The organism is Streptomyces sp. NPDC017225, from assembly GCF_044331465.1.
Lineage (GTDB): Bacteria > Actinomycetota > Actinomycetes > Streptomycetales > Streptomycetaceae > Streptomyces.
In genome coordinates, this window is the sequence record NZ_JBIRNE010000009.1 from 282,288 (window position 1) to 322,688 (window position 40,401).

30 protein-coding genes, 1 tRNA gene and 1 rRNA gene are annotated in these 40,401 nt (G+C 71.1%); 13 read left to right on the forward strand and 19 right to left on the reverse strand.

Features of this window, described 5'->3' with window-relative positions:
- Positions 1–30 precede the first annotated feature (30 nt).
- Both ACH4NX_RS21780 and ACH4NX_RS21785 read right to left on the reverse strand, forming a co-directional pair.
- Positions 31–1,500, reverse strand: coding sequence for a HAMP domain-containing sensor histidine kinase (locus tag ACH4NX_RS21780; RefSeq protein WP_351392602.1), 1,470 nt, complete (start codon positions 1,498–1,500; stop codon positions 31–33).
- 9 nt (positions 1,501–1,509) lie between these two features.
- Positions 1,510–2,196, reverse strand: a complete 687-nt coding sequence (locus ACH4NX_RS21785; RefSeq protein ID WP_351392600.1) for a response regulator transcription factor — start codon at positions 2,194–2,196, stop codon at positions 1,510–1,512.
- Positions 2,197–2,486: 290 nt separating this feature from the next.
- Here ACH4NX_RS21785 and ACH4NX_RS21790 point away from each other — a divergent pair, with 290 nt between their 5' ends.
- From ACH4NX_RS21790 to ACH4NX_RS21825, 8 genes are all read left to right on the forward strand, one after another.
- Entirely contained in the window at positions 2,487–3,263 is a 777-nt protein-coding gene (locus ACH4NX_RS21790) for an amino acid ABC transporter ATP-binding protein (RefSeq protein WP_351392597.1), read from the forward strand.
- 139 nt (positions 3,264–3,402) lie between these two features.
- Entirely contained in the window at positions 3,403–4,242 is an 840-nt protein-coding gene (locus tag ACH4NX_RS21795; protein WP_351392594.1) for a glutamate ABC transporter substrate-binding protein, read from the forward strand.
- 84 nt (positions 4,243–4,326) lie between these two features.
- Positions 4,327–4,992 carry an amino acid ABC transporter permease gene (locus ACH4NX_RS21800; protein ID WP_345588887.1) on the forward strand — a complete coding sequence of 222 codons (666 nt, stop codon included), beginning with the start codon at positions 4,327–4,329 and terminating at the stop codon, positions 4,990–4,992.
- Positions 4,989–5,867 carry an amino acid ABC transporter permease gene (locus tag ACH4NX_RS21805; protein ID WP_351392590.1) on the forward strand — a complete coding sequence of 293 codons (879 nt, stop codon included), beginning with the start codon at positions 4,989–4,991 and terminating at the stop codon, positions 5,865–5,867. Before ACH4NX_RS21800 ends, ACH4NX_RS21805 begins: the two co-directional genes overlap by 4 nt.
- A 176-nt stretch (positions 5,868–6,043) precedes the next feature.
- Positions 6,044–7,684, forward strand: coding sequence for an FAD-dependent monooxygenase (locus ACH4NX_RS21810; protein WP_398128327.1), 1,641 nt, complete (start codon positions 6,044–6,046; stop codon positions 7,682–7,684).
- A 142-nt stretch (positions 7,685–7,826) separates the two neighbouring features.
- Complete coding sequence (locus ACH4NX_RS21815) at positions 7,827–7,913, forward strand: putative leader peptide (RefSeq protein WP_313960178.1); 87 nt, start codon at positions 7,827–7,829, stop codon at positions 7,911–7,913.
- A gap of 69 nt (positions 7,914–7,982) precedes the next feature.
- Positions 7,983–8,528 (forward strand): cysteine dioxygenase, encoded by a 546-nt coding sequence (locus ACH4NX_RS21820; protein WP_351392583.1) that lies wholly within the window; start codon positions 7,983–7,985, stop codon positions 8,526–8,528.
- On the forward strand, positions 8,525–8,917 hold the full coding sequence (locus ACH4NX_RS21825; protein WP_398128328.1) for a rhodanese-like domain-containing protein: 393 nt from the start codon (positions 8,525–8,527) through the stop codon (positions 8,915–8,917). The genes ACH4NX_RS21820 and ACH4NX_RS21825 overlap by 4 nt, the downstream gene beginning before the upstream one ends.
- A 149-nt stretch (positions 8,918–9,066) precedes the next feature.
- Here the strand turns inward: ACH4NX_RS21825 and recX are convergent, their stop codons facing one another.
- Both recX and recA read right to left on the reverse strand, forming a co-directional pair.
- The gene (recX, locus tag ACH4NX_RS21830; RefSeq protein ID WP_398128329.1) at positions 9,067–9,960 is read right to left on the reverse strand and encodes a recombination regulator RecX; all 894 of its coding nucleotides are present in this window, start codon (positions 9,958–9,960) and stop codon (positions 9,067–9,069) included.
- Between the two features lie 3 nt (positions 9,961–9,963).
- Positions 9,964–11,091, reverse strand: a complete 1,128-nt coding sequence (gene recA, locus ACH4NX_RS21835; RefSeq protein ID WP_351392574.1) for a recombinase RecA — start codon at positions 11,089–11,091, stop codon at positions 9,964–9,966.
- Positions 11,092–11,368: 277 nt separating this feature from the next.
- Here recA and ACH4NX_RS21840 point away from each other — a divergent pair, with 277 nt between their 5' ends.
- Positions 11,369–11,569, forward strand: a complete 201-nt coding sequence (locus ACH4NX_RS21840) for a type II toxin-antitoxin system VapB family antitoxin (RefSeq protein ID WP_351392572.1) — start codon at positions 11,369–11,371, stop codon at positions 11,567–11,569.
- Between the two features lie 124 nt (positions 11,570–11,693).
- Here the strand turns inward: ACH4NX_RS21840 and ACH4NX_RS21845 are convergent, their stop codons facing one another.
- Together ACH4NX_RS21845 and ACH4NX_RS21850 are read right to left on the reverse strand one after the other, a co-directional pair.
- On the reverse strand, positions 11,694–12,965 hold the full coding sequence (locus ACH4NX_RS21845; RefSeq protein ID WP_351392569.1) for an AI-2E family transporter: 1,272 nt from the start codon (positions 12,963–12,965) through the stop codon (positions 11,694–11,696).
- A gap of 218 nt (positions 12,966–13,183) precedes the next feature.
- Positions 13,184–13,378 carry a DUF3046 domain-containing protein gene (locus ACH4NX_RS21850; protein WP_007445009.1) on the reverse strand — a complete coding sequence of 65 codons (195 nt, stop codon included), beginning with the start codon at positions 13,376–13,378 and terminating at the stop codon, positions 13,184–13,186.
- A gap of 81 nt (positions 13,379–13,459) precedes the next feature.
- Here ACH4NX_RS21850 and ACH4NX_RS21855 point away from each other — a divergent pair, with 81 nt between their 5' ends.
- From ACH4NX_RS21855 to ACH4NX_RS21865, 3 genes are all read left to right on the forward strand, one after another.
- Complete coding sequence (locus ACH4NX_RS21855; RefSeq protein ID WP_398128330.1) at positions 13,460–14,422, forward strand: hypothetical protein; 963 nt, start codon at positions 13,460–13,462, stop codon at positions 14,420–14,422.
- Positions 14,423–14,561: 139 nt separating this feature from the next.
- Positions 14,562–19,547 carry an ATP-dependent helicase gene (locus tag ACH4NX_RS21860; protein ID WP_398128331.1) on the forward strand — a complete coding sequence of 1,662 codons (4,986 nt, stop codon included), beginning with the start codon at positions 14,562–14,564 and terminating at the stop codon, positions 19,545–19,547.
- 18 nt (positions 19,548–19,565) lie between these two features.
- Positions 19,566–20,405 (forward strand): Fpg/Nei family DNA glycosylase, encoded by an 840-nt coding sequence (locus tag ACH4NX_RS21865; protein WP_398128332.1) that lies wholly within the window; start codon positions 19,566–19,568, stop codon positions 20,403–20,405.
- 66 nt (positions 20,406–20,471) lie between these two features.
- On the opposite strand, the gene ACH4NX_RS21870 is transcribed toward ACH4NX_RS21865, so the two are convergent.
- The 10 genes from ACH4NX_RS21870 to ACH4NX_RS21915 all read right to left on the reverse strand — a co-directional run bounded on the left by ACH4NX_RS21870 (position 20,472) and on the right by ACH4NX_RS21915 (position 36,180).
- On the reverse strand, positions 20,472–20,957 hold the full coding sequence (locus tag ACH4NX_RS21870) for an SRPBCC domain-containing protein (RefSeq protein ID WP_398128333.1): 486 nt from the start codon (positions 20,955–20,957) through the stop codon (positions 20,472–20,474).
- A gap of 413 nt (positions 20,958–21,370) precedes the next feature.
- Positions 21,371–21,841 (reverse strand): DNA starvation/stationary phase protection protein, encoded by a 471-nt coding sequence (locus tag ACH4NX_RS21875; protein WP_351392551.1) that lies wholly within the window; start codon positions 21,839–21,841, stop codon positions 21,371–21,373.
- Positions 21,842–22,069: 228 nt separating this feature from the next.
- Positions 22,070–22,450, reverse strand: coding sequence for a helix-turn-helix domain-containing protein (locus ACH4NX_RS21880; protein WP_007387871.1), 381 nt, complete (start codon positions 22,448–22,450; stop codon positions 22,070–22,072).
- A 109-nt stretch (positions 22,451–22,559) separates the two neighbouring features.
- A complete protein-coding gene (locus ACH4NX_RS21885) occupies positions 22,560–23,105 on the reverse strand; it encodes a CinA family protein (protein ID WP_351392547.1) in 546 nt (181 codons plus the stop codon).
- The gene (gene pgsA, locus ACH4NX_RS21890; RefSeq protein ID WP_398128334.1) at positions 23,102–23,911 is read right to left on the reverse strand and encodes a CDP-diacylglycerol--glycerol-3-phosphate 3-phosphatidyltransferase; all 810 of its coding nucleotides are present in this window, start codon (positions 23,909–23,911) and stop codon (positions 23,102–23,104) included. Before pgsA ends, ACH4NX_RS21885 begins: the two co-directional genes overlap by 4 nt.
- Positions 23,908–25,389, reverse strand: a complete 1,482-nt coding sequence (rimO, locus tag ACH4NX_RS21895) for a 30S ribosomal protein S12 methylthiotransferase RimO (protein ID WP_398128335.1) — start codon at positions 25,387–25,389, stop codon at positions 23,908–23,910. Before rimO ends, pgsA begins: the two co-directional genes overlap by 4 nt.
- Before the next feature lie 90 nt (positions 25,390–25,479).
- Positions 25,480–26,340 (reverse strand): helix-turn-helix domain-containing protein, encoded by an 861-nt coding sequence (locus ACH4NX_RS21900; RefSeq protein ID WP_351392538.1) that lies wholly within the window; start codon positions 26,338–26,340, stop codon positions 25,480–25,482.
- Positions 26,341–26,602: 262 nt separating this feature from the next.
- Positions 26,603–29,368, reverse strand: a complete 2,766-nt coding sequence (locus ACH4NX_RS21905; protein WP_398128336.1) for a DNA translocase FtsK — start codon at positions 29,366–29,368, stop codon at positions 26,603–26,605.
- Between the two features lie 198 nt (positions 29,369–29,566).
- The gene (locus ACH4NX_RS21910; protein WP_351392533.1) at positions 29,567–30,241 is read right to left on the reverse strand and encodes a response regulator; all 675 of its coding nucleotides are present in this window, start codon (positions 30,239–30,241) and stop codon (positions 29,567–29,569) included.
- A 464-nt stretch (positions 30,242–30,705) separates the two neighbouring features.
- Positions 30,706–36,180 (reverse strand): HAMP domain-containing protein, encoded by a 5,475-nt coding sequence (locus ACH4NX_RS21915; RefSeq protein ID WP_351392530.1) that lies wholly within the window; start codon positions 36,178–36,180, stop codon positions 30,706–30,708.
- A gap of 391 nt (positions 36,181–36,571) precedes the next feature.
- Between ACH4NX_RS21915 and ACH4NX_RS21920 the strand changes: the two genes are divergently transcribed.
- Positions 36,572–39,325, forward strand: a complete 2,754-nt coding sequence (locus ACH4NX_RS21920; protein ID WP_398128337.1) for a SpoIIE family protein phosphatase — start codon at positions 36,572–36,574, stop codon at positions 39,323–39,325.
- A gap of 56 nt (positions 39,326–39,381) precedes the next feature.
- Here ACH4NX_RS21920 and ACH4NX_RS21925 read toward each other — a convergent pair.
- The 3 genes from ACH4NX_RS21925 to rrf all read right to left on the reverse strand — a co-directional run.
- Positions 39,382–39,457 (reverse strand) — tRNA-Thr (locus ACH4NX_RS21925).
- Positions 39,458–39,535: 78 nt separating this feature from the next.
- Positions 39,536–40,198 carry a DegT/DnrJ/EryC1/StrS family aminotransferase gene (locus ACH4NX_RS21930; RefSeq protein ID WP_351392965.1) on the reverse strand — a complete coding sequence of 221 codons (663 nt, stop codon included), beginning with the start codon at positions 40,196–40,198 and terminating at the stop codon, positions 39,536–39,538.
- A 115-nt stretch (positions 40,199–40,313) separates the two neighbouring features.
- A 5S ribosomal RNA gene (rrf, locus tag ACH4NX_RS21935) occupies positions 40,314–40,401 on the reverse strand; the annotation flags it as partial.

Here is a 40,401-nt window from a genome sequence, read left to right on the forward strand (position 1 = left end):
GACCACCGGCCGGTGAGGCCCCCGTGACCGCTACGGCTCCTTCCGCGCGCCCGCCCCCGACGCAGACCCCGGCCCAGGCCCAGACCCGGCCTCAGACGTAGGCCCGGATCTCGGCACCGTGACCGTCACCTCGAGGCCGTGCGGCTCGTGGTGGCCGAAGGAGATCGAGCCGTCGCCCGCCGCGAGCAGCGCCCGGCAGATGGACAGGCCCAGGCCGGAGCCCTTGATGTTCTGGTGCCGGCCACTGCGCCAGAAACGGTCGCCCACGCGCGCGAGCTCCTCGTCGGTCAGCCCGGGACCGTTGTCGGTGACGACGACGGTGGCGGCGTCGCCGGTGGACAGGACCGCGACCCGGACGGTCTCGTCGGCCGGCGTGAACTTCACGGCGTTGTCGATGACCGCGTCCAGGGCGCTGGACAGCGTCACCGGGTCGGCCCAGCCCGTGGTCGGCGGGCAGTCCCCGACCAGCCGTACGCCCTTGGCACCGGCCGTCGGCGACCAGGCGGCCATCCGCTCGGCGGCCAGCGCGCCGATGTCGGTGACCTGGAGGTCGGCCCGGCTGTGCTCGGCCAGCGCCAGGTCGAGAAGGTCGTCCAGGACCCGGGCCAGGCGCTTGCCCTCGGTCTGGACGGAGGCGATCTCCTCGTTGCCCTCGGGCAGTTCGAGGGCGAGCAGTTCGATGCGCAGCAGCAGTGCCGCGAGGGGGTTGCGCAGCTGGTGCGAGGCGTCGGCGACGAAGGCGCGCTGCTGCTCCAGCACGTCCTCCACATGGTCCGCCATCTCGTTGAACGACCGGGCCAGGCGTCTGAGCTCCGGCGGCCCCCCGGCCGGCGCGACCCGGGACTTGAGCCGTCCGGTGGCGATGTCGTGGGTCGTGGCGTCCAGGACCCGTACCGGCCTGAGCACCCAGCCGGTCAGCCGGAGCGCGGCCCCGACGGCGAGCAGCATCGCGGCGATCTCCCCGGCGCCGATGACCAGCCAGCCGCGCAGGGTGCGCGACCGCATGGAGTCGGTGGGCGAGTCGGTGACCACGACCGCGACGACGTCCCCGTCCCGGATGACCGGCGAGGCGACCACGAGCCGGCCGTCCTCCCAGGGCCACACCTGCTCCGGGTCGTGGCTGCGGCGGCTGAGCAGCGCCTCGTCGAAGGAGTCGCGCACCTCGCCCCGCTGGGGCAGGAACCAGGTCGTGGGCGCGTTGGCCATGGGGATGTGGTTGCGGTAGAAGACGCCCGCCTTGATGCCGTAGACCTCGTAGTAGCTGGTGAGTTCGGTCTGCAGGGTCTCCAGGCGTTCGTCCGTGGCCGTCCGGCGCGATCCGCCCGGCACGTCCTCGGTGACGAACTGGGCGAGCGCGGCGAAGCGTGCCGTGTCGTCTATGCGGTCGATGACGACCTTCTGCTGCTCCGCGCGGGCGCCGCTGATACCGAGCGGGACACCGAGCGCGAGCAGTACGGCCGCCATCAGGACGATGAGCAGCGGGAGCAGGCGTGTGCTCACCCGGCCCCGCTACGCGGTGGGGGCGACGAGGCGGTAGCCGACGCCGCGGACGGTCTCGATGAGCGCCGGCATGCGCAGCTTGGACCGCAGGGAGGCGACGTGCACCTCCAGCGTGCGTCCGGTCCCCTCCCAGCTGGTGCGCCACACCTCGCTGATGATCTGCTCCCGGCGGAAGACGACCCCGGGGCGCTGTGCGAGCAGGGCGAGGAGGTCGAACTCCTTGCGGGTGAGCTGGACGACCGTACCGTCCACACTGACCTGGCGCGTGGACAGCTCGATGTGCACCGCTCCGAGGCGCACCACCGTCCCGGGGCTCCCGGGTGCGTCCTCCTGGACGGTGCGCCGGCTGACGGCGTGGATACGGGCGAGCAGCTCTCCGGTGTCGTACGGCTTGACCACGTAGTCGTCGGCGCCGAGGTTGAGGCCGTGGATGCGGGAGCGGACGTCGGCGCGGGCGGTGACCATGATGACCGGGGTGCTGGTGCGCTTGCGGATCTTGCCGCAGACCTCGTAGCCGTCCTGGTCGGGCAGGCCGAGGTCGAGCAGGACGACGCCGAAGCAGTCGCCCTCGGGGACGAGCGCCTGGAGTGCCTCCTCGCCGTTGCGCGCGTGGGTGACGTCGAAGCCGTGCCGCGCGAGGATCGCGGACAGGGCGGCGGCTACATGGTTGTCGTCCTCGACGAGCAGCAGTCTCATCCGGGCCTCCTTCGGTTCATCGGCCGTACTCCTGGCATGGCTAGAAAGACGTGTGCACACACGCGCGTGCGCCTTGTGCAGTGACGCCGATGGAGGGGGACGGCGTCAAGAGGGTTCCGGTTGCGGCCGCTCGAAGTTATCCGGCCGATATGCGCCCTGCTCACAAGTGCTACGACTCGTGTCCGATTGCTATCGGATCGTGATGCTCAGATTCCCCTCAGATGTAGAGACGCGGGTCGTCCGGCGTCACTACTGTCCTCCGAAACCGAGGAGGACGGAGCCCGAGAGCGATGACCGAAGTATCGGTGGCCAAGGAAGATGTGGCCGCGACCGGCGAACTGGTCGTCCTGAAGAGTGTCAACAAGCACTTCGGCGCGTTGCACGTGCTCCAGGACATCGACCTGACGATCACCCGCGGCGAGGTTGTCGTGGTCATCGGACCCTCCGGGTCCGGTAAGTCCACCCTGTGCCGCACCATCAACCGCCTGGAGACCATCGACTCAGGATCGATCGCTATCGACGGCAAGCCCCTTCCCGCGGAGGGCAAGGAGCTCGCCAGGCTGCGGGCCGACGTCGGCATGGTCTTCCAGTCCTTCAATCTCTTCGCGCACAAGACCGTGCTCGAGAACGTGACCCTGGGCCAGATCAAGGTCCGCAAGGTCGACGCCAAGACGGCCGAGGAGAAGGCCCGCGCCCTGCTCGACCGCGTGGGTGTGAGCGCCCAGGCGGACAAGTACCCCGCGCAGCTCTCCGGCGGTCAGCAGCAGCGCGTCGCCATCGCGCGGGCGCTGGCCATGGACCCGAAGGTCATGCTGTTCGACGAGCCGACCTCGGCTCTCGACCCGGAGATGATCAACGAGGTGCTGGAGGTCATGCAGCAGCTCGCCCGCGACGGCATGACCATGATCGTGGTCACGCACGAGATGGGCTTCGCCCGGTCGGCGGCCAACCGCGTGGTGTTCATGGCGGACGGCCGCATCGTCGAAGAGGCCACGCCGGACCAGTTCTTCAGCAATCCGCGCAGTGACCGCGCCAAGGACTTCCTGTCGAAGATCCTGCACCACTGACGCTCCCGGCGCGGCTCCGGCGTACCGCGTCGCCCGCTCTGGCGGCCCACCCCCGTCGGCCGCATCCGATCACCTGATCCTCTCTGATCGTCCGATCACAGTTCGATCGCAGCTCGATCACAGCCAAAGGATGTTCACCATGAAGCTCCGCAAGGTCACCGCCGCCTCGGCCGCCGTGCTCGCCCTCGCCCTGACCGCCACCGCGTGCGGTTCCGACGACGGCGACGACAGCGGTTCCTCCGGTGGCGGCGACAAGAAGATCACCATCGGCATCAAGTTCGACCAGCCGGGCCTCGGCCAGAAGACCCCGGACGGCTACGAGGGCTTCGACGTGGACGTCGCCACGTACGTCGCCAAGAAGCTCGGCTACACCGAGGACCAGATCGAGTGGAAGGAGTCGAAGAGCGCCGACCGCGAGACCATGCTCCAGCGCGGTGACGTCGACTTCATCGCCGCCACGTACTCGATCACGCCGCAGCGCCAGGAGAAGGTCGACTTCGCCGGCCCGTACCTGCTCGCCCACCAGGACGTGCTGCTCCGCGCCGACGACGACAAGATCAAGTCGCCGGAGGACCTGAACGACGCGAAGCTCTGCTCGGTCACCGGCTCGACGTCGGCCCAGAACATCAAGGAGAAGCTGGCGCCCAAGGCGCAGCTGCAGCCCTACCCGACGTACTCGGCCTGCCTGCCCGGTCTTCAGAACGGCGCCATCGACGCGCTGACCACCGACGACTCGATCCTCGCCGGTTACGCCTCCCAGAAGCAGTTCGAGGGCAAGTTCAAGCTCGGCGGCTTCAAGCTGACGAACGAGAACTACGGCATCGGCGTCAAGAAGGGCAGCGACCTCAAGGACAAGATCAACAAGGCCCTTGAAGAGATGGTCGCCGACAAGGCCTGGGACAAGGCCGTCAAGGACAACTTCGGCCCGGCCAACTACAAGAACGAGCCGGCGCCGAAGATCGGCGACATCAAGAGCTGAAGCCGGGCCTGACAGGGTGCGCCGTCCTCCGGAAGGGACGGCGCACCGGGGCGGGCATCCCTACACGCGGAAGCGCGGGAGATCGTGTTCGACTTTCTTAAGGATTACGACCTGCTGGGAGCCTTCTGGACGACGGTGCAGCTTGCTGTGCTCTCGGCCGTCGGCTCCCTGATCTGGGGCACCGCACTGGCCGCCATGCGGGTCGGCCCGGTGCCGCTGATGCGCGGCTTCGGGACCGCGTACGTGAACACCGTGCGGAACATCCCCCTGACCGTCATCATCCTGTTCACGTCGCTGGGCCTGAACCAGACGCTGGGAGTGTCCCTCGGCGCGGACACCGTCGAGACGATCAACTTCCGGCTCGCCGTCCTCGGTCTGATTCTCTACACCTCGTCCTTCGTCTGCGAGGCGTTGCGCTCCGGCATCAACACGGTGCCGGTCGGGCAGGCGGAGGCGGCCCGGGCGATCGGGCTCAGCTTCGGCCAGGTGCTGCGGCACGTGGTGCTGCCGCAGGCGTTTCGTTCCTCCGTCGTCCCCCTGGCGAACGTGTTGATCGCGCTCATCAAGAACACCACGGTGGCCGCGGCCATCGGTGTCGCCGAGGCGGCCCTCCTGATGAAGGAGATGATCGAGAACGAGGCACAGCTGCTGCTGATCTCCTCGGTCATCGCCTTCGGTTTCGTGGTTCTGACGCTGCCGACCGGCCTGATTCTCAGCTGGGTGGGCAAGAAGGTGGCGGTGAAGCGATGAGTTCCGTTCTCTACGACGCCCAGGGCCCCCGCGCGAAGCGGCGCAACATCGTCTTCACGGTGGTCTTCGTGGCGGCCCTCGCGGCCCTGCTGTGGTGGGTGTTCAGCACCCTCGACGAAAAGGGCCAGCTCGAATGGGCCCTGTGGAAGCCGTTCTTCTCCGGCTCCGAGGCCTGGTCCACGTACATCTGGCCGGGTCTGCAGAACACTCTGAAGGCGGCCGCCCTCGCGGTGGTCATCGCGCTGCCGCTCGGCGCGATTCTCGGCATCGCCCGGCTGTCGGACCACGTGTGGGTTCGGGTACCGGCCTCGATCGTGGTCGAGTTCTTCCGGTCCATCCCCGTGCTGGTCCTGATGATCTTCGGCCTCGCCCTGTTCGCCGAGTACACCAACGTCAGCTCGGACGACCGTCCGCTGTACGCGGTGGTCACGGGACTCGTGCTGTACAACGCCTCGGTCCTCGCGGAGATCGTCCGGGCGGGCATCCTGGCCCTGCCCAAGGGCCAGTCCGAGGCGGCGATGGCGATCGGCCTTCGCAAGGGCCAGGTGATGCGGACCATCCTGCTGCCGCAGGCGGTCACCACGATGTTGCCGGCCATCGTCAGCCAGCTCGTCGTCATCCTGAAGGACACCGCGCTCGGTGGTGCCGTTCTCACCTTCCCCGAACTGCTCGCGTCGGCCAACACGATGAGCGCCTACTACGGCGCCAACGTCATCGCCAGCTTCACCGTGGTCGCCGTGATCTTCATCGCGCTCAACTTCCTCCTCACCAGTTTCGCGAGCTGGCTGGAGCGCCGGCTCCGGCGGGCGAAGAAGTCGACCGGTGCGGTCCTCAAGGCGGACGACACCCAGGCGAACACAGGAGCAGCCGCCTGACACCCGGTCAACTCGTATGACCATCGACGGAGGCCGTGGCATGATCGCCACGGCCTCCGTCGCTTGACGCGGACAGCGGCAGTAGGTTGCATACGTTCTGTGACCGTGCACCCTGCCCCAACGTCCTGTTCACCTGCGTCCCCCGGGACACCGCCACGGGCAGGGGGCGCCGCACCGTGGACCCGGTGATCATCACGGGAGCGGGGCCCGTCGGGCTCACGCTCGCCCTGGCACTGGCACGGCAGGAGGTGCCCTGTGTCGTCCTCGACGAAGGGCCGGGCAAGGACGAACCCCGGCCCGCGCGCACCGTCGTCCTGCGCGAGGACGCCGTCGCCCTCGTCGAGCGGCTGACCGGCACACCGCTGGCGGGACCGGGTCTCTATTGGGCCGGATGGCGGTCGATGCGGCGCAAGCAGGTGACAGCGAAGGCCGGGTTCGGCGACACCGATCCGGCGCCACTGCACATCGCCCAGCACGAGCTGACCGGTGTCCTGCGCACGGCGCTCGCCCGCGAGCCGCTCGTCCGGATCGCGGTCGACAGCCGCCTGGACGGCATCGAGCAGGAGACCTCCGGCGTCACCGCCCACACCCGCGGTCCCGGCGGCACCTGGTGGCGCGGCAGCTATCTGGTCGGCTGCGACGGCCCCCGCTCGACCGTCCGCAAGCTCCAGGACATCCGCTTCCCCGGCCGTACGGCGGTGGAACGGTACGCCGTCGCCGCACTGCGTGTGGAACTCCCGTGGACCGACGAGGCCCTGCTCCACCGGATGCCGCCGTGGCGTACGTCCGGTCCGTCGGCCGGCGAGATCGTCGGCCGTCCCCTGCCGGACGGCGTGTGGCGTCTGGACTGGCTGCTGCCCCCCGGCAAGGACCTGGTCACGCCCGAAATGCTGGTGAACCGGGTCCGCGAGACCCTCACCGGCTGGGCCGGCGGGTCACCCTCGTCGTACGAACTCCTCGACACCGGCGTCCACACGGTCCACCACCGGCTGGCCCGCCGCTGGCGGGTGGGCCGCGTACTTCTCGCCGGTGACGCCGCCCACCTGCTGGGCGCGCTGGGCACCCAGGGATTCGAGGAAGGGCTGCTGGACGCGGACAACCTCGCGTGGAAGCTGGCCCTGGCCTGGCACCACGGGCCGCGCGACGCACTGCTCGACAGTTACCAGGAGGAGCGGCGCACGGCGATCGCCGCACGACTGCGCGCCGCCGACCAGGTACTGCCGCTGCTGCGCGGCGGCGGAGGACTGCGTTCCTACGTCCCCGGCTCCACCCGCGGCAACGACGCACTGCTCGCGGACGGCCATCTGGGGCGCGGAGCACTCGGCGCGCCGGGGGCCTACGCCGACTCGCCGCTCGCGCCCGGGCCACTCGCCGGGGAGGTGCCCGTCGCCACTCCGCCGGGAACGCCCGTCACCGACGTGCGGGTGACAGCGGAGGACGGCACGTTCGTACAGCTGCGCGACCGGCTCGGGCGCGGGGCACTGCTGGTGCTGCTGATCGCGCCGGGTACGGGTGTGTGGGACCGCAAGCACTGGGTGACCGCCGGGATCATGCCCCGGCTGGCGGCGGCGGTGACGGCACTGCCCCACCACGCCGAACTGCTGGTCGCCGAGGCCTATCCGGGTGCCGCGGCGCACACGGTGCTGCTGGTGCGGCCCGACGGTCACCTGGTCACGGCGCTGAACGGGGTGCGCCCTGCCGACCTGTACGCGGCGGCGGAGGCGGCGCTGGGCGGGGCGGCGGCCACGCAGGGCACGGAGGCGGCAGAGGCCACGGGGAGGGAGGCGGGGGCGGGAGCCGCGGCCGGTTCCCGCTGACCGGACGTCCGGGTGTTCGGCGACGGGGTCGACGGGGGTGTTCGCCGGGGGCTCACGATCGCGGGCCCCCGGTGCGGCCGGTCGGTGTCCGCATGGTGACGGTGAGTTGACCGGCCCGCACCGTCGTGGTCTACTCCGGATCGTGACCGACACCTGTGTACGCCTGTGGCGGAGGGTCCACATGGACCTCGTCCGCTATGCGGGCTGCGTGTGTCGTCCGTCCTGCTGAATTCGCCCCTTTTCTGACGCGCGCCGCTCCCGCACGCCGCCGCGCGCTCCCTCGCGAAACTCCAGGACGGTGTCCGTGTCTGTCTCCTCCCCTGCTCCTGCCCGTTCCGCCGCGGCGACGTCCGCTCCCACTCAGGCCGGGCTCCTCGACTTCGTACGGCGTACGGCCGCCGACGCCGCACTGATCGCCTCCCTCCCGCTCGATCCGGAAGGCCGCACCTGGGTGCGGCTGGCAGGACCGGGCGGCAGCGAGGCCTGGCTGATCGGCTGGCCGCCCGGCACGGGTACCGGCTGGCACGACCACGCCGAGTCCGTGGGCGCCTTCGTGACCGCCGCGGGCGAGCTCACGGAGAACTCACTCGCCGCCCGCCTGCCCACCGACGGCTGGCAGACCCTGGAACTCACCGACGGCGTGGACCGGGAACACCGGCTGCCCGCCGGCAAGGGGCGTGCCTTCGGCCGGCACCACGTCCACGAAGTGCTCAACGAGTCGTCCGACCGGCACGCGGTCTCCGTCCACGCCTACTACCCACCCCTGCCGCGGATCCGCCGCTACAGCCGCAGCGGCCGGATCCTGCGCCTGGAGCAGGTGGAGCGCCCGGAGGACTGGCAGTGAGCGAGCCGACCGGGATCGACGCGCTTCTGGAGCGGGTCCGCGGCGGTTACCGGCGGATCGCGCCGCGCGCGGCGTACGACGCCGCCGAGGCCGGCGCAGCGCTGCTGGTGGACATCCGGTACGCCGCCCTGCGCGAGCGGGACGGCGTGATCCCCGGGGCTCTGCTGATCGAGCGCAACGAACTGGAGTGGCGCCTGGATCCGCGGGGCAGCCATCGTCTCCCCGAGGCCACGGGTCCTGACCTGCGCGTCGTCGTGGTGTGCGACGAGGGCTACGCCTCCAGCCTGGCGGCGGAGTCCCTGCACCGCCTGGGGCTTCACCGGGCCACCGACCTGATCGGCGGGTTCCAGGCGTGGCGGGCGGAGGGACTGCCGGTGGCCGGTCCGTAGCCCGACCGTGTGTGGGGCGAGGGGCGGAAGAGACCGGTCTCGTGGAGGGCCGGGCGGCACCGGACTCGGAGCCGGCGGCGAGGCAGTACGGCGACGGAGCAGTACGGCGACCGCCTCCCCGTCCCCTCGGCCGGGTCCCCGGTGCCGGGTCAGAACCCCTCGTCGCCGAGGAACTCCGTGTCCTCCCCCTCCTCCTCCAGTGCCTGACGGACCACGCGCAGGGCCATGCCCTCGGGGTAGCCCTTGCGGGCCAGCATGCCCGCGAGGCGGCGCAGCCTCTTGTCGCGGTCGAGGCCACGGGTGGCGCGCAGCTTGCGGGCGACCAGCTCGCGCGCGGTCTCCTCCTCCTGCTCGGAGTCCAGCTGTGAGACCGCCTCGTCGATGAGCGCGGCGTCGACGCCCTTGGTCCGCAGCTCCCTGGCGAGGGCGCGCCGGGCCAGCCCGCGGCCGTGGTGCCGGGACTCGACCCAGGCTTCCGCGAAGGCGCTGTCGTTGATCAGGCCGACCTCCTCGAACCTGGACAGCACCTCCTCGGCGGCCTCGTCGGGAATCTCCCGCTTGCGCAGGGCGTCGGCGAGTTGCTTGCGGGTGCGCGGGGTCCCGGTGAGCAGGCGAAGGCAGATCGCCCGCGCCTGCTCGACCGGGTCCCGCGGAGGCTCCCCCTTCTCGGCCCTCGACGAGGAAGTGGCACCTCCGTCCTCGGCGGACGGCTCCGCACGCTCGCGCCGCCGGCGTCCGCGCCCGCCGCCGCCCGTTCCGCGGCCTCGCCCGCCCTCGTGGCGGACCCCGCCGCCCCCGTGGCGCACGCAGCCGTCAACGGGTGGGCCCGCGTCGTACGGGTCCTCGGCGCCGTACGGCTCGAAGCCGTCCGCCGCCGTGCCGTCCGCGACGGCGGACAGGCCCGTCCCGTACGGGGTCGCCGCCACCCCGTACGCGCCGTCCTCCGTCCCGGCGGAGCCGCCGTCACCCGGTCTCCCCCGCTCGCGCTCCCGCGAGGCGTTGTCCGGGTAGACGTACTCGGCCCAGTCGGTTCGTCGTGTCACGGGTCAGCTCTTGGCTGCCGCGGCCTTGGACTTGGTGGCCTTGGCGGTCGCGGGGGCGGGCACTGCCGGTGCGGCGTCGGCCGGGGCGGCGGAGGCGGCTGCGTCCGCGCCCGGCTCGGTGGCCGGCTCCTCGGGACGTACGCCGACGCCCAGCTTGTCCTTGATCTTCTTCTCGATCTCGTTGGCCAGGTCGGGGTTGTCCTTCAGGAAGTTGCGCGAGTTCTCCTTGCCCTGGCCGAGCTGGTCGCCCTCGTACGTGTACCAGGCGCCGGCCTTGCGGACGAAGCCGTGCTCCACGCCCATGTCGATCAGGCCGCCCTCGCGGCTGATGCCGTGGCCGTAGAGGATGTCGAACTCGGCCTGCTTGAACGGCGGCGCGACCTTGTTCTTGACGACCTTGACGCGGGTGCGGTTGCCGACCGCGTCGGTGCCGTCCTTCAGCGTCTCGATGCGTCGGATGTCGAGGCGCACCGAGGCGTAGAACTTCAGGGCCCGGCCACCGGTCGTGGTCTCGGGAGAACCGAACATCACGCCGATCTTCTCGCGGAGCTGGTTGATGAAGATCGCCGTGGTCTTGGACTGGTTGAGCGCGCTGGTGATCTTCCGCAGGGCCTGGCTCATCAGGCGGGCCTGCAGACCGACATGGCTGTCGCCCATCTCGCCCTCGATCTCCGCGCGCGGCACGAGGGCTGCGACGGAGTCGATGACGATGAGGTCGAGGGCACCGGAGCGGACCAGCATGTCCACGATCTCCAGGGCCTGCTCACCGTTGTCCGGCTGGGACAGGATCAGGTTGTCGATGTCGACGCCGAGCTTCTGCGCGTACTCGGGGTCGAGGGCGTGCTCCGCGTCCACGAACGCGACCTGGCCGCCGGCCTTCTGCGCGTTCGCCACCGCGTGCAGGGTCAGGGTCGTCTTGCCCGAGGACTCGGGGCCGTAGACCTCGATGACGCGGCCGCGCGGCAGGCCGCCGACGCCGAGGGCCACGTCGAGCGCGGTCGACCCGGTCGGGATGACCTCGATGGGCTCCTTCGACCGGTCGCCCATGCGCATGACCGCGCCCTTGCCGAACTGCCGTTCAATCTGTGCGAGCGCGGCGTCCAGGGCCTTCTCGCGGTCGGTTCCTGCCATGGGTTCCACCCGGTTTGCTTGATTCGATCGCTTCACGTCAAAGACGCTAATGCCTGCCACTGACAATCCACCCTGATGCGGGTCCGGCCTGTGGATAACTCGGGCGTCTATCCACCCAAACCCAGTCGAATCACCCGTCACGAGCCTCGCCAGAAGCTCCATCAGAATGGATGTTCGATTTTTGTGTCAAGCGCACCACGGGCACCTACGAGCGTACGTCTGCCGGGCCGACGGCCAGGTGGCTAGAGTGCGGACGCGACGTGGAGGAGGGGACACCATGGCCCAGGTCAGCATCAGTCTCGACGCGGAACTGGTGGTGGAGGTGATGGTCCTGGCGGGCATCGGCACGCCCCAGGACGCCGTCGAGGCGGTGGTACGGGACTACATCGCCCGCGGCCACCGCACGGAAACCCGTACCGAGTTCAAGGACCGGAACCTGCGGGAGGCCGACGCGAAGCCGCAGGAACCGCAGGCCTGATCCCCTCGCCCGCGGAGCCGGCCCGGGAACCGACCCGCCACCCCGACTGCGACTCCGGGCTCCGTACCGCCCGGCCGCTTCCCCGTACCGCTTCCGGGCCGGCCCGCTCACAGAACGCGGCCCGTCAGGCGGAGCCGCCGTCTCCGGCCCCCTCCGCCCCGGGGCCCCCGGGATCCGGCCGCCGGGCCCACAGTTTCCGCAGGCGAGTGGGGGCCCCGGGCCCCGGCCGGCGATTGCGGCGTCCGTGGACACGCGGATCGTCCGTGACGTCGTAACGCTTGACGTACGCCCCGAGGAACGCCTGCAGCGTGGCGATCGCCGGGATGGCGATCAGCGCGCCGACGGCACCGAGCAGGGCGGCGCCCGCGACGACCGAGCCGAAGGCGACCGCCGGGTGGATGTCCACGGTCTTGGACGTCAGCTTGGGCTGCAGTACGTAGTTCTCGAACTGCTGGTAGATCACCACGAAGATCAGTACCCACATCGCGTACCACGGGTTGACCGTGAAGGCGATCAGCATGGGCAGAGCACCCGCGAGATACGTGCCGATGGTGGGGATGAACTGCGACACCAGTCCCACCCACACGGCGAGCGCGGGGGCGTAGGGCACCCCCAGGACCTCCAGCAGGACGTAGTGCGCGATGCCGGAGATCAGCGCCATCAGACCGCGCGAGTACAGGTAGCCGCCGGTCTTGTCCACCGCGATCTCCCAGGCGCGCAGTACCTCCGCCTGCCGGGCGGGCGGCAGGACGGAGCAGAGCGCGCGCCGCAGCCTGGGACCGTCGGCGGCGAAGTAGAAGGAGAACAGCAGGACCGTCAGCAGCTGGAAGAGTCCGCCGAGCACCTGGGCCGACACGTCCAGGACTCCGGTGGCGCTGTTCTGCACGTAGTTGCGCAGCCAGTCGGAGCGGAGCAGGCCTTCCTGGATGTCGACCCGTCTCAGCTCGGTGTGGAAGTGGCCGTTGACCCAGTTGATGACGGAGTCGAGGTAGTCCGGGAAGTCCTCGACCATCTTGACGATCTGGCCCGCGAGCATGGAACCGAGCAGCGTGACGAACCCCGCGGCGGCGACCAGCACGGCGAGGAAGACGAGGAAGGTGGCCAGCCCGCGGCGCATGCCGCGCCCGGCCATCCAGCTCACCGCGGGTTCGATGGCGAGCGCCAGGAAGAACGCGATGAGGACGTTGATCAGCAGACCGGTGAGTTCGTGGAAGGCCCAGCTGCCCAACTGGAAGACGGCGATGAGCGAGAGGGCCAGCACCATGGCGCGCGGCAGCCAGCGCGGCATGCGTGCGCCCGGCCCGGCGGTGCCGCCGGCCGGGGGACCGGTGGGCGGCGTAGTACCGGTCGGGGATGCGTGCCGGGTCGCCTGCCCGGTCTCGTCAGTGGGTGCCACGGACCAAGTCTCGCCCACGACACCGGCGGCCGAGTCCCGTCCGGTGATCTTCGTGACGCGTCAGCGCCGATCCTGTAGCACGTTCATGACCGGTCAGCGCCGTTCCCGCGGCCGCTCGTCACCGGTCAGCGCGTTCCTCCGGCCGCTCGTCACCGGTCAGCGCGTTCCTCCGACCGCTCGTCACCGGTCAGCGCGTTCCTCCGACCGCTCGTCACCGGTCAGCGCTGTTCCCGCGGGACGTTCATGACGGTGCAGACCACCCGCCACACGTCCTTGGCGTCCCAGCCGGCGTCCAGCGCCTCGTGCACCGTACGCCCGCCCAGCTCCGCCATCACGTGATCGCGCGCGAAGGTGTCGGCGTAGCCCGGACCGAAATGATCCGTCATCCGCTCCCAGAAGACCGTCAACCGCATGACTCCAGTATCCCGCCCCTGAGAGTGGGCCCTGCGCCGGGACCGGGCGCCGGAGCCGCCTTCCGCCCTACGGTCTGTCCCATGGCCGAAACCGGAGCTTCCCCACTCCCCCCGACGCCCCCGACGCCCCCGGCTCCTCCGGCGCACTCACCGCTCGCGCGCGCGGAGCACTTCGTCTGGGTCACCGCACGCGTACTGGAGCAGCGCCTCTTCGCGTACCACTTCCGCGGCGGCCACGCCGGTCCGGTGGAGACCGCGCTGGACGCCTACCGAAACGAGGACGGCGGATACGGTCACGCGCTCGAGCCCGATCTGCGCGGCCCGGTCAGCCAGCCGCTGCACACCGCGCACGCCCTGCGTGTCCTGGACGCCGTCGGGGGCTGCGGCGGTCAGCGCGTGGAGCGGATGTGCCGCTATCTGACCTCGGTGTCCACTCCGGACGGTGCCCTGCCCACGGTCCATCCCAGCCTGCGCGGGTATCCGGCCGCCCCCTTCGTGCCGGTCGTCGACGACCCGCCCGGCGAGCTGCTCGTCACCGGCCCGGTGGTCGGCCTGCTGCACCGCAACGAGGTCTGGCACGCCTGGCTCTTCCGGGCCACGGACTTCTGCTGGCAGGCGGCCGAGTCGCTGGGGGTCTGGCGCCCGGACGAGGTCGAGGCCGCCGTGGCCTTCCTGGACGCCGCCCCCGACCGTCCGCGCGCGGAGGCGGCGGCCGACCGGCTGGGCCGCCTGGTGCGCGAACAGCGCCTCGCGGTGCTGGACCCGGGCGACCTCGACGCGTCCCCGGCCTCCCCCGGCCACGCCCGGAGTGAGCAGCGCTTCCCCCACGACTACGCGAGGAACCCGCACTCCCTCGCGCGCGCGTGGTTCACGGACGGCGAGATGACCCGCTCGCTCGACTTCCTCGCGGCGGAGCAGGAGGCGGACGGCGGCTGGCCCGTACGCCGGGGCCGCTGGGCACCCTCTCCCACCCTGGAGGCCCGTCCCAGGGTGACGCTGGAAGCGCTGCGCACGCTCCGCGCGTATGGCCGCTCCCTCGGCTGACCGGCTCGCCGGCCCATGGTCGCAGGCCGACGGTCCGCTGCTCCGGAGAACCGAAGAACCGGAGATCCGCTCCGGACTCGGCGGCCCGGCATCCGCGCAGCTCAGGCCGATTGTCAGTACCGGGGTGCACGATGGATCCATGGTCAGCTCCGCACACCGAGCCCTGGACGGCTTCTCCCCCGCGACCCGCGACTGGTTCACGGGGGCCTTCTCCGCGCCCACCGCCGCCCAGGCGGGCGCGTGGCAGGCCATCTCGGAGGGCTCGGACGTGCTGGTGGTCGCCCCGACCGGCTCCGGCAAGACGCTGGCGGCCTTCCTCGCCGCCCTGGACCAGCTGGCCTCGGCGCCCCCGCCCGCCGACCCCAAGAAGCGCTGCCGCGTCCTGTACGTCTCCCCGCTCAAGGCCCTGGCCGTCGACGTCGAGCGCAATCTCCGCAGCCCGCTGACCGGCATCCGCCAGGAGTCCGTACGCCTCGGCCTGCCCGAGCCCGAGGTCAGGGTCGGCATCCGTTCCGGCGACACCCCGGCCGCCGAGCGCCGTGCCCTGTCCACCCGCCCGCCGGACATCCTGATCACCACCCCGGAGTCCTTGTTCCTGATGCTGACCTCGGCCACGCGCGAGGCGCTGACCGGCATCGAGACAGTGATCCTGGACGAGGTGCACGCGGTCGCGGGCACCAAGCGCGGCGCCCATCTCGCACTCACCCTGGAGCGGCTGGACGAGCTGCTCCCGAAGCCGGCCCGCCGCATCGGCCTCTCGGCGACGGTCCGCCCGGTGGACGAGGTCGCCCGGTTCCTCGCGCCGCGCGGGAAGGTGGAGATCGTCCAGCCGGACTCGGGCAAGGAGTTCGACCTGTCCGTCGTCGTCCCGGTGGAGGACCTGGGCGAGCTGGGCGGCTCCCCCGTCGCGGACGGCAACGAGGGCGCCGAGCGGCCGTCGATCTGGCCGCACGTCGAGGAGCGGATCACCGACCTCGTCCAGTCGCACCGTTCCACGATCGTCTTCGCCAACTCCCGGCGCCTGGCCGAGCGCCTGTGCAACAGGCTCAACGAGATCGCGTACGAACGGGCGACCGGCGAGCCCCTGGACGAGCACCACTCCCCCGCCGAACTCATGGGCGGTTCGGGGGCCGCGCAGGGCGCCCCGGCCGTGATCGCCCGCGCCCACCACGGCTCGGTCTCCAAGGAGCAGCGCGCCCTCGTCGAGGAGGACCTCAAGGCGGGCCGCCTGCCCGCGGTGGTCGCCACCTCCAGCCTGGAACTGGGCATCGACATGGGCGCCGTCGATCTCGTCGTGCAGGTCGAGTCACCGCCCTCCGTCGCCTCCGGCCTCCAGCGCGTCGGCCGCGCGGGGCACCAGGTCGGCGCCGTGTCCACGGGCGTCGTCTTCCCCAAGTACCGCGGCGACCTGGTGCAGGCCGCCGTGGTCACGGAGCGGATGCGCAGCGGTGCCATCGAGGCGCTCAGGGTCCCGGCCAATCCGCTGGACGTGCTGGCCCAGCAGCTCGTGGCGATGACGGCGCTGGACACCTGGCAGGTCGACGACCTGCTCGCCACCGTCCGCCGCGCCGCCCCCTTCGCCTCGCTGCCGGAGTCGGCGTTCACCGCCGTCCTGGACATGCTCGCGGGCCGCTATCCGTCCGACGCCTTCGCCGAACTGCGCCCGCGCGTGGTGTGGGACCGGGTCGCGGGGACGGTCACCGGCCGCCCGGGCGCGCAGCGCCTCGCCGTGACCTCCGGCGGCACCATCCCCGACCGCGGGCTCTTCGGGGTCTTCCTCGCCGGGGCCGATCCGAAGAAGGGCGGCGGCCGGGTCGGCGAGCTGGACGAGGAGATGGTCTACGAATCCCGCGTCGGGGACGTCTTCACGCTCGGCACCAGTTCCTGGCGGATCGAGGACATCACGCGCGACCGGGTCCTGGTCTCCCCCGCTCCGGGTGTGCCGGGCCGGCTGCCGTTCTGGAAGGGCGACCAGCTGGGCCGCCCCCTGGAGCTGGGCCGCGCGCTGGGCGCGTTCCTGCGCGAGGTCGGTTCCCTCTCCAAGGAGGACGCCCGGCTGCGCCTGGTCACCGCGGGCCTGGACGCCTGGGCCGCGGACAACGTCCTGGCCTACCTCGACGAGCAGCGCGAGGCCTGCGGCCACATCCCCGACGACCGCACCATCGTCGTCGAGCGCTTCCGGGACGAGCTGGGCGACTGGCGGGTCGTGGTCCACTCCCCCTTCGGCGCCCAGGTGCACGCCCCATGGGCCCTCGCGCTCGGCGCCCGGCTGTCCGAGCGGTACGGCATGGACGCCCAGGTCATGCACGCCGACGACGGCATCGTGCTGCGCCTGCCGGACGCCGACCTGATGAGCCTCGACCTGCTCGACCAGGCGCCGGCCGAGCCAGGTCTGGAGTACGACGCCGAGCAGGCGCCCGTCGGCGCGGGCGACGTCGTCTTCGACAAGGGCGAGGTCGACCGGGTCGTCACCGACCAGGTGGGCGGCTCGGCCCTGTTCGCGTCCCGCTTCCGCGAGTGCGCGGCCCGCGCGCTGCTGCTGCCGCGCCGCAGCCCCGGCAAGCGGACCCCGCTGTGGCAGCAGCGCCAGCGCGCCGCGCAGCTGCTGGAGGTGGCGAGCGAGTACGGATCGTTCCCGATCGTCCTGGAGGCGGTCCGCGAGTGCCTCCAGGACGTCTTCGACGTGCCCGGCCTGGTCGAGCTGATGGGCGACCTGGAGGCCCGCAAGGTACGCCTGGTCGAGGTCACCACCGCGGAGCCGTCCCCGTTCGCCCGCTCCCTCCTCTTCGGGTACGTCGCCCAGTTCCTCTACGAGGGGGACTCGCCGCTCGCCGAGCGCCGTGCCGCCGCCCTCTCCCTGGACTCACGGCTGCTGGCCGAGCTGCTGGGCCAGGCGGAGCTGCGCGAGCTGCTCGACGCGGAGGTGCTCACCGAACTGGAGCGCGAGCTGCAGTGGCTCACCGAGGACCGCCGCGTCAAGGACCCGGAGGGCGTCGCGGACCGGCTGCGGCTGCTCGGCCCGCTCACGGACGCGGAACTCGCCGAGCGGGGCGCCGAGCCGCAGTGGGCCCAGGAGCTGGCCGCCGCCCGCCGCGCGATCAGGGTGCGTATCGCCGGCGCCGACCACTGGGCGGCGATCGAGGACGCGGGGCGGCTGCGCGACGCGCTGGGCACGGCGCTGCCCGTGGGCGTGCCCGAGGCCTTCACCGAGCCGGTCAAGGACCCTCTCGGCGACCTCCTCGCCCGCCACGCCCGCACCCACGGCCCCTTCACGTCGGTCACCGCGGCGGCCCGCTTCGGCCTGGGCGTCGCGGTCACCGAGGGCGCCCTGCAGCGGCTCGCCGCGGCGGGCCGGGTCGTGCAGGGCGAGTTCCATCCGGCCGGCATCGGCCAGGAGTGGTGCGACGCGACCGTGCTGCGCCGGCTGCGTCGCCGTTCCCTGGCCGCGCTGCGGCACGAGCTGGAGCCGGTGCCGCCGCCCGCGCTCGGGCAGTTCCTTCCCCAGTGGCAGCACATCGGCAAGGGGCACGCGCTGCGCGGGATCGACGGACTGGTCCGCGCCGTCGAGCAGTTGCAGGGCGCCTCCGTGCCCGCCTCAGCCCTCGAGAAACTGGTCCTGCCCTCCCGGGTGGCCAACTACAACCCGGCGATGCTGGACGAGCTCACGGCCGCCGGTGAGGTCGTGTGGGCGGGCGCCGGATCGCTCCCCGGGAAGGACGGCTGGGTCTCCCTCTACCTCGCGGACGCCGCCCCGCTGCTTCTGCCGCCCCCGCACCCCCTGGAGCCGACCGCGCTCCACCAGTCCGTGCTGGACACCCTCTCCGGCGGCTACGGCCTCTTCTTCCGGCAGATCGCCGACCAGGTCCGCGCCACCACCCATCCGGACGTCGCCGACCCCCAGCTGGCCGACGTCCTGTGGGACCTGGCCTGGTCCGGACGGCTGACGAACGACACGCTCGCGCCCCTGCGGTCCCTGCTGGGCTCCGGCCGCACCGCGGGCTCCACCGCCCACCGCGCCAAGCGCGCGGTGCCACGCGGGCGCTACGGCTCGCTGACGGCCGCCGCCCGCCCCGCGTCCCGCAGCGGCCCGCCGACCGTCGCGGGCCGCTGGTCACTGCTCCCGGCGCGCGAGGGCGACACCACGGTGCGGGCCCACGCTCTGGCCCGCACGCTCCTGGACCGGCATGGCGTGGTGACCCGCGGCGCCGTCGCCGCCGAAGGCGTCGAAGGCGGCTTCTCGGCGGTGTACCGCATCCTGGCCGCCTTCGAGGAGAGCGGTCAGGCCCGGCGCGGCTACGTCGTCGAGGGGCTCGGCGCGGCCCAGTTCGCCATGGAGGGCGCCGTGGACCGGCTGCGCGCGGTCTCGAACGCCCGCGAGCGCCGCGAGGGCCCGCCCGGGCGGCCGGACTTCACCGGCGGCGGCCTCGAGGACCACGCCCCGACCGACGGCTCGTACAGCTCAACCGGCTCAGGTGATGGTGCCTCCGGTGACTCCCCCTTCGACGACTTCCCGCCCAGTGGTGACAGGGGCACCGGCGCCTGGGACCGACCCGGCGACGTCTTCGCGGCCTCCCCGCCCCCTCCGGCCTCCCCAGGTGGCCACCTCGCCCCCGGCGACTACGCCGAACCGGGCGCCGGCGGTCCGCGCGGGGGCGGCGCGCACGCCGGCTTCGGTGGCCCACGTGGCTCGTACGACGCCGGTTTCGCCGGCCGTCGCGGCCGTCCCCCCGCCGGTCCGGGGGCCGTCGTCCTGGCCGCCGCCGATCCGGCGAACGCGTACGGGGCGGCCCTCACGTGGCCCGAGCCCCCGGCCGGCGCCACGCACAAGCCGGGCCGCAAGGCGGGCTCCCTGGTGGTACTCGTGGAGGGCGAGCCGGCGCTCTACATGGAGCGCGGTGGCAAGACGCTCCTGCTCTGGCCCTCCACGTCGGACGGTCCGCCCACCGACGACATCCGTCTGCGCGCGGCCACCGAGGCGCTCGCCTCGGCCGCCCTCGCCGGCTCCCTCGGCACCGTCACGGTGGAGCGCGTCAACGGCACAGCGGCCCTGACCTCTCCCTTCGGTCCCCTGCTGGAGGAGGCGGGGTTCATCGCGACCCCGCGCGGCCTGCGCATCAGAGCCTGAGCCTGTCACCCTTGACCCATGCCCGAAGGAGACACGGTCCGGCAGGCCGCTCGGCGGCTGCACGAAGCCCTCGCGGGCAAGGTGCTGACTCGGAGCGACTTCCGCGTGCCCCGGTACGCCACGGCCGACCTCACCGGCCGTACGGTCCTGGACGTCACCCCGCGCGGCAAGCACCTGCTCACCCGCGTCGAGGGCGGCCTTACGGTGCACTCGCACCTGCGGATGGACGGCTCCTGGAAGGTGTTCGCGGCCGGTCAGCGCTGGAGCGGCGGCCCGGCGCATCAGATCCGGGTGATCCTCGGCACCGTCGACCGCACGGCCGTCGGCTACCGCCTCCCGGTGCTGGAGCTCCTCCGCACCGCCGACGAGGAGCGCGCCGTCGGCCACCTCGGACCGGATCTGCTCGGCCCGGACTGGGATGCCGAGCAGGCCCTGGCCAACTTGCGCGCGGAGCCCGCCCGCCCTCTCGGTGAGGCCCTGCTCGACCAGCGCAATCTCGCCGGTATCGGCAACGTCTACAAGTGCGAGCTCTGCTTCCTGCTCGGCGTCACCCCCTGGCTCCCCGTCGGCGACCTGCCCGCCGCCCACGCCGTGAAGCTGGTCGCGCTCGCGAAGCGGCTCCTGGAAGCCAACCGCGACCGCCCGGTCCGCCGTACGACCGGCCTGCGCGGCCAGGACCTGTTCGTGTACGGCCGCGCGTCCCGCCCCTGTCCGCGCTGCGGCACGCCGGTGCGCGTGGCGAACCAGGGCGACGGCTCCCGCGAGCGACCCACGTACTGGTGTCCGACCTGCCAGGCCGGGCCCGCGCCGTACCCGGGCGGCTTCGCCGGCACGTGGCCGCGACGTGGGGCGGGGTGACTCGACCGACAGGCTCGGCCCGCGCGCTCAGCCGCCAGCGCGGCACCCGCGGTTCAGTCGGCGAGTTCAGCCGGCGAGCAAGGAGTCCATCTGGCCGACCGCCTCGCGCAGCCCCTCCTCCATCCCCATCTTCACGAGCTGGTCCAAATGCTCCCGGGTGTCGAAGACCGAACGCATCTCCATGCGCGTGCCGCCGTCCCGCTCGGTGAGCGTCACCCGGGTCACGGTCGTCGGCATGCCGGCGCTCGGCACGCCGTTCGCGTCGGCGAATCCGTCGGTGAACTCCAGGGACGTCGGCGCGTCGACGGAGGTGACCCGCCACCACCCACGATGCTTGTCGCCCTCCGGGCCGGTCATGACGTACGTGACGCCTCCGCCCGGGGTCAGGTCGTACTCCTCCACCGTCGCCGGGTAGGTCGGCGGGCCCCACCAGCGCTCCAGCTGCCGTGGGTCGGACCACAACCGCCACACCCGCTCGACCGGGGAGGCGAAGTCGGCGGTCAGGGTGAAGGTCAGGTTGTCGAGATCCCTGTTCAGGCTTGTGACACTCATCCGCTCTGTCCTTCCGTCGAGTCGTGCGCACCGGATTCCGCATCGGCAGCCGGAATCACGACCCGCCCGGGCCGGACCGGCCGGAGTCGAAAGAGCCCGAGTCCGAAGGACCAGGGCCCGAAGAGCCCGGCCCCGCCGCCGGCCGAGGGCAACGTGACGCGGCCGCGTCACCCGGACCCCCCGCCGTACGCAGGGCGCGGCGCCACCTGCCCGCGCTCACGGCCCCGGCGGCCCGGCGCCGCGGCACACAGTGCACGGGCAGCACGCTCAATCCCCAGCCGCCGACCGCGACCGTCCCTTCGAGCACCCCGGCGCCTGGCGCCAGTGCCAGACGCAGCACGGCCCACCACCAGAGCACGCCGACCCCCAGCGCGGCCGCCCGGCGAACCGTCCGTGCCCGCGCCATCCTCGCGTCATCCGTTTCCGGCCTGGAACATCCAGTGCTGCTTCTCGAGATCGGCCGTGATCTGGATGAAGATGTCCTGACTCACCGGATCGGGGTCCCCGGTCGCGGCGATCCGCTCCCGCATCCGCCCGATCACCGCCCCCAGGGCGTCCACGATCGTCCGTACCGCGTCGGTGTCGTCGACCCACCCTTCCGGGGTCACTCCGATGCCGCTGCCCACGGCCACCGTCGCGGCACGCCCGTCCGGGGAGACGCCGAGCGCCGAGGCGCGCTCCGCCACGGTGTCGGAGTGCGTGCGCGCGGTGTCGACGAGTTCGTCGAGCTGGAGGTGTACGGAGCGGAATCGCGGTCCGACCACGTTCCAGTGGATCTGCTTGGCCACCAGGGCCAGGTCCACCAGGTCGACGAGGCCGCCCTGCAACGCCTCGGAGACGGTCTTCAGGTCCGCGTCGGTCAACGGGCTCTTCACGACGTACATCCACGCCTCCGTCGGTCGCCCCCCGGCCATGTCCCTCCACGATGACCGCACCACCGGGGACCGGCAAACCGGGCGAACCACCACCGAAGCCCCTCACCGTCCCCGTGCGAACCCACCCGCGCACGCCGAGGACTCACCCGCCGCACCGCACGCAAAAACCCCGACCGCACCTCTCCGGTCTCCCGGAGAGACCCCGGCCGGGGCCTCACACGCACACGTTCTCAGCGCTCAGGCGGCGACGACGTCCACTGCCTCGGCGGGCGCCTTGATGGTCACCCGCTCCGGTGGCACACCGGTCACCGAAACCGAACCCAGCATCGGACGCACCGGCGCGGGCACGGTCTCGCTGGGCGTGGCCGCAGCGGACTGGGCCAGCTCGGCGAGGGCCAGTTCGTCACTCACTTCCCGCATGAGCTCGGACATCCGTACGTCCAGCGCGTCGCAGATGGCGGAGAGCAGCTCGGAAGACGCCTCCTTCTGCCCCCGCTCCACCTCGGAGAGATAGCCGAGTGAGACTCGGGCGGACGAGGAGACTTCGCGCAGCGTACGGCCCTGGCGTTGGCGCTGCCGACGCAGCACGTCACCCAGTAGGCGACGGAGCAGAATCATCGGTCGCTCCCTCCTCGGACCGTGTAACCGCATCCTTCACGCCCCACCGTACCGCCTCGCGCCGCGGCCGTGCGGGGAGCGATGTCGTGTTCACTCAGGGCTGCAAACATCAAAACCCCCCGTTCCGTTCCGTATCCTGTGCCCGCTCATTCCCGGTCTGTTCGCCCGCAAGCTCCCTCAAAAGGAGTGCGAGTACGCTCCGTACACTCTCCATACGAATTTCCGCGCGGTCGCCGTTCAACCGCAGGGCCTCCACTTTTCCGCCAGAGGCGGAACCATCGTCTGCTCCGACGGGTCCGTCGACGGCCACGAAGACCGTCCCGACGGGCTGTCCGTCCTGTGGGTCAGGGCCGGCGACGCCCGTCGTGGCGATGCCCCAGTCGGCGCCCAGCGTCTTGCGCACGCCTGCCGCCATCTGGGCCGCGACCTGCGGATCCACCGCTCCACGCGCCGCGAGGAGGGCGGCGTCGACGCCGAGCATCTCCCGCTTCAGCTCCGTCGCGTAGGCGGTGACGGACCCCCGGAAGGCCTTGGAGGCCCCGGGGACCGCCGTGATCGCGGACGCCACCATTCCACCGGTCAGTGACTCGGCGACCGCGAGGGTCTCGCCCTTGACCGTGAGTAGTCGCACCACGTCGGCGGCCGTGGAACTCAAACTTCCGTCTCCTTCAACGCCGCTCTGCGCTCGGCGATTCCCTGGCGGCGCAGCACAATGGCCTGTTTCACGTAGTCCAGCCCGGTCGCGACGGTCAGGACGACCGCCGCCGCCATCACCCAGAACCTCAGGGTGGCCAGCGGCCCCGTCAGCGCCAGGACGTACATGCCGACGGCGATGCCCTGCGTGAGGGTCTTGATCTTGCCGCCCCGGCTCGCGGGGATGACGCCGTACCGGATGACCACGAAACGCAGCACGGTGATCCCGAGTTCCCGGCCGAGGATGACGGCGGTCACCCACCACGGCAGATCGCCCAGCGCGGACAGACAGACGAGCGCCGCCCCCATGATCGCCTTGTCGGCGATGGGGTCGGCGATCTTCCCGAAGTCGGTGACGAGGTTGTACGTGCGCGCCAGGTGACCGTCGAAGAGGTCGGTGATCATGGCGACGGCGAAGGCCGCCCAGGCGAAGGAGCGCCAGGCCGGGTCGTAGCCGCCGTTGCCGAGCAACAGGGCGACGAAGGCCGGCACGAGGAGCAGCCGGAGCATCGTCAGCAGATTGGCGACGTTCCAGACGCTCGCCTGGTTGACGGCAGCGGCCGCGATCTTGCCGCCGCGCCCGCCGACACCGCCCTCGGACGCACCGCGTTCCACGGAGCCCCCGGGAGTCGTACGCTCCACCGGAGTCGTACGCGCGCCGGCGGCCGAACGCTCACCCGGTCCCTGCGCGGCGCCCGAGGCACCACGCGGGCCGGGCCTGCGCGCACTGGAGGAGCCGCCCGCCGCGGACGCCGGGACTCCGGTCATCTGCCGGTCTCCTCACTCCACTCGGGTGACCCCGGCAGCGGTTCGGCCACCAGGTCGACACCCTCCGTACCGACCACCTTCGCATCGACCATACGACCGACACCGAGGCCTTCGCCGCTCGTGAGCAGCACCTGGCCGTCCGTCTCCGGCGCCTGGTGCTCCGCGCGGCCGCGCACCCCGTCCCCCTCGTCGGCGGACTCCACGGACTCGACGAGCACGCGCACGGTCGCGCCGACACGCTCCTCGGCCCGCTGCGAGACGAGTTCCTCGGCCAGCCGGGACACCCGTGCCAGCCGCTCCGCGACGACGTCCTCGTCCACCTTGTCGGCGTAGGTCGCCGCTTCGGTGCCCTCCTCGTCGGAGTATCCGAAGACGCCGATGGCGTCGAGCCGCGCGTGGTTCAGGAACCGCTCCAGCTCGGCGAGGTCGGCCTCGGACTCGCCGGGGAAGCCCACGATGAAGTTGGAGCGCACGCCGGCCTCGGGGGCCTTGCTGCGGATCGTGTCGAGCAGCTCCAGGAAGCGGTCGGTGTCGCCGAAGCGGCGCATCGCGCGCAGCACGTTCGGAGCGGAGTGCTGGAAGGACAGGTCGAAGTAGGGCATGACCTTGGGGGTGGAGGTCAGCACGTCGATGAGGCCGGGACGCATCTCGGCCGGCTGGAGGTAGCTGACGCGCACCCGCTCGATGCCGTCGACGTCGGCCAGGTTCGGCAGCAGCGACTCCAGCAGGCGGATGTCGCCGAGGTCCTTGCCGTAGGAGGTGTTGTTCTCGGAGACCAGCATGACCTCCTTGACGCCCTGCTCGGCCAGCCACCGGGTCTCGTTCAGCACGTCGCTCGGGCGGCGTGAGATGAAGGAGCCGCGGAAGGACGGGATGGCGCAGAAGGAACAGCGCCGGTCGCAGCCGGAGGCCAGCTTCACCGAGGCGACCGGGGAGCCGTCCAGTCGGCGGCGAAGCGGCGCGCGGGGCCCCGAGGCCGGGGCGACGCCCTCGGGGAGGTCGGTCGGGCCGTGCCCGGGCAGGGCGACCGAGGCGCCGGCCTCCTGCCGCTCGGCGGGGCTGATCGGCAGCAGCTTGCGCCGGTCGCGCGGGGTGTGGGCGGCGTGGATGCCGCCGTTCAGGATGGTCTGCAGGCGGTCGGAGATGTCGGTGTAGTCGTCGAAGCCGAGTACACCGTCGGCTTCCGGAAGGGCCTCGGCGAGCTCCTTGCCGTACCGCTCGGCCATGCAGCCCACCGCCACCACGGCCTGCGTTCTGCCGTGGCCCTTGAGGTCGTTGGCCTCCAGGAGGGCGTCGACGGAGTCCTTCTTCGCGGCCTCGACGAAGCCGCACGTGTTCACGACGGCGACGTCCGCTTCCCCGGCGTCCTCGACGAGCTTCCAGCCGTCCGCCTCCAGACGGCCTGCGAGCTCCTCCGAGTCCACCTCGTTACGGGCGCAGCCAAGGGTGACGAGTGCGACGGTACGGCTTTCAGGCATGGGCTCAAGACTACTTCGTCCCGCCGACAGCCCACGTCGACGGGGTTGCCCGATCCTGGTCGACCCGTCCGCGCAGGTGTTTTCCGTGCCCTATCCGACCTGCGGGTCGCCCTTCGTGTACGTCAGGCGTTCCACGGCGCCCGGCTGGAAGTCGTCCTCGATCTTCTTGCCGTTGACGTACAGCTCGATCCCGCCGGCGTCACCGAGGACGAGGTTGACCTTCTCGTTGTCCTGGAAGGTCTCGGAATCGCCCTGCTTGAGCAGGCCGTCGAAGAGCAGTCGGCCGTTGTGGTCCTTCGCGGAGATCCAGCTGGGGGCGTCGATGGCGCTGACCTTGACCGTCACCTTGTCCCGCGGAGCGGCGGCGATGGCACTGTCGGTCGGGTCCGGCTTCGGGTCGGCGGGCTTCTTCGGCTTCGCGCTCGGCGAGGCGGACTCGCCGGCCGTCGGCTGGGCTCCCTCGGCGACGCTCGCCTCGGATCCCTCGTCTCCGCCCTTGACGAACGTGAAGCCGACGAAACCGATCACCGCGACGATCGCGGCGACCATGGCAGCGGTCCAGTTGGGTCCGCGCCGCTCGGGCCGGATGCGTTCCGCCTCGAACAGGGGTGCGGCCGGGGTCGGCGCCGGGCGCCCTCCGTGCGCGGCGTCGAACCGCGCGAGCAGCTCGGCGGGGTCCAGTCCGACGGCCTTCGCCAGGGTCCTGATGTGACCGCGCGCGTAGACGTCACCCCCGCAGGGCGTGAAGTCGTCCGCCTCGATGGCGTGCACGATGGCGATGCGGACGCGGGTGGCGTTGCTGATGTCGTCGACGGTCAACCCGGCGGCGACCCGCGCCTGCTGCAGGGCACGGCCGACGGAGGGGCGGGCTTCCTCGGAAACGCCCTCAGAAACGTCTTGGGACACGTCTTCGATCGGACGCTCGTCTTCAGGAGAGTTGCCGTTGGACACGGGGGCGCCTTTCGAGCGTATGGCCGCCTGCGCTGGACGTTCAGTCTAGGGGGGGTACAAACCGGTGGGGCAACCGGACGGTCGTACTTTGTACGCCATCGGAATGGCCCCGCGTCCCGATGGTGGATTACCTGTTTGTCGTTTCCCTGAACTTGACGTACGCCATGGGAGAACGGTTGCCCGGTGATCCCTAACGGGTGAGTCACGATCGGCCACCGGGCCGCCGTGACCCACCGTCGGGGAACACCGCGCGTGCCGTTCCCTACCCTTCAGACTCCCCCCGGATCAGCGCGAGCACGCCGTCCAGCTCGTCAGGCTTCACAAGAACGTCACGAGCCTTCGATCCTTCGCTCGGCCCGACGATGCTCCGCGACTCCATCAGGTCCATCAGCCGCCCGGCCTTGGCGAAGCCGACGCGCAGCTTGCGCTGCAGCATGGAGGTCGACCCGAACTGCGTGGAGACGACCAGCTCGGCCGCCTGGCACAGCAGGTCGAGGTCGTCGCCGATGTCCTCGTCGATCTCCTTCTTCTGCTTGGTGCCGACGGTGACGTCCTCCCGGAAGACGGGCGCCATCTGGTCCTTGCAGTGCTGGACGACGACCGCGACCTCCTCCTCGGTCACGAAGGCGCCCTGCATACGGGTCGGCTTGTTGGCGCCCATCGGCAGGAAGAGGCCGTCGCCCTTGCCGATCAGCTTCTCGGCGCCGGGCTGGTCGAGGATGACCCGCGAGTCGGCCAGGGAGGACGTGGCGAAGGCCAGCCGGGAGGGCACGTTGGCCTTGATCAGGCCGGTGACGACGTCCACGGAGGGCCGCTGGGTGGCGAGCACCAGGTGGATGCCGGCCGCGCGCGCGAGCTGCGTGATCCGCACGATGGCGTCCTCGACGTCCCGCGGCGCCACCATCATCAGGTCGGCCAGCTCGTCCACGATCACCAGCAGGTACGGGTACGGCTGGAGCTCGCGCTCACTGCCCTCGGGCGGTTTGGCCCTGCCCTCGCGCACCGCGCGGTTGAAGTCGTCGATGTGCCGGTAGCCGTAGGCGGCGAGGTCGTCGTAGCGGAGGTCCATCTCCCGTACGACCCACTGGAGCGCCTCCGCGGCCCGCTTCGGGTTGGTGATGATCGGCGTGATCAGGTGCGGGATGCCCTCGTACGCGGTCAGCTCGACCCGCTTGGGGTCGACCAGGATCATCCGGACGTCCTCCGGGGTCGCCCGCATCATGATCGAGGTGATCAGGCAGTTGATGCAGGACGACTTGCCGGAGCCGGTGGCACCGGCGACCAGTATGTGCGGCATCTTCGCCAGCGAGTGCATGACATAGCCGCCCTCGACGTCCTTGCCGAAGGCGACCAGCATCGGGTCGTCGTCCTCGGCGGACTCCGCGAGGCGCAGCACGTCGCCGAGGTTGACCATCTCCCGGTCGGTGTTGGGGATCTCGATGCCGACCGCGGACTTGCCGGGGATCGGGCTGATGATCCGCACGTCGGGGCTGGCGACGGCGTACGCGATGTTCTTGGCCAGCGCGGTGATCCGCTCGACCTTCACGGCGGGCCCGAGCTCGACCTCGTAGCGCGTGACCGTCGGCCCGCGGGTGAAGCCGGTGACGGCGGCGTCGACCTTGAACTCGGTGAAGACAGTGGTCAGCGAGGCGACTATGGCGTCGTTGGCGGCGCTGCGCGCCTTGCCGGGGCCGCCGCGGGTGAGGAGGTCGAGGGCCGGCAGTGAGTAGGTGATGTCGCCGGAGAGCTGGAGCTGCTCGGCGCGCGGCGGCAGGTCCCGTTCCTTGGGGAGCGGGGACTTGGTGAGGTCGGCGACGACCGCCGTGCCGTGCTCGGAATCGTCCTTGCGCGCCTTGTTGTCCTGCTTCAGCTTTCCCGGCTGCGGGCGCGGGGCCGGCACGGGCGTCGGAGTCGGCGTCGACTCGCGGTCCCCCGTGCTCACGCCCTGGGTGAGGTCCGCGACCAGCGGCGAGGGCGGCATCCCGTGCAGCACGGCACCGTCGAGCGCGGCGGCGGCCGCGGCGGCGACGTCCACGGCGTCCATCGGCCGGTTCATCTCGGGCTGCGGTACGGCGGACCGCCGGGGCCTGCCGCGTCGCCGGGTGAGCGCGTCCTGCTCGGCCGCGTCGGGGTCGTACGGCTGCGCCGCCGGGCCCCCGCGTCCGCGGGACTTCGCGGGCAGCGCCTCGCGCCACTGCTCCTCGTAGCGCTCGTCGTCCTCGCCGAACGCGTCGGCGTCCGGAGCCCGGACGAGACCGAGGCGTTCACCGAGCAGCCGCAGCCGCTGCGGGATGGCGTTGACCGGGGTGGCCGTGACGACCAGCAGTCCGAAGACCGTGAGCAGCACGAGCAGCGGCACGGCCAGGACGTCGGTCATCGTGTACGACAACGGGGTCGCCGCGCCCCAGCCGATGAGGCCGCCGGCGTCTCTTATGGCCTGCATGCCGTCACCGCGGGCCGGTGAGCCGCAGGCGATGTGGACCTGGCCGAGGACGCCGATGACGAGCGCGGACAGGCCGATCACGATCCGGCCGTTGGCCTCGGGTTTCTCGGGGTGACGGATCAGGCGCACGGCGATGGCGCCGAGCAGGATCGGCACGAGCAGGTCCAGCCGGCCGAAGGCACCGGTCACGAGGATCTCGACGAGGTCGCCGACGGGGCCCTTGAGGTCGGCCCAGGTACCCGCGGCGACGATCAGCGCGAGGCCGAGCAGCAGCAGCGCGACGCCGTCCTTGCGGTGCGCCGGGTCGAGGCCCTTCGCGCCCTGCCCTATGCCGCGGAAGACGGCTCCGACGGCGTGCGCGATACCCAGCCAGAGGGCGCGTACGAGCCGGTAGACGCCGCCGGTCGGGCTGGGCGTCGGTGCGGGCGCGGGCTTCCTCGCCGCGGCCTTCTTGGCGGATGCCTTCTTCGCGGGTGCCTTCTTCGCGGGTGCCTTCTTCGCAGCGGCCTTCTTCGCCGGAGCCTTCGCCGGAGCGGCCGCCTTCTTCGCGGGCTGCTTCTTGGCTGCGGAGGGACGTGAGGCCATAGGTGTGAGGTTACCGGGGGAGACGGCGCTCGACACGTGTGCCCACCGCTTCACCCGTTCGTGTCGCCCGCGGGAAAGTCCGGAACTGACGCTTCCGGTAAAGCCGCTGACACGCCCTCATGGGCCAGTCCGACCGATCTCGTCGACCCGGCCCGCAGACGGCCCTCGGTTGACCGCGGCCCGACTGACCGACGGCGCTCAGTTGACCGCGGGCCGGCTTCCGGACGTGCCCGGCTCCAGGGCGTCCAGCGCCCTCCGCAGGCCGGTGAGCTTGCGCTCCAGATGCGCCGCCGTCGCCACCGCCGCGGCGTCCGTCGACTCGTCACCCAGCTGCTTGGAGAGCGCCTCGGCCTGCTCCTCGACGGCCGCCAGCCGCGCCGACAGCTCGGCGAGCAGCCCCGCGGGCTCCTTGGCCTCCCCGCCGACGGCCTTGCCGCCGCCTTCCAACTGGAGCCGCAGCAGGGCCGCCTGCTCGCGCAGCTGACAGTTCTTCATGTACAGCTCGACGAAGACGGAGACCTTCGCCCGCAGCACCCACGGGTCGAACGGCTTGGAGATGTAGTCCACCGCGCCCGCCGCGTACCCGCGGAAGGTGTGGTGCGGGCCGTGGTTGATCGCCGTGAGGAAGATGATCGGGATGTCCCGGGTCCGCTCCCGTCGCTTGATGTGCGCGGCCGTTTCGAAACCGTCCATGCCCGGCATCTGGACGTCCAGCAGAATGACCGCGAAGTCGTCCGTGAGCAGTGCTTTGAGCGCTTCCTCCCCGGACGATGCCCGCACCAGCGTCTGATCGAGCGCCGAGAGGATCGCCTCCAGCGCCAGCAGATTCTCCGGCCGGTCATCGACCAGGAGGATCTTGGCCTTCTGCACCATGGCCCGCCCTCCTCGCCCCGGCGTGGGGCCTCCCCTGTCCGCAGGACTTGGGGCAGCACCGGCGGGCGCCGCCCCAGGGGACGACTCCCTTGCGCCGCCCGTCCTTGTGCCGGTCATCGTAGCCGCACCCCGCCTGTCACCACACCCTGTCACCGCGATGTCACTGTGTACGTAGCAGAAACGCATCGGGGGACCAGAAGGTTCCCCGAATCCCGTACTTCTACACGGCTTCGGGCACACTGAGTCAGCAACTCCGCGTGAACACCGAAGGTTCCCGCCACCTACGCGCCTCCCACGTTCCCACACCGCCCGAACGGGCCGTGCGGACGGTGCCCCCCACATGCCGACAACACCGTGCCGTGCGCACCGGGGACGCCGTGCCCGTGTACCACGGACACCATGACCGGACGTACCGCGGGCACGGTGTCCGAACGCGCCGTCCGGTTCCCGTTCGAACCCGCTCCTCACTCCTCCCGCATCCACTGCCGCATCACCGTCAGCAGGTGATCGGGGTCGACCGGCTTCGTCACGTAGTCGGAGGCACCCGACTCGATGGCCTTCTCCCGGTCGCCCTTCATCGCCTTCGCGGTCAGCGCGATGATCGGCAGACCGGCGAACTGGGGCATCCGGCGGATCGCCGTGGTCGTCGCGTACCCGTCCATCTCGGGCATCATGATGTCCATCAGGACGACCGCCACGTCCTCGTGCTGCTCCAGGACCTCGATGCCCTCGCGCCCGTTCTCGGCGTACAGCACGGACAGGCCGTGCTGCTCCAGGACACTGGTGAGCGCGAAGACGTTACGGATGTCGTCGTCGACGATCAGCACCTTCTGTCCGCCGAACCGGATCCCGCGGTGCGACTGCGGCGCCTGCTCCTCCCGCTCGACGGCCGGCTGCCGCTCCTGTACCGCGGCCCGCTCCTCGGCCTCCACCGTCCTGCGGCGGCGCCGGAAGAGCGCCGCGGCGACGTTCTGCGAGTCCTGGTACGACCTCACCTCGGCCGGCATCTCGATCTGCGCCCCCGGCAGCTCGACCGCGACGCCCGAGGACGCCAGCAGGTCGCCCGCCTCCAGGGACGGCATGGCCTGCTGGTAGCCGTGCGGGGGCAGCTCGCTCAGGTGCAGCGGCAGGTAGAGCGTGAACGTCGACCCGCGGCCCGGCTCGCTCTGCGCGTGGATCTCGCCGCCCAGCAGCTGCGCGATCTCCCGCGAGATGGACAGTCCCAGACCCGTACCGCCGTACTTGCGGCTGGTGGTGCCGTCCGCCTGCTTGAACGCCTCGAAGATCACCCGCATCTTGCTCGCCGCGATCCCGATCCCGGTGTCGCTCACGGAGAACGCGATCAGCGGCGCGTCGGGATCGGTCATCGAACCGGCCTCCAGCAACTGCTCCCGGATGGCCTGCGGTACCTCGTCCCGGGCCGGCCGGATGACCAGCTCGACCGCTCCGGAGTCGGTGAACTTCACCGCGTTGGACAGCAGGTTGCGCAGCACCTGGAGGAGCCGCTGTTCGTCGGTGTGCAGCGTGGCGGGCAGCTCCGGCGACACCCGCACCGACAGGTCGAGGCCCTTCTCCGCGGTCAGCGGCCGGAACGTGGCCTCCACGTAGTCGACGAGCTGGACGAGCGCGATACGCGTCGGAGAGACGTCCATCTTGCCCGCCTCGACCTTCGACAGATCGAGGATGTCGTTGATGAGCTGGAGCAGGTCGGAGCCGGCGCCGTGGATCGTCTCGGCGAACTCGACCTGCTTCGGGGACAGGTTCGCGTCGGCGTTGTCGGCGAGCAGTTTGGCCAGGATCAGCAGCGAGTTGAGCGGCGTACGCAGCTCGTGCGACATGTTGGCCAGGAACTCGCTCTTGTAGCGCATGGAGACCGCGAGTTGCTCGGCGCGCTCCTCCAGGACCTGCCGCGCCTCCTCGATCTCGGTGTTCTTCACCTCGATGTCGCGGTTCTGCTGCGCCAGCAGCTCGGCCTTCTCCTCCAGTTCGGCGTTGGACGACTGGAGCGCCTTCTGACGTTGTTCCAGTTCCTCCGAACGGTCCCGGAGTTGCTCGGTCAGCTCCTGCGACTGCTTCAGCAGTACCTCCGTCTTGGTGTTGACGGAGATGGTGTTGACGCTCGTCGCGATCATCTCGGCGATCTGGTTGAGGAAGTCCTTCTGGATCTGCGTGAACGGGGTGAAGGACGCCAGCTCGATGACGCCGAGCACCTGCCCCTCGAACAGCACCGGCAGGACGATCACCTGGGCGGGCGGGGCCTCCCCCAGCCCGGAGGAGATCTTCAGGTACCCGCTCGGCGCGTTCTCCACGAGGATCGTGCGCTTCTCCTCGGCGGCCGTCCCGACCAGCGCCTCCCCCGGCCGGAACGAGGTGGGCATGGAGCCCATCGAGTAGCCGTACGACCCGAGCATGCGCAGCTCGTACTGGTCGCTCTGGGCGCCCGCCTGGTCCTGGCCGTCGACGTGGGGCATGGCGAGGAAGAACGCCCCGTGCTGCGCGGAGACCACCGGAGTGAGCTCACTCATGATCAGCGAGGCCACGTCCTGGAGGTCCCGGCGGCCCTGCATCAGCGCGGAGATCCGCGCCAGATTGCCCTTGAGCCAGTCCTGCTCCTTGTTGGCGATCGTGGTGTCGCGCAGGTTGGCGATCATCTTGTTGATGTAGTCCTGGAGCTCGGAGATCTCCCCGGAGGCGTCCACGTCGATCTTCAGGTTCAGGTCGCCGCGCGTCACCGCGGTCGCCACGCGCGCGATGGCACGCACCTGCCGGGTGAGATTCCCGGCCATCTCGTTCACGGACTCGGTCAGGTCCCGCCAGGTGCCGTCGACGTCACGCACGCGTGCCTGACCGCCGAGCTGACCCTCCGTGCCCACCTCGCGGGCCACACGGGTGACCTCCTCGGCGAAGGACGACAACTGGTCGACCATCGTGTTGATGGTCGTCTTCAGCTCGAGGATCTCCCCGCGCGCGTCGATGTCGATCTTCTTGGTCAGGTCGCCCTTGGCGATGGCCGTGGTGACCATGGCGATGTTGCGCACCTGACCGGTCAGGTTGGACGCCATCTGGTTCACCGACTCGGTGAGGTCCTTCCAGGTGCCCGCCACCCCCGGCACCTGTGCCTGGCCGCCCAGGATGCCGTCGGTGCCCACCTCGCGGGCCACCTTGGTCACCTGGTCGGCGAAGGACCGCAGCGTCCGCACCATGGTGTTGAAGGTGTCGGCGAGCTGCGCGACCTCGCCGCGCGCCTCGATCGTCACCGTCCGCGTCAGGTCGCCGTTGGCGACGGCCGCGGCCACCTGGGAGATGTTCCGCACCTGGACCGTGAGGTTCTTGGCCATCAGGTTGACGTTGTCGTTGAGGTCCTTCCAGATGCCCACGACGCCGGGCACGCTCGCCTGACCACCGAGGATGCCCTCCGTACCCACCTCACGCGCCACCCGGGTGACCTGCTCGGCGAAGGACGACAACTGGTCCACCATCGTGTTGACGGTCGTGACCAGCTCGAGGATCTCGCCCTTGGCGTCGACGGTGATCTTCTTCGACAGGTCGCCCTTGGCCACGGCGGTCGTGACCTCGGCGATGTTGCGGACCTGCATGGTCAGGTTGTTGGCCATGCCGTTCACGGACTGCGTGAGGTCCTTCCAGGTGCCGGAGACGCCCTGCACCTCCGCCTGGCCGCCGAGGATGCCCTCGGTACCCACCTCGCGGGCCACCCGGGTGACCTCCTGCGCGAACGACGACAGCTGGTCCACCATCGTGTTCAGGGTGTTCTTCAGCTCCAGGATCTCCCCGCGCGCGTCCACGGTGATCTTCTGCGACAGGTCACCGCGGGCCACCGCCGTCGCGACCTGCGCGATGTTGCGCACCTGACCCGTCAGGTTCCCGGCCATGCCGTTCACCGAGTCGGTCAGTTCGCGCCACACACCGGCGACCCCGGGCACCTGGGCCTGGCCGCCGAGGCGGCCCTCCGTACCCACCTCTCGGGCGACGCGGGTGACCTGCTCGGCGAAGGACGACAACTGGTCGACCATCGTGTTGATGGTGTTCTTCAGCTCCAGGATCTCGCCGCGCGCGTCGACGTCGATCTTCTGGGACAGGTCGCCCCGCGCCACAGCCGTCGTCACCTGGGCGATGTTGCGCACCTGGGAGGTCAGATTCCCCGCCATCGAGTTGACGGAGTCCGTGAGCTCCTTCCAGGTCCCCGACACTCCGTCCACGCGGGCCTGGCCGCCGAGGCGGCCCTCCGTACCCACGTCCCGGGCCATCCGCGTGACCTGGTCGGCGAAGCTGGAGAGCTGGTCCACCATCGTGTTCACGGTGTTCTTCAGCTGGAGCATCTCGCCGGAGACGTCCACGGTGACCTTCTGCGACAGGTCACCGTTGGCCACCGCCGTCGTCACCTGGGCGATGTTGCGCACCTGGCCGGTGAGGTTGCGGAACGCGGTGTTGACGGAATCCGTCAGGTCCTTCCACGTCCCCGCCGCACCCGGCACCTGCGCCTGACCGCCCAGCTCACCCTCGACACCGACCTCGCGGGCCACGCGGGTGACCTCGGCGCCGAAGGAGGACAGCTGGTCCACCATCGTGTTGACGGTGTTCTTCAGCTCCAGCATCTCGCCGGCCACGTCCACCGTGACCTTCTGCGACAGGTCACCGTTGGCCACCGCCGTCGTCACCGCGGCGATGTCGCGCACCTGAGTGGTCAGGTTCCGGAAGACGGTGTTGACGGAATCCGTCAGGTCCTTCCAGATCCCCGCCGCACCCGGCACGTTCGCCTGGCCGCCGAGCTGCCCCTCGCCACCGGTCTCGTTGGCCACGCGCGTGACCTCGTCCGCGAAGATCCGCAGCGTCTCGGTCATCTGGTTGATCGTCTCGGCGAGCTGCGCGACCTCGCCGCGAGCCGGCACCGTCACCTTCTTCGACAGGTCACCGTTGGCCACCGCGGTCGTCACGTGGGAGATCTCGCGCACCTGGGCCGTCAGGTTCCCGGCCATGGTGTTGACGGAGTCGGTGAGCTCCTTCCACACCCCGGCCACGCCCGGCACCTGCGCCTGCCCGCCCAGGGCGCCCTCGGTGCCGACCTCACGAGCGACGCGCGTCACTTCGGACGAGAACGCGGAGAGCTGGTCCACCATCGTGTTGACGGTGTTCTTCAGCTCCAGCATCTCGCCGGCCACGTGAACCGTGACCTTACGGGACAGATCACCCTTGGCCACCGCCGTCGTCACCAGCGCGATGTCCCGCACCTGCGCGGTGAGCCGGTACGCCATCGTGTTGACGGAGTCCGTGAGGTCCTTCCACGAACCGGACATGCCGCGCACCCGGGCCTGTCCGCCCAGCTTGCCCTCGGTCCCGACCTCGCTGGCCACCCGCGTGACCTCGTCCGTGAACGTCGACAACTGGTCGACCAGGTTGTTCACAGTCCGCCCGACCTTCAGGAACTCACCGCGCAACGGCTGCCCGGTGCCCTCCGCCGTCTGCGTCCGCAGCTCCATGCGGGGCGACAGGTCACCGTCCGCCACCGCCGACAGCACCCGGCTGACCTCGGAGACCGGCCGTACGAGGTCGTCCACGAGCGCGTTCGAGTTGTCGATCGCGGCCGCCCACGAGCCCTCGCAGGCACCCGTCTCCAGTCGCTCCGTGAGCTTTCCCTCACGCCCGACCATGCGCCGCACCCGGGCCAGCTCACCCGTGAGATGGAGATTGCGGTCGGCCACCTCGTTGAAGACCGCCGCGATCTCCGACATCACACCGTCGCCGGACACCGTGAGCCGCTTGCGGAAGTTCCCCTCCCGCATGGACACGAGTGCCGCGAGCAGCCGGTTCAGCGCGGCCGTGTCCACCGTCGTACTGCCACCCCGCGTTTTGCCCTGGTTACTCAGGGACTGTCCGCCTTTCGCGCGCGTCTTCGTGGCCCGCGTCGCTGCGCCAGACTCCACTGTGTCCCTCCCGCAGGGGTCGACCGTTACCGCTGTGCCCGGACACCACCGCTCGGCGGACCGGTTACTACCGCGTACTTCCGTGCTTCCGCACGGTCCGGACCGGCTCGCCGGACCGCTTCCAGGGCTGCTGCCCACCGCACTCGGTGCGCATTCAACCCGCCCTGACCTTCATAAGAAGCTTGCCCAGTGTTTCACCCCGGCCGAACCCGGCCATAACAGTTCGGCAGCTTCGCACATCGTCCGCACACCCTCTGGGCGGAAACACTGCGGACCGGCATCCGCATGGACGGCGAAGGTAAGTAACCTTGCATGCGGCTGTCCAGCCACACCGGTGAGTCCGGCCTGGGCGGTGGCACGGAGACGAGCGGGCATCGGAGGGGCGGCCGGAATGACCACCGGACTGATCCCGGGGGAGCAGCCCCCGGATCCCGGGCCGACGGGTGGACTGCCGCAGCAGCGGCGAGACCCGGTCGGCCATGAGGCCGTGCACGGGGAGAGAGGGTCGAGGAGTTCTGTGATCACCGCGCGCGCGGCCGCCAGCTTCGAGCCCGTCGGACGATCGGTGGCGAGCGCCCGGTCCTTCGTCCGGGACACGCTCCAGGGCTGGGGCCATGCCGACATCGTCGACGACGCCGTGGTGCTCACCAGCGAACTGGTGACCAACGCCGTGGTGCACGCCGGCACCACCGCCGACGTCGTGTGCCTGCGCGGCGACGACGGCGTACGCATCGAGGTGGCCGACCACTACCCCGAGCGTGAGGTCCCCCTCCAGGGCTCCCCCGCGACCATGGGCAGCCTCGACCGCGAGGGCGGCCGCGGCCTCCAGCTGTGCGCGGCCCTGGCCGACCGCTGGGGCGTCGAGTACACGCCCACACTGAAGAACGTCTGGTTCCACCTGCATCTCCCGGAGCGCCCGGTCGGCACCCGCGCCGCCGGCCCCGCCCTTCCCGCCGATCTGCTCCCCCTCGCCGACGCCCGCGTCCGTGTCGCCGTCGTCCAGATCGACCGCACCGGTGCCGTCTCCTCCTGGAACGAGGACGCCGAGGAGCTCTTCGGCTACCCCGCCGAGCAGGTCATCGGCAAGCCGCTCACCGACCTCGCCGCCTGGCCGCACACCCCGGGCACCAGCACCGGCATCGCCGAGGCACTCCAACTCTCCCGCTGGGAGGGCAGCTACGGCATAAGGGACGCCAACGGCCGCGTCACGCCCGTCTACGCCTCCCACCTCCGCGTCCGCGACGCCGGCGGCGAGCCCTCCACGGTCTGCCTCCTCGTCCGGGACCACGAACGCGCGGTCCTGCAGACGCCGTCGCGCGTGCCGTCCTCCGACTCCGCCGCCTCCTCCGAGGGCCAGAGTGCCGACCCCTTCGAGGTGTTCATCGGCTCCCCCGCCCCGGACGACCTCGACGGCCTCCTCCAGCGCACGGTCGAACGCGCCCGCGACATGCTCGACGCCGACGCCGCCTTCCTGCTCCTGGCGACCGACGACGAAACGGAGTTGGAGGTCCGCGCCTCCACCGGCCTGCCCTCCGCCCGCCAGCGCTTCGCCCGTGTCCCGGTCGAGGCCGGCCCCGGCCGCTACGGCTCCGCTCGTATGCCCGCCGTGCACGACGACCTCGCGGCGGTCCCGGGCGTGGTCCCGCTGCTGAACGGCACGGGCATGCGCTCGGTCGTCACCGTCCCCCTCAAGGTCGAGGGCCGCCTCACCGGCTCCCTCGGGGTCGCCGCCGAGTCCGCCGGCCGGTACTCCAACGAGGAGGCGCTGCGCCTCCAGTTCGCCGCCGACCGCATCGCCCTGGCCGTCGAGTCGGCGCGCCTGGGGGAACTGGAACGGCTGCGCCGCGGCTCCCTCAGCTTCCTCGTCGAGGCCTCCGACCTGCTCGCCGGCACCCTCGACCGCGACCAGACGCTGGCCCTGATGGCGCAGATGACGGTCCCGACCCTGGCCACCTGGTGCGCCGTCTACACCATCGCGGACCAGGCGTCGGACCCGTACCTCTCCTACGTCCTGCACGAGGACGAGGAGCTCATCGACGGCATCAAGTCCCTGCTGTCGAAGATCGCCCCGCCCGACCCGGTGCCCACCCCGGGCGCCCGCGTCTGGCCGGCCCCCGGCGAGGTGGCCCACCAGGCGGCGCTGCGGACCTCCATGCGCGACCTCGGCCTGAGCGGCGGCCCGGCGCACCAGATGAGTTCGAGCATCGGCCCGACCCTCGCCACGGCCTCCGCGGTCGGCGGCGAGACCGTGGTCCTGCCGCTGGTCGCACGCAACCGTGTCATCGGCATGCTCACGCTCGGCAAGCCGACCGACGAACACTTCCGCCAGGAGATCCTGGAACTGGCCGAGGATCTCTCCCGCAGGGCCGCCCTGGCCCTGGACAACGCCCGCCTGTACTCGGAGCGGACTGCCATCAGCCAGTCCCTCCAGCGCAGCCTGCTGCCCCCGGAACTCCCCGTCATCAACGGCGTCGAGGTCGAGGTCATCTACCGCGCGGCAGGCGAGGGCAACGAGGTCGGCGGCGACTTCTACGACCTCTTCCCGATCAGCGAGGACGCGTACGGCTTCGCCATCGGCGACGTCTGCGGTACGGGCCCGAACGCGGCGGCCGTCACGGGCCTGGCGCGGCACGCCCTGCGCCTGCTGGCCCGCGAGGGCCTCAGCGGCCCGGCGGTCCTGGAGCGCCTCAACTCGGCCATCCTCGACGAGGGCGCCCGCAGCCGCTTCCTCACGCTGCTGTACGGCGAGATGCGCCCGCAGGAGGACGGCAGCGCGGAGCTGAAGGTGGTCTGCGCCGGCCATCCGCTCCCGCTCCGTCTGCGCCAGGACGGCACGGTCGAACCGGCGGCGGAGCCGCAGCCCCTCCTCGGTGTCATCGAGGACCTGGAGCTGTACGAGCAGACGGTCACCCTCGACCCGGGCGACGTCCTGCTCTGCGTCACGGACGGCGTCACCGAACGCCGCGAGGGCACGCGCATGCTGGGCGACGACGGCCTCGCGGACGTCCTCACCACGTGCACGGGACTGACGGCCGGCGCGGTGGCGGCCCGCATCATGCGCGCGGTGGAACGCTTCGCGTCGGACGCCCCGTCCGACGACATGGCGATTCTCGCGATGCGGGTCCCGGAGCCGCACGCGGACTAGGGCACCGGCCCCGGGCATGCGAAAGGCCCCGCCCGATTGGGCGGGGCCTTTCGTGGTGGAGCCCCCAAACGGAATCGAACCGTTGACCTTCTCCTTACCATGGAGACGCTCTACCGACTGAGCTATGGGGGCCTGTCGCTTCGCGTGGTTTCCCTCGCGGCAACGGAATAGATCATACCCCGAACAGGCTGGTGCTCCCAACCACGCCTGTCAGTGCGCGGGCTGCAGGAGCCCTCCGAGCGCGTTGCAGGCGGACACGACGCGCTGCATGTCCCGCCTGGTCAACGAGGCGTCGACCGGCAGCGCGAGCGTCTCGTCGGCGGCCCGCTCCGTTTCCGGCAACGACACGCACCGCCGGAAACCGGGCATCCGGTGCACCGGCGTCTGCACCGGCACCCGGCACTCGACTCCCCTGCCCCGCACGGCTCGTGCGAACGCGTCACGGTCCGGCCGCCCGTTGCCCGGCACTCGCACCACGTACTGCTGGTAGGTGTGCCCGTCACCCCAGTCCGGGATGCGCACGCCCCTCAGTTTCCCGTCGAGGTAGGCGGCCCGCTGTCTGCGCTGCGCCATCTCGTCGTACGACATCTCCGACTCGCCCCGCTCCAGCACGAGCAGCCCGTGCCTCTGCCCGACCCCGCGCAGTGGCCCCATGTCCGCCGGCCGCCCGAACCGGTGTACGGCCACCACGGCGGCGGTCCGGGGCGTCAACGCCGCCTCCACCGAGGCGGCGTGCAGACAGTACGACTCCGGATCTATGTCGGCGAAGACCGGCGACGCGCCGATCAGAACCACGGCTTCGGCGACTTCCACGTTCCCGAAGGCAGGTACGACGACCTCGTCACCGACTCCTACGCCGGCGGCCCTGAGCATTGCTGCAGTACCCATGCCGGTGATGGTGGTAGCGCAACGTGAACTTCAAGTAACGGAGAACAAAAAAGGGTTGGACCCTGAACCGAAGTTCGGGATCCAACCCTTTTGAATGATTGTTCGGCGGCGTCCTACTCTCCCACAGGGTCCCCCCTGCAGTACCATCGGCGCTGTAAGGCTTAGCTTCCGGGTTCGAAATGTAACCG

Bases quoted from the DNA above. Each gene is read 5' to 3' on its own strand.
- ACH4NX_RS21785 (WP_351392600.1), bottom strand. From the start codon at position 2,196: ATGAGACTGCTGCTCGTCGAGGACGACAACCATGTAGCCGCCGCCCTG.
- ACH4NX_RS21790 (WP_351392597.1), top strand. From the start codon at position 2,487: ATGACCGAAGTATCGGTGGCCAAGGAAGATGTGGCCGCGACCGGCGAA.
- ACH4NX_RS21795 (WP_351392594.1), top strand. From the start codon at position 3,403: ATGAAGCTCCGCAAGGTCACCGCCGCCTCGGCCGCCGTGCTCGCCCTC.
- ACH4NX_RS21805 (WP_351392590.1), top strand. From the start codon at position 4,989: ATGAGTTCCGTTCTCTACGACGCCCAGGGCCCCCGCGCGAAGCGGCGC.
- recA (WP_351392574.1), bottom strand. From the start codon at position 11,091: ATGGCAGGAACCGACCGCGAGAAGGCCCTGGACGCCGCGCTCGCACAG.
- ACH4NX_RS21840 (WP_351392572.1), top strand. From the start codon at position 11,369: ATGGCCCAGGTCAGCATCAGTCTCGACGCGGAACTGGTGGTGGAGGTG.
- ACH4NX_RS21850 (WP_007445009.1), bottom strand. From the start codon at position 13,378: ATGCGGTTGACGGTCTTCTGGGAGCGGATGACGGATCATTTCGGTCCG.
- ACH4NX_RS21855 (WP_398128330.1), top strand. From the start codon at position 13,460: ATGGCCGAAACCGGAGCTTCCCCACTCCCCCCGACGCCCCCGACGCCC.
- ACH4NX_RS21860 (WP_398128331.1), top strand. From the start codon at position 14,562: ATGGTCAGCTCCGCACACCGAGCCCTGGACGGCTTCTCCCCCGCGACC.
- ACH4NX_RS21865 (WP_398128332.1), top strand. From the start codon at position 19,566: ATGCCCGAAGGAGACACGGTCCGGCAGGCCGCTCGGCGGCTGCACGAA.
- ACH4NX_RS21870 (WP_398128333.1), bottom strand. From the start codon at position 20,957: ATGAGTGTCACAAGCCTGAACAGGGATCTCGACAACCTGACCTTCACC.
- ACH4NX_RS21875 (WP_351392551.1), bottom strand. From the start codon at position 21,841: ATGTACGTCGTGAAGAGCCCGTTGACCGACGCGGACCTGAAGACCGTC.
- ACH4NX_RS21880 (WP_007387871.1), bottom strand. From the start codon at position 22,450: ATGATTCTGCTCCGTCGCCTACTGGGTGACGTGCTGCGTCGGCAGCGC.
- pgsA (WP_398128334.1), bottom strand. From the start codon at position 23,911: ATGACCGGAGTCCCGGCGTCCGCGGCGGGCGGCTCCTCCAGTGCGCGC.
- rimO (WP_398128335.1), bottom strand. From the start codon at position 25,389: ATGCCTGAAAGCCGTACCGTCGCACTCGTCACCCTTGGCTGCGCCCGT.
- ACH4NX_RS21905 (WP_398128336.1), bottom strand. From the start codon at position 29,368: ATGGCCTCACGTCCCTCCGCAGCCAAGAAGCAGCCCGCGAAGAAGGCG.
- ACH4NX_RS21910 (WP_351392533.1), bottom strand. From the start codon at position 30,241: ATGGTGCAGAAGGCCAAGATCCTCCTGGTCGATGACCGGCCGGAGAAT.
- ACH4NX_RS21920 (WP_398128337.1), top strand. From the start codon at position 36,572: ATGACCACCGGACTGATCCCGGGGGAGCAGCCCCCGGATCCCGGGCCG.
- ACH4NX_RS21930 (WP_351392965.1), bottom strand. From the start codon at position 40,198: ATGCTCAGGGCCGCCGGCGTAGGAGTCGGTGACGAGGTCGTCGTACCT.